Annotated in this window: 37 protein-coding genes, 3 tRNA genes and 3 pseudogenes; 23 read left to right on the forward strand and 20 right to left on the reverse strand. The window is 62.0% G+C overall.

The annotated features are described in order from the left end of the window. Window positions 1-127: 127 nt before the first annotated feature. The 4 genes from HGO40_RS21595 to nudC all read left to right on the forward strand — a co-directional run bounded on the left by HGO40_RS21595 (window position 128) and on the right by nudC (window position 6,591). Entirely contained in the window at window positions 128-3,232 is a 3,105-nt protein-coding gene (locus HGO40_RS21595) for an efflux RND transporter permease subunit (RefSeq protein ID WP_250964671.1), read from the forward strand. Then, window positions 3,229-4,710, forward strand: a complete 1,482-nt coding sequence (locus tag HGO40_RS21600; protein WP_250964672.1) for an efflux transporter outer membrane subunit — start codon at window positions 3,229-3,231, stop codon at window positions 4,708-4,710. Before HGO40_RS21595 ends, HGO40_RS21600 begins: the two co-directional genes overlap by 4 nt. A gap of 231 nt (window positions 4,711-4,941) precedes the next feature. Then, window positions 4,942-5,754 carry a crotonase/enoyl-CoA hydratase family protein gene (locus HGO40_RS21605; RefSeq protein ID WP_250964673.1) on the forward strand — a complete coding sequence of 271 codons (813 nt, stop codon included), beginning with the start codon at window positions 4,942-4,944 and terminating at the stop codon, window positions 5,752-5,754. 6 nt (window positions 5,755-5,760) lie between these two features. Beyond that, window positions 5,761-6,591: an NAD(+) diphosphatase gene (gene nudC / locus HGO40_RS21610; RefSeq protein ID WP_250964674.1), complete on the forward strand. Its 831-nt coding sequence runs from the start codon at window positions 5,761-5,763 to the stop codon at window positions 6,589-6,591. On the opposite strand, the gene HGO40_RS21615 is transcribed toward nudC, so the two are convergent. The 3 genes from HGO40_RS21615 to HGO40_RS21625 form a co-directional block, all read right to left on the reverse strand. Further along, window positions 6,559-7,338 carry a TSUP family transporter gene (locus HGO40_RS21615; RefSeq protein ID WP_250964675.1) on the reverse strand — a complete coding sequence of 260 codons (780 nt, stop codon included), beginning with the start codon at window positions 7,336-7,338 and terminating at the stop codon, window positions 6,559-6,561. The two genes, nudC and HGO40_RS21615, sit on opposite strands and share 33 nt — an antisense overlap. Window positions 7,339-7,640: 302 nt before the next feature. Beyond that, window positions 7,641-8,813 (reverse strand): zinc-dependent alcohol dehydrogenase, encoded by a 1,173-nt coding sequence (locus HGO40_RS21620; RefSeq protein ID WP_250964676.1) that lies wholly within the window; start codon window positions 8,811-8,813, stop codon window positions 7,641-7,643. Further along, on the reverse strand, window positions 8,813-9,634 hold the full coding sequence (locus HGO40_RS21625) for an SRPBCC family protein (protein ID WP_250964677.1): 822 nt from the start codon (window positions 9,632-9,634) through the stop codon (window positions 8,813-8,815). Before HGO40_RS21625 ends, HGO40_RS21620 begins: the two co-directional genes overlap by 1 nt. A gap of 360 nt (window positions 9,635-9,994) precedes the next feature. Between HGO40_RS21625 and HGO40_RS21630 the strand changes: the two genes are divergently transcribed. The 3 genes from HGO40_RS21630 (at window position 9,995) to HGO40_RS21640 (ending at window position 11,044) form a co-directional block, all read left to right on the forward strand. After that, window positions 9,995-10,068 (forward strand) — tRNA-Cys (locus tag HGO40_RS21630). Between the two features lie 185 nt (window positions 10,069-10,253). Further along, window positions 10,254-10,340, forward strand: a tRNA-Leu gene (locus HGO40_RS21635). Window positions 10,341-10,576: 236 nt separating this feature from the next. Then, on the forward strand, window positions 10,577-11,044 hold the full coding sequence (locus HGO40_RS21640) for a hypothetical protein (protein WP_250964701.1): 468 nt from the start codon (window positions 10,577-10,579) through the stop codon (window positions 11,042-11,044). A gap of 93 nt (window positions 11,045-11,137) precedes the next feature. On the opposite strand, the gene HGO40_RS21645 is transcribed toward HGO40_RS21640, so the two are convergent. Next, a complete protein-coding gene (locus tag HGO40_RS21645) occupies window positions 11,138-11,500 on the reverse strand; it encodes an NUDIX hydrolase (RefSeq protein ID WP_250964678.1) in 363 nt (120 codons plus the stop codon). A 281-nt stretch (window positions 11,501-11,781) separates the two neighbouring features. Between HGO40_RS21645 and HGO40_RS21650 the strand changes: the two genes are divergently transcribed. Both HGO40_RS21650 and HGO40_RS21655 read left to right on the forward strand, forming a co-directional pair. Then, window positions 11,782-11,967 carry a hypothetical protein gene (locus HGO40_RS21650; protein WP_186705734.1) on the forward strand — a complete coding sequence of 62 codons (186 nt, stop codon included), beginning with the start codon at window positions 11,782-11,784 and terminating at the stop codon, window positions 11,965-11,967. A gap of 85 nt (window positions 11,968-12,052) precedes the next feature. After that, complete coding sequence (locus HGO40_RS21655; protein ID WP_207965897.1) at window positions 12,053-12,280, forward strand: PLD nuclease N-terminal domain-containing protein; 228 nt, start codon at window positions 12,053-12,055, stop codon at window positions 12,278-12,280. 29 nt (window positions 12,281-12,309) lie between these two features. On the opposite strand, the gene HGO40_RS21660 is transcribed toward HGO40_RS21655, so the two are convergent. The 3 genes from HGO40_RS21660 to HGO40_RS21670 all read right to left on the reverse strand — a co-directional run bounded on the left by HGO40_RS21660 (window position 12,310) and on the right by HGO40_RS21670 (window position 13,492). Continuing rightward, entirely contained in the window at window positions 12,310-12,735 is a 426-nt protein-coding gene (locus tag HGO40_RS21660) for a hypothetical protein (RefSeq protein ID WP_250964679.1), read from the reverse strand. A gap of 121 nt (window positions 12,736-12,856) precedes the next feature. Next, complete coding sequence (locus tag HGO40_RS21665) at window positions 12,857-13,087, reverse strand: hypothetical protein (protein ID WP_250964680.1); 231 nt, start codon at window positions 13,085-13,087, stop codon at window positions 12,857-12,859. Window positions 13,088-13,237: 150 nt separating this feature from the next. Beyond that, the gene (locus tag HGO40_RS21670) at window positions 13,238-13,492 is read right to left on the reverse strand and encodes a DUF6555 family protein (RefSeq protein WP_047226592.1); all 255 of its coding nucleotides are present in this window, start codon (window positions 13,490-13,492) and stop codon (window positions 13,238-13,240) included. A gap of 238 nt (window positions 13,493-13,730) precedes the next feature. Between HGO40_RS21670 and HGO40_RS21675 the strand changes: the two genes are divergently transcribed. Together HGO40_RS21675 and HGO40_RS21680 are read left to right on the forward strand one after the other, a co-directional pair. Continuing rightward, entirely contained in the window at window positions 13,731-14,630 is a 900-nt protein-coding gene (locus HGO40_RS21675; RefSeq protein ID WP_250964681.1) for a polysaccharide deacetylase family protein, read from the forward strand. An 85-nt stretch (window positions 14,631-14,715) separates the two neighbouring features. Then, window positions 14,716-14,907, forward strand: coding sequence for a DUF2188 domain-containing protein (locus tag HGO40_RS21680; RefSeq protein WP_250964682.1), 192 nt, complete (start codon window positions 14,716-14,718; stop codon window positions 14,905-14,907). A gap of 150 nt (window positions 14,908-15,057) precedes the next feature. Here the strand turns inward: HGO40_RS21680 and HGO40_RS21685 are convergent, their stop codons facing one another. The 3 genes from HGO40_RS21685 to HGO40_RS21695 all read right to left on the reverse strand — a co-directional run bounded on the left by HGO40_RS21685 (window position 15,058) and on the right by HGO40_RS21695 (window position 18,185). After that, entirely contained in the window at window positions 15,058-16,854 is a 1,797-nt protein-coding gene (locus HGO40_RS21685; RefSeq protein WP_250964683.1) for a DAHL domain-containing sensor histidine kinase, read from the reverse strand. Window positions 16,855-17,118: 264 nt separating this feature from the next. Next, window positions 17,119-17,973, reverse strand: coding sequence for a prohibitin family protein (locus HGO40_RS21690; protein WP_250964684.1), 855 nt, complete (start codon window positions 17,971-17,973; stop codon window positions 17,119-17,121). A gap of 124 nt (window positions 17,974-18,097) precedes the next feature. Continuing rightward, window positions 18,098-18,185, reverse strand: a tRNA-Ser gene (locus HGO40_RS21695). Between the two features lie 124 nt (window positions 18,186-18,309). On the opposite strand from HGO40_RS21695, the gene HGO40_RS21700 reads away from it, so the two are divergent. The 3 genes from HGO40_RS21700 (at window position 18,310) to HGO40_RS21710 (ending at window position 22,450) form a co-directional block, all read left to right on the forward strand. After that, a complete protein-coding gene (locus tag HGO40_RS21700; protein ID WP_014338124.1) occupies window positions 18,310-18,981 on the forward strand; it encodes a Bax inhibitor-1/YccA family protein in 672 nt (223 codons plus the stop codon). Window positions 18,982-19,305: 324 nt separating this feature from the next. Next, a complete protein-coding gene (locus tag HGO40_RS21705; RefSeq protein WP_250964685.1) occupies window positions 19,306-20,832 on the forward strand; it encodes an alpha-amylase family glycosyl hydrolase in 1,527 nt (508 codons plus the stop codon). Between the two features lie 10 nt (window positions 20,833-20,842). Further along, complete coding sequence (locus HGO40_RS21710) at window positions 20,843-22,450, forward strand: alpha-amylase family protein (RefSeq protein ID WP_250964686.1); 1,608 nt, start codon at window positions 20,843-20,845, stop codon at window positions 22,448-22,450. On the opposite strand, the gene HGO40_RS21715 is transcribed toward HGO40_RS21710, so the two are convergent. Beyond that, entirely contained in the window at window positions 22,439-23,422 is a 984-nt protein-coding gene (locus tag HGO40_RS21715) for an SDR family oxidoreductase (protein WP_250964687.1), read from the reverse strand. The genes HGO40_RS21710 and HGO40_RS21715 overlap by 12 nt on opposite strands. 29 nt (window positions 23,423-23,451) lie before the next feature. Beyond that, window positions 23,452-23,865, reverse strand: a complete 414-nt coding sequence (locus tag HGO40_RS21720; RefSeq protein ID WP_250964688.1) for a CBS domain-containing protein — start codon at window positions 23,863-23,865, stop codon at window positions 23,452-23,454. Between the two features lie 557 nt (window positions 23,866-24,422). Here HGO40_RS21720 and nirB point away from each other — a divergent pair. From nirB to HGO40_RS21735, 3 genes are all read left to right on the forward strand, one after another. Continuing rightward, complete coding sequence (gene nirB / locus HGO40_RS21725; RefSeq protein ID WP_250964689.1) at window positions 24,423-26,984, forward strand: nitrite reductase large subunit NirB; 2,562 nt, start codon at window positions 24,423-24,425, stop codon at window positions 26,982-26,984. Further along, window positions 26,984-27,355, forward strand: a complete 372-nt coding sequence (nirD, locus tag HGO40_RS21730; protein ID WP_250964690.1) for a nitrite reductase small subunit NirD — start codon at window positions 26,984-26,986, stop codon at window positions 27,353-27,355. Before nirB ends, nirD begins: the two co-directional genes overlap by 1 nt. Before the next feature lie 211 nt (window positions 27,356-27,566). Beyond that, window positions 27,567-28,007, forward strand: coding sequence for a CBS domain-containing protein (locus HGO40_RS21735; RefSeq protein WP_250964691.1), 441 nt, complete (start codon window positions 27,567-27,569; stop codon window positions 28,005-28,007). Between the two features lie 213 nt (window positions 28,008-28,220). On the opposite strand, the gene HGO40_RS21740 is transcribed toward HGO40_RS21735, so the two are convergent. Both HGO40_RS21740 and HGO40_RS21745 read right to left on the reverse strand, forming a co-directional pair. Next, window positions 28,221-29,258: an AraC family transcriptional regulator gene (locus HGO40_RS21740; protein WP_250964692.1), complete on the reverse strand. Its 1,038-nt coding sequence runs from the start codon at window positions 29,256-29,258 to the stop codon at window positions 28,221-28,223. Further along, window positions 29,255-30,169: a GGDEF domain-containing protein gene (locus HGO40_RS21745; RefSeq protein ID WP_250964693.1), complete on the reverse strand. Its 915-nt coding sequence runs from the start codon at window positions 30,167-30,169 to the stop codon at window positions 29,255-29,257. The genes HGO40_RS21740 and HGO40_RS21745 overlap by 4 nt, the downstream gene beginning before the upstream one ends. Window positions 30,170-30,628: 459 nt before the next feature. Between HGO40_RS21745 and HGO40_RS21750 the strand changes: the two genes are divergently transcribed. The 5 genes and pseudogenes from HGO40_RS21750 (at window position 30,629) to HGO40_RS21770 (ending at window position 37,292) form a co-directional block, all read left to right on the forward strand. Further along, window positions 30,629-33,157 carry a TonB-dependent receptor gene (locus tag HGO40_RS21750; protein ID WP_250964694.1) on the forward strand — a complete coding sequence of 843 codons (2,529 nt, stop codon included), beginning with the start codon at window positions 30,629-30,631 and terminating at the stop codon, window positions 33,155-33,157. Between the two features lie 204 nt (window positions 33,158-33,361). Continuing rightward, window positions 33,362-35,245 (forward strand): phytase, encoded by a 1,884-nt coding sequence (locus HGO40_RS21755; RefSeq protein ID WP_502943348.1) that lies wholly within the window; start codon window positions 33,362-33,364, stop codon window positions 35,243-35,245. A 64-nt stretch (window positions 35,246-35,309) separates the two neighbouring features. Beyond that, entirely contained in the window at window positions 35,310-36,017 is a 708-nt protein-coding gene (tolQ, locus tag HGO40_RS21760) for a protein TolQ (protein WP_250964696.1), read from the forward strand. Window positions 36,018-36,030: 13 nt separating this feature from the next. After that, window positions 36,031-36,477 (forward strand): annotated as a pseudogene (gene tolR, locus HGO40_RS21765) (protein TolR). Beyond that, complete coding sequence (locus tag HGO40_RS21770) at window positions 36,474-37,292, forward strand: energy transducer TonB (protein WP_250964697.1); 819 nt, start codon at window positions 36,474-36,476, stop codon at window positions 37,290-37,292. Before tolR ends, HGO40_RS21770 begins: the two are co-directional and overlap by 4 nt. A gap of 227 nt (window positions 37,293-37,519) precedes the next feature. On the opposite strand, the gene HGO40_RS21775 is transcribed toward HGO40_RS21770, so the two are convergent. The 5 genes and pseudogenes from HGO40_RS21775 to HGO40_RS21800 form a co-directional block, all read right to left on the reverse strand. Further along, window positions 37,520-38,416, reverse strand: coding sequence for an AraC family transcriptional regulator (locus tag HGO40_RS21775; RefSeq protein WP_250964698.1), 897 nt, complete (start codon window positions 38,414-38,416; stop codon window positions 37,520-37,522). Between the two features lie 32 nt (window positions 38,417-38,448). Beyond that, window positions 38,449-38,916: a response regulator gene (locus HGO40_RS21780; RefSeq protein WP_053187808.1), complete on the reverse strand. Its 468-nt coding sequence runs from the start codon at window positions 38,914-38,916 to the stop codon at window positions 38,449-38,451. Continuing rightward, window positions 38,913-41,225, reverse strand: a pseudogene (locus HGO40_RS21790) (ATP-binding protein). The gene HGO40_RS21780 and the pseudogene HGO40_RS21790 overlap by 4 nt, the downstream one beginning before the upstream one ends. Next, a complete protein-coding gene (locus HGO40_RS21795; protein WP_250964700.1) occupies window positions 41,222-41,890 on the reverse strand; it encodes a response regulator in 669 nt (222 codons plus the stop codon). The pseudogene HGO40_RS21790 and the gene HGO40_RS21795 overlap by 4 nt, the downstream one beginning before the upstream one ends. Next, window positions 41,887-43,071: a sensor histidine kinase gene (locus HGO40_RS21800; protein ID WP_250964703.1), complete on the reverse strand. Its 1,185-nt coding sequence runs from the start codon at window positions 43,069-43,071 to the stop codon at window positions 41,887-41,889. The genes HGO40_RS21795 and HGO40_RS21800 overlap by 4 nt, the downstream gene beginning before the upstream one ends. A 171-nt stretch (window positions 43,072-43,242) precedes the next feature. On the opposite strand from HGO40_RS21800, the gene HGO40_RS21805 reads away from it, so the two are divergent. Then, window positions 43,243-43,764 carry an SgcJ/EcaC family oxidoreductase gene (locus HGO40_RS21805; RefSeq protein WP_186706812.1) on the forward strand — a complete coding sequence of 174 codons (522 nt, stop codon included), beginning with the start codon at window positions 43,243-43,245 and terminating at the stop codon, window positions 43,762-43,764. 47 nt (window positions 43,765-43,811) lie between these two features. Here HGO40_RS21805 and HGO40_RS21810 read toward each other — a convergent pair. Then, window positions 43,812-43,923: pseudogene (locus tag HGO40_RS21810) on the reverse strand (IS110 family transposase); the annotation flags it as partial.

Here is a 43,923-nt window from a genome sequence, read left to right on the forward strand (position 1 = left end):
TCTCGTGGCGCGCGCGCTGGCCCCCGCTGGGCCGCGTCGCGGCCCCTTTTGTGAGCGCTGCGCACTCAAGCGGGAGCAAGCTCCCTCGCCACAAAAGCCTGTCCATTGAAGCAAGGGGCTGTGGCCGATGAACCTCTCCGGCCCCTTCATCCGCCGCCCCGTAGCAACCATGCTCCTGAGCTTCGCGATCATGCTGCTCGGTGGCGTGTGCTTCGGCCTGCTGCCGGTCTCGCCCCTGCCGCAAATGGATTTCCCGGTGATCGTGGTCCAGGCCAACCTGCCAGGCGCCAGCCCCGAGGTGATGGCTTCGACGGTGGCCACGCCGCTGGAGCGTTCCTTCGGCGCCATCGCCGGGGTCAACACCATGAGCAGCCGTTCCAGCCAGGGCTCCACGCGGGTCATCCTGCAATTCGACCTGGACCGCGACATCAACGGCGCGGCCCGGGAGGTGCAGGCGGCCATCAATGCCTCGCGCAACTTGTTGCCCAGCGGCATGCGCAGCATGCCCACCTACAAGAAGGTCAACCCGTCCCAGGCGCCGATCATGGTGCTGTCGCTGACCTCGGATGTGTTGGAAAAAGGCCAGCTCTACGACTTGGCGTCGACCATCCTGTCCCAGAGCCTGTCCCAGGTGTCGGGCGTGGGTGAGGTGCAGATTGGCGGCAGCTCGTTGCCGGCGGTGCGCATCGAACTGGAGCCGCAGTTGCTCAATCAGTACGGCGTCGCCCTGGACGATGTACGCACCGCCATTGCCGACAGCAACGTGCGCCGGCCCAAGGGCTCGGTGGAGGACGACCGGCGCATGTGGCAAGTCCAGGCCAACGACCAGTTGGAAAAGGCCAAGGACTACGAAACGCTAATCATCCGTTACCAGGATGGCTCGGTGCTGCGGCTCAAGGACGTGGCGAAAGTCACCGACAGCGTCGAGGACCGTTACAACAGCGGTTTCTTCAACGACGATGCCGCCGTATTGCTGGTGATCAACCGCCAGGCAGGCGCCAACATCATCGAGACGGTCAACGAGATCAAGGCGCAACTGCCGGCGTTACAGGCGGTGCTGCCGGCCAGCGTCAAGCTGAACCTGGCGATGGACCGCTCGCCCGTGATCAAGGCCACCCTGCATGAAGCGGAAATGACCTTGCTGATCGCCGTGGCCCTGGTGGTGCTGGTGGTGTTCCTGTTCCTCGGCAACTTCCGCGCTTCGCTGATCCCGACCCTGGCGGTGCCGGTGTCCCTGGTGGGCACGTTTGCGGTGATGTACCTGTACGGTTTTTCCCTGAACAACCTGTCGCTGATGGCGTTGATCCTGGCGACCGGGTTGGTGGTGGACGACGCCATCGTGGTGCTGGAGAACATTTCCCGGCACATCGACGAAGGCGTGCCACCGATGCAGGCGGCGTACCGGGGGGCCGAGGAGGTGGGCTTTACCCTGCTTTCGATGAACGTCTCGCTGGTGGCGGTGTTCCTGTCGATCCTGTTCATGGGCGGCATCGTCGAGAGCCTGTTCCGTGAATTTTCCATCACCCTGGCGGCGTCCATCGTGGTGGCGCTGGTGGTCTCGCTGACCCTCACGCCGATGCTTTGCGCCCGCTGGCTCAAGCCCCATGTGCCCGGGCAGGAAAACCGCTTGCAGCGTTGGAGCCAGGGGATCAACGAACGGATGGTCCGTGGTTACGCCACCAGCCTGGACTGGGTGCTGCGCCATCGACGCCTGACCTTGCTGAGCCTGCTGGTGACCATCGGCGTGAACGTCGCGTTGTATGTGGTGGTGCCGAAGACCTTCATGCCCCAGCAGGACACCGGCCAACTGATCGGTTTTGTCCGTGGCGACGATGGGCTGTCGTTCGGCGTGATGCAGCCGAAGATGGAAATCTTCCGCCGCGCCGTGCTCAAGGACGAGGCCGTGCAAAGCGTTGCCGGCTTCATTGGCGGCAACAACGGCACCAACAACGCGTTCATGCTGGTGCGTCTCAAGCCGATCAAGGAACGTAATATTTCCGCGCAAAAGGTCATCGAGCGCCTGCGTAAGGACATGCCCAAGGTTCCCGGTGCGCAATTGATGTTGATGGCCGACCAGGACCTGCAGTTCGGTGGCGGTCGCGAGCAGACCACCTCCCAATATTCCTACATCCTGCAAAGCGCCGACCTGGCGTCGCTGCGCACCTGGTACCCCAAGGTCGTGGCGGCCTTCCGGGCCTTGCCGGAGCTGACCGCCATCGACGCCCGCGACGGTGGCGGGGCGCAGCAGGTGACACTGGTGGTGGACCGCGACCAGGCCAAGCGCCTGGGCATCGACATGGACATGGTCACGGCGGTGCTCAACAACGCCTACAGCCAACGACAGATTTCCACCATCTACGACAGCCTCAACCAGTACCAGGTGGTGATGGAGGTCAATCCCAAGTATGCCCAGGACCCGAGCACCCTCGAACAGGTCCAGGTGATCACTGCCGATGGCGCGCGGGTGCCGTTGTCGGCCATTGCCCATTACGAGAACAGCCTGGAGGACGACCGGGTCAGCCATGAAGGCCAGTTCGCCTCCGAGGGCATCTCCTTCGACATGGCCGAAGGCGTGACGGTGGAGCAGGGCACCGCGGCCATCGAGCGGACGATCGCCAAGCTCGGGATGCCCGAGGATGTCATCGTGAAAATGGCTGGCACCGCCGACGCGTTCGCCGCCACCCAGAAGAGCCAGCCGTTCATGATTTTGGGCGCGTTGCTTGCGGTGTACCTGGTGCTGGGGGTGCTGTATGAAAGCTACATTCATCCGCTGACCATCCTGTCCACGTTGCCGTCGGCCGGGGTCGGCGCGTTGCTGTCGATCTACGCGCTGGGCAGCGAGTTCAGCCTGATCTCGTTGTTGGGGCTGTTCCTGCTGATCGGCGTGGTGAAAAAAAATGCCATCCTGCTGATCGATCTGGCCTTGCAACTGGAACGTGCCGGGCAGACGCCGCTGGAGTCGATCCGCAGCGCTTGCCTGCTGCGGTTGCGACCGATCCTGATGACCACGCTGGCGGCGATCCTTGGCGCCTTGCCGTTGCTGCTCGGCGCCGCCGAAGGCTCGGAAATGCGTCAGCCGCTGGGCCTGACCATCATCGGGGGCCTGGTGTTCAGCCAGGTCCTGACCCTCTACACCACGCCAGTGGTTTACCTTTATCTCGACAAGCTGCGCCATCGCTTCAACCGCTGGCGTGGCGTGCGCACTGATGCTGCCCTGGAAACTCCGCTATGACCGACCGTTCGCCTTTCAATCTTGCCGCCGTGCTGGCGACCACCCGTGGCTCGCGGGTGCTGAGCCTGGCGCTGTGCGTGGCGATGCTCAGCGCCTGCGCCATCGGCCCGGATTACCAGCGTCCCGCGGCGGCCGCCCCGGTGCAGTACAAGGAGGCCCAGGGCTGGCGCCAGGCCAACCCCAGCGATGCGATGGCCCGGGGCGCCTGGTGGGAGCTGTACGGCGATGCGCAACTCAATGGCCTCGTGGACACGCTCAACGCATCCAACCAGACCGTGGCCCAGGCCGAAGCCCAGTACCGGCAGGCCCGGGCGCTGGTGCGTAATGCCCGTGGCGCCTTTTTCCCCACCGTGGACCTGACCGTTGGCAAGACGCGCTCCAGCCAGGGCACGGGTAGCAGCAGTTCAAGCCTGAGCAGTTCGTCCAGCGGCATTCGCGACACCTACAGCGCCCAGGCCGGTGTCAGTTGGGAGGCAGACGTGTGGGGCAAGTTGCGCCGCACCCTGGAAGCCGACGAGGCGAGCGCCCAAGCCAGTTTCGCCGACCTGGCGGCGATGCGCCTGAGCCAGCAATCGGAACTGGTGCAGAATTACTTGCAGTTGCGGGTGAGCGACGAACAGAAGCGCTTGTTGCAGACCACCGTCGACAACTACCAGCGCTCCCTGAAAATGCCCGAAAACCAGTACCGCGCCGGGGTGTCCGGCAAGGACGCGGTGGCCCAGGCGCAGAACCAGCTCAAGACCACCCAAGGCGACCTGATCGACCTGATCTGGCAACGGGCCCAGTTTGAAAATGCCATCGCCGTGCTCATCGGCCTGCCACCGGCCGAATTCAACCTGGCCGAGACCCAAGACATCCCGACACTGCCACAGATCCCGGTGGCGCTGCCCTCGCAACTGCTCGAACGCCGGCCAGACATCGCCTCGGCAGAGCGCTCGGTGATGGCCGCCAACGCCAACATCGGCGTCGCCAAGGCCGCGTATTACCCGGACCTGACCCTGAGCCTCAGCGGCGGCTACAGCAGCAGTACCTATGACAACTGGGTGAGCGTGCCGAACCGCTTCTGGTCGGTAGGCCCGCAACTGGCGATGACATTGTTCGATGGTGGCCAGCGTTCGGCGGAAGTCGACCGCACCGTCGCGGCCTATGACCAGACCGTCGCCACCTACCGCCAGACGGTGCTCGACGGCCTGCGGGAGGTGGAAAACTATATGATCCAACTCAAGGTGCTGGAAGACGAAGCCCGCGTGCGCCAGGAAGCCCTGGACGCCGCCCGGGAATCCCTGCGCCTGACGCAGAACCAGTACAGGGCCGGGCTGATCGCCTACCTCGACGTCGTGACTGTCCAGGCCACGGCGCTGAGCAACGAACGCAGCGTGCTGAGCCTGCAACAGAGCCGCTTGATTGCCAGTGTGCAATTGATTGCGGCGCTGGGCGGGGGCTGGGATGGGCAGTTGCAGGCGGAGGAGAAACCCTGAGTGATTGGGTAGCGCCGCAAGGTGCTTTTGTGGCGAGGGAGCTTGCTCCCGCTTGAGTGCGCCGCGCTCATAAAGTAGGGGACTGCTACGCAGTCCAGCGGGAGCAAGCTCCCTCGCCACAGAGTTAATGGCTGTCAAACAGTCCCGCTTTTGGCCGATGCACTGCCTACGTCCCGTCGCGATGGCTTGGTATAGTTCAGGCCTCTTTTCAGCCGGTAAAGGATCACTGCCATGTCGCAATACCAAGCGTTCAACGTCGAACTTGCAGACAACATCGCCCATGTGCAGATCAATCGGCCGGAAAAGATCAACGCGATGAACGCTGCCTTCTGGCGCGAGATCATCGAGATCTTCCAATGGATCGACGACACCGATGAAGCGCGGGTGGTGGTGCTCAGCGGTGCCGGCAAGCATTTTTCCTCCGGCATCGACCTGATGATGCTGGCAGGCGTGGCCAACGAACTGGGCAAGGACGTGGGGCGCAATGCGCGGTTGCTGCGGCGCAAGATCCTGCAGCTGCAAGCCTCGTTCAATGCCGTGGACAATTGCCGCAAGCCGGTGCTCGCGGCCATCCAGGGCTATTGCCTGGGCGGTGCCATTGACCTGATCTCTGCTTGCGACATGCGTTATGCCACCGAGGACGCCCAATTTTCCATCAAGGAAATCGATATCGGCATGGCCGCCGACGTTGGCACATTGCACCGCTTGCCGAGGAGCGTCGGGGACGGCATGCTGCGTGAACTCGCTTATACGGGGCGCACTTTTGGTGCCGACGAAGCGCGCAGCATCGGCCTGGTCAATCGTCTCTACAGCGACTCCGCCAGGCTGCTCGACGGTGTGATGGGCATTGCCCGGGACATCGCCGCCAAGTCGCCGATTGCCGTGACCGGCACCAAGGCAATGATCAGCTACATGCGCGACCACAGCATCGATGACGGCCTGGAATACGTCGCCACCTGGAACGCCGCCATGTTGCAATCGACCGACCTGCGCGTGGCCATGGCCGCCCATATGAGCAAACAGAAACCCGAATTTCTGGATTGACTGACCATGATTTCACGCTGGACCACCGCAGTACTCGACACCGACGTTCCCGGCGGCTGGGCCGTGGCCCGCAGCCCGGAAGGCTTTCTGTTCGATGACAACGGCGCGCTGTTTCCCCGCGAATGGCTCAAGCGCCAGGACCTGTCGATCCTCGCCGAACACGGCATCGGTCACCTGGATGGCGAGCCTGTCTACCTGCTGGAATTGCACAGCCCGCTGGACATCCCCGGCTGCAACTGGAAAGGCCTGCGGGCGTTCATGCTCGAGGACGACCACACGTTGTACAAGGTGTTGGGTTATGCGGCACAGATTGGCACCTGGGCCCGGGAACATCGCTTCTGTGGCAGTTGCGGCAAAGCCATGAGCCAGATTCCACTGGAGCGGGCGATGTATTGCGAGGCCTGCGACCTGCGTCACTATCCGCGGATTTCACCGAGCATGATCGTGTTGATTACCCGTGGCGATGAAGTCCTGCTGGCTCGTTCGCCGCGTTTCGTCACGGGTGTCTACAGCACCCTGGCGGGTTTTGCCGAGCCCGGCGAGTCGGCCGAGGACTGCCTGGTTCGCGAGGTGCGTGAAGAAGTCAGTATCGAGGTGAAGAACATCCAGTACATGGGCAGCCAATGCTGGCCGTTTCCCCATTCGATGATGCTCGGTTTCCACGCTGAATATGCCAGCGGCGACATCGTGCCCCAGGAAGATGAGATCGAGGACGCCCAATGGTTCAACGTCCACGACCTGCCACCGTTGCCGGCCTCGCGCTCGATCGCCCGCTACCTGATCGACCTGTACGTGGCGCGGCGCTTAGGCCACGCTGAACCAGTGCTGCCAGGCTAGGCGCACGGTCAAGCCCAGCACCACGGTGATGAACACCGGTCGGATGAACTTCGCGCCGCCGCTGATGGCGGTGCGAGCGCCGAAGAACGCGCCAACCATCACCGACAGGCCCATGCTCAGGCCGATGACCCAGTCTACCTGCCCGGAAAAAATGAACACCGACAGCGCCGCGATGTTGCTGACAAAGTTCATGCTGCGAGCCACGCCACTGGCCTTGACCAGGTCGATGGGGTAGAGCAGCAGGCTGCTGACGGTCCAGAACGCACCGGTACCCGGCCCGGCCACGCCGTCATAGAAACCCAGGCTGAAACCCTGGGTCGACTGCCACGTCTTCTTGATCGGCGCATCGCTGTCCAGCGGCGCCTTGGGCGTGCCGCCAAACAACAGGTACAGGCCGCAGGCGAAGACGATCACCGGCAACATCTTGTTCAGCCACTCGGCTGGCAGGTAGTGGGCGACGATGGCGCCGGCCAGGGCGCCGACCAGTGTGCCGACGAGGGCATGAGTCCACTGCCTTGGGTGGAACAACTTGCGCTTGTAGAACGTGAAGCTGGCCGTTGCCGAGCCAAAGGTCGAGCTGAGCTTGTTGGTCCCCAGGACCAGGTGGGGCGGCAAACCCGCAGTTAGCAGCGCAGGCGTGGTCAATAGCCCACCGCCGCCGGCAATGGCATCGATAAAACCGGCAATGAAGGCGACAACGGCGAGGATAGCGAGGGTAGTGAGGTCAACGCTGAGTTCGAAAGGCATGGAATGGGCTTATTTGGCAGGACGCAGAAGGGCTGCGGGAAGGCCGGTATGTTACCCATAATGGTGCAGGGCTGCGACTGCCTAAGACCTGTGACATTGCCGTGGCGAGGGAGCTTGCTCCCGCTGGGCCTGTAGGAACCGTGCAGGAGCTGTGTAGGAGCTGTCGAGTGCAACGAGGCTGCGATCTTCCCCCATCCAGTTGAGTCTCAAGCGAAAGATCAAAAGATCGTCCGAACGCGGCCCGAGCCTTCGCCAGCTCCTACAGCCAGCGGGAGCAAGCTCCCTCGCCAAAGGTTCGATCGTCACTCCGGCCGAAACACCGCTCGCAGACAGTTCTGCGTCTTCTCCTTGAACATCGCATAACCTTCCACCGACTGCTCCAGTCCCATCGGATGGGTCAGCAGATAGGACGGGTCCAGCTCACCTTTCTGGATGTGCTCGAACAACCGTCCCACGTAACGCTGTCCAGGCTGTTGGCCGGAGCGCAGGGTCAGGGATTTATTGACGATGGCGCCCATGGGGAATTTGTCCAGCAGGCCGCCATAGACACCGACCACCGAGACAGTGCCGCCTTTGCGACAGGCGCGGATCGACTGGCGCAGTACTGTCCCGCGTTCGGTGTGCAGACGCATCATTTGCTTGGTCTTGTCGTAGAAATAGTCGATCTCTGTGCCGTGGGCCTCCATGCCCACGCAGTCGATGCAGCGATCCGGGCCTCGGCCACCGGTCAGTTCCAGCAAGGCGGCATGCACGTCAGTCGTTTCATAGTTAAGGGCGATGGCACCGGCCTTTTCTTCCGCCAATTGCAAGCGATCAGGCAGGCGGTCGATGGCAATCACTCGTTCGGCCCCCAGCAGATAGGCACTGGCAATCGCCATCAACCCGACCCCGCCGCAACCCCATACCGCCACGGTATCGCCCCGTTGGATGTCGGCGTTATCGGCGGCGAAATAACCAGTGGGCACCGCATCGGAGACGAATACTGCCTGTTCGTCAGTGATGCCCTCGGGGATCTTGAACAGGTTGACGTCAGCAAACGGCACGCGGATATAGGTTGCGTGACTGCCGGCATAACCGCCAAACGCATGGCTGTAGCCGATGATGCCGCACGCCGGTTGGCCGTAAGCGATGTCCGTTGCGCTGGGATTGGGGTTGGAGTTGTCGCAGCAGGAAAAATCCGAGCGCCTGCAATGTTCGCATTCTCCGCTACCGATGATCGAAACGGTGACAACCCGGTCGCCTTTGCCGAAAGACCTGACGGCCGAGCCGATCTCCACGACTTCACCCATGAATTCATGGCCAATGATGTCGCCGGCCTGCATGGTCGGCACATAGCCGCCCAGCAAATGCAGGTCTGACCCGCACACCGACGACATCTGCACCCGCACGATCGCGTCGCGGGGATTGAGAATGGACGGATCATCTACGGTTTCAACTTGTAGCTTGTTCGGGCCTTGCCAAGTCAATGCGCGCATCAGGCGTTACCTCCGGTGGAAGGCGTGTGGGCGGATGTGTGAGGGGCCTCTGTGGCGGGATGAACGAACAGGAAGTCCTTCGTACCGGAGGCGTGCATGCGGTTGGTGCTCACCTCGCCGGTTTCCAGTTGTTGCTTGATGCTGCGCAGCAGGTGCAACAAGGCTTTGTCCGAGAACTTGGAAATCGCCGCGGCCAAGGCATAACCGGCGGCACCGAGGGACGCTTGGCAGGCGACGATGACCTTTAGCTGCGTGCCACGGCCGGCCGGCGCGTCGCTAAAGTGCATCTGGATGTCATGCTTGATTCGTGTTTCCGGGCCAGCTGTCCAGTGCAGCTTGCGACCGTCCTTGGGCTCGTCCTGTTGGATGTCACAGTGCAGGGTCTTGTCCATGGGACCGTGGGCGACCCAGCGGTAAGTGCCTTCACCGGTTTGTTCGATGGCATCGACCCAGGGCACCAGCGCACCCAGGTTGCCCGGGTTGCGACAGAACGCGAAGACCTCTTCCCTGGGTTTGCCCACGGTAATGCTGCGAGAAATCACTTTGCTGCCGCTCCAGTCCCGATCCTGTTCAAAGGCTTGTTCGAACGGACTATGGGTCAGCGCGTGCTTGATCCTGCATGTGCCTGAATAGCCGCGCCAGGCGGCACAGGCGCCGAGCAGCACCTGCGGCCAGCCCTGGAACCCGCCTTGGCGTAGGCCGTTAGCGATCAACAAGGCGCCGGCCAGTAGCGATACGGCACGTTCCGGCGTGCCGAGATTGGGGTGCGACGGGGTCGGCACCGTAGCCCGGCTCGCAACCAGTTGGGGTCGTTCAGACATGATGGTTTCCTCATTCTCCAGGGGCGACATAAGGAATGAACCGAGGGGAGGCGCGGTTGTTCCATCAACGTACGGGCTTTCCGATGAGGCGAATCCTGGCGCTCCGGTTAAAGCGTTCGCCAGGACAACCGGGATTCGCCGGCAGATTTGGCCAGGAAGGGCAGGCCGACCGTTCGACGATTTTTTTTTGAAATCAAGGGGTTGTCAGCCTAGGCAAATGAGTACATAATTGCGCCCATCGAACGCACTGGGACGTAAAAAATCTCAATGTTTTCAAGGAGATAGCGCTGAGTAAGTGCCCTGTTTCCTGACCAGGTTTGTACCGCGGTTGATGTAGCGACATCGCATCAAGCGTCTTGAGGCCGAATAGCAAAATGGTTATGCAGTGGATTGCAAATCCACCTACGCCGGTTCGATTCCGACTTCGGCCTCCACTATTAAAAAGCTCTGTAGATCTATGATTTACAGAGCTTTTTTATTTTCGAAGCATTGAAAGGTTTTGTCTTGAAAAGGGCATAAGCTGCCTTGCTTCAAAGAGGAGGGATGTATATATTCCCCCTCTTGCTGCACCAGCCAGGTCATCGGTTTCTGCCGATGCCCCATGGCTAACCGCGCTACCGCCCGAATGGCGAAACTGGTAGACGCATGGGACTTAAAATCCCCCGCTCGTAAGGGCGTGCCGGTTCGATTCCGGCTTCGGGCACCATCTAAAATCAAGGGTTTGCGGGCGAAAGCTGATGCAAACCCTTGTTCGTTTCTGCTGCTGAAAACTGCCGAAGAAACGGAGCCCAGCCTCCCAGCCTCCGGGTATTTTCGTGGGCAAACCTCTACACTCGGCGTTGAGATTAGCAAGGTGTGGCCAGGCGGTAGCTTCCGTCCAGGCCAGCCCGGTGCGCTAATCCTTTGACCATGGAGGGGTATCAAGTGAAAACAATCGCAACGATGAGTCTGTTGGCCTTGATGAGCAGCGGCGCCGCATACGCTGGGGAGACAACGTCCGCCGATGGGAAAACCCTTGCCGTTAACTTTGGCGAGCCGACCGTCAAGCAAGTGCTGCACTATCGGAAAATGTACGACAAGAAGCCCTTTCCCGATGCGGAAATTTATTACTACAGCAACGGTTTGTACAAAATCATCTCCCAGGGAGAGAACCACTACGGTGTCTACGTCTTGCAGGGTCAACACACTGACGAGACCTACACGGTGAAGTTTATCTCGCTGCCTTCCCCGGACTGGGGAAATAAAACTGCGTTTCACCAGCTCACCTTCATTCGAGGTGATGGGCAGAACGTGTTTATCCAGAACGCGATTGTCGACACTGGCGAGGCCATAGCGCAGCAGAACGGGACCTATACGCAGGAAAAGAATACGGTGCTCAATCCCATCAGTACCGCTTGGCGCAAGCAGTGAATCCGGCGTAAAAAATCTGTTTAGCAGCCTAAACAATAGGTTGTGTGAGTATTCTCATGCAACCTGTCAGGTGTAAACCATCGGTGCCGGCTTTCACAATCGTCGGCGAAACGCCTCAAGAATATCCCGCGTGCCCTTTTTCATTTGCAGTTGGGCGATGGCATCCAGCGGATGCCAGAGGCAATCGCTGATTTCATTCTGTGGCCTGGCCGCGGTCAAGTCGCTGACCGACGCTTCGAATACGTGATGCTCGGTTTGCCCGTCATTGATTCGCATCAGGTAGAGCAGGTTTTCGACGTCCAGGCCCGTTTCTTCTGCCAGTTCCCGGATGGCTGCCCCGGCATGGGTTTCGCCGCGTTCAACGGTACCGCCTGGCAGGGCCCAGCGGCTGTTGGCTTTGCGAACCAGCAAAATGTGGCGATTGTCCTCGCAGATGACGGTCGCTCGAATTTTCATGGCGGTACTCGATCTGTGACTGTCATTAAACTGAAATATATCTGCAATATTTGAGCCTGGCATTACCTGCTCGTTCAAATGTGATTTTTTCAGAGTCTTATCAGTACGACCGTGGCGGGGTGGGAAAGACTGAGTTCATTTGCGCTGTCATCCTTCTGATCGGTCTGCTCGACCGCCAGCGCCGGGCTTTCGACCGGTTATCGCCTCAAATTGAATCAGCTGCAAAAAAATGAATCCATGTTGGGTGCAATGGCTGGCCCCGGCAGGGGAAGGACCGACAGATGACCACCGTTGAAGACTTCAAGATCAAATCCCATGAGCTCCTGGTGGAGCTCGATACGGCCACAGCGGAAATGATGAAGCTCATATGTGTCCATCAAATGAGCGGATCGACCTGGGATGAGGCGGTCCAGCGTCAGCATGAAGCCTATGAGCAATGGGTCGCTTATCTGAATGGGCGGGAATAGGCGCCACGCCCGGCCTGGGCGCAAATTCTTTGAACGGCGCTTGAGCGTCTGTGCCTAATCCTTAAACCGCCAAGAGGATTGAGCCATGTCTGAATTAGCCAGTTACTTCTGGATCGCCGTCGCGGTGCTTCTGCTGCTCGTGGACCTATGGGCGATCATCAGCGTATTTCGAAGCGACAAGTCGGCCGGAACCAAGGCTGGCTGGGCGCTGCTGCTGATCATCCTGCCGGTGTTGGGTCTGGTCATCTGGGGCGTGGCCGGGCCGCGCGGCGTCAAGGAACCACCGTCGTCACCGGAGCACAGCAAGGGCTAGCGAGAACACTGCGCTGCGTGGCCGGCCTGTCACTGGTTCTTCCACTCGCCGCCGGTGGTTTCGCAGTCTTGCTGAGCCTGCTGCAACTGCTCGACCCCATAGTAGTACCACGTCACTTTGGCGTTGTCGGGAAGGTTGGCCGACCCACCGCTCTTGTCTTTACTGGTTGAGCGCGGGTTGGCCAACGCTTCCTGGGTCAGCCTGGCTTGGCATGTCGCCACATACCCCTCGTCACAACGCTCGACTTTGCGCTTCTGGGTACTGACCGTTCCCTTGCTTTCATTGCTGCAAGACCAGTCCAGGGTTTCGGCGGGCACGCCTTTGTATTCGTAGCAGCTATGGCTTTCGATTACCGGAACCGACTGGCTCTGGGATCGGGTGATGACGTCGCAGCCTTGGGCCATGACGGCGGTGGGGCTCGCACAAGCGATCAATAGCAGGATTCTGGCATTCATATGATTCTCCCTTTGCGGCATTTGCACCGGTGCCTATCCATTTCGAGGCGCAAAAAAAGCCCGCGTTCCATCAGTTTTCCAACCGGTAGAACTCAGGGGGAAACATCGCTGGCATGGCGCGTCAGCGGAACTTGGGCAGCGGCGGTTCAGTGGGCTTGAGCGAGGTCAGTGCGCTCTGGATCGACGGCGCGTCCTTGTCGATGTCGTTGAGCCGGTCTCGAATGCGCACGGCGGTGGGGTGCCCGCCTTGATGGTCGACCCAGTCGGCGATTTCCTTGCAGGCTGCCGTGAGCCTGGCCTGACGCGATTCCAGCAAGGTGAGCTGGGTGGTGATGGACTCTTTTTCGGACATGTCACACCTCCATTCAGGGTTGATGAGGCAGCACAAGACCCGCCATGGGCGGGTCTTGCTGTGGTTTAAGCGTAGTTGAGTTATTTCGGATCTGTCGAAGAAACCGGCGCCCGGTCGGACAACCGGTGGCCGGAAACGGTGCGTGATATTTCAGCCGGATTCCTTGACCCAGGCCGGCGCGACGCTCGCCCGCCAGCGCACGTCGGTAATGCCGTATTTTTCCGCAAGGGGCTTGGAAACCCGCTTGACCTTCTCCCTGCCGAATTTCGGTATGCGTCCGACCCCCGCATCGCAGCTGGCCCAATGCCAAGCCTCGGAGTTATTCATCACTTCTGCACGAATAATGAATGACTTGGGTTCGCCATGAAGCATGTAGTCAATGATGTAAAGCGATGGCCCGCCCATAAATCCTCCCTAATTAGTCCTATACGGATGGATACAAAGGCATTCGGAAAATTCCATCGAATTTCCAGACGGTCAAATTTATGCCGCCGAGGCTCAAGCGCGGGGCAAGCGCAAACTTTGCGAGCAGCCATTATTCACAGCAAGGAACCAAACCCGGTTACCCTTCTCCAAGGTGGGCTTCAACACCGGCGGCCAGGGATCTAAGGCGAGGCAACGCGGCATCAATTAAAGGCAAAACATGAAAAACATCGCCAGGGTGCTGTTCATCGCAGCCCTCGCCATCGGTTTGTCGGGCTGCATTGGCGCCCCCATCGAACTGACGCCGCAAACCGAGCAACGCTTGCGTGAACAACCCCCGATCCGTTTCCTGCTGACATTCGATGATGGGCCCAGCGCATCGTCTTTCTGGAACCCTAGCCTGGCGGTGCTGGACGCCCTCGTGGACAACCCGGTACAGCCCGGCATCAAGGCAGTGTTTTTCCTGCAGACCCGCTCGCCACGCGCCGGAGGCAGCGATATTGGCCGCTCGATAATGCATCGGCAGCAGGAGGAGGGCCATGTGTTGGCCTTTCATACGGCCACCTACTGGCACACCAATCACCGGTTCCTGAGCCCTGATGAGCTGGAGCAATCGCTCACCCACGGTGGCAATGATATTGCCGCCATGACCGGCGCGGCGCCGTCCCTGGTCAGGCCACCGTTCTGGAGCTTCGACAGGCGCACTGCGGCGGCTTACCGAGCACATGGCCTGCACATTCTGCTGACCGACTTGAGCGCAAATGATGGCAAGGTCTGGGGTATCACGATGAGCCCCCGGCGGCGCATCAACCTGGTCCGACAACTCTCTGAGGTGCGCGAGCGCATCGCGGCCGGGCAACTGCCCGCGGTGGACGGGGTGATCCCGGTGGTGGTGACGTTTCATGACATCAATCGTTATACCGCCCGGCATGCCCGCGAATACCTGCAAATACTGCTCGACAGCGCCAACGCCACCGGCATGAGGACCGCCGCCAGGCCATTCTATGATGACCGCCAGGCGCTGGAGCGAGCGGCGCTGGCCCGGACGGTCGATCACAGCACTGAGCCCGTACGTTTGCCGGGGCTGTGGGACTGGTTGTGGGATTCCGACGCCCACTGAGGTCGCGACCGACGTCCGGTCGCTACCCCTGGACAATCAGCGTGTATCGTAGGCGATGCACCCTTGGTTGAAGTCGGAGGTGACTATGAGTACTGCGATGATGACGAAAATGCACGTCAATGGGTATGACGTGCTCAGCGTAAACAGCGGTCCGTGGAGAGTCTGCACCCAGGCTGACCGGTTGGGCTCCTTCGCTTCCCGCGAGGAAGCGCTGGCCTTCGCCGCCGCGTTGCCGACTCGGAGAAACCGTAGCGGCCGGCCTGTAAACACCAAATAGGTGGATGCTCACCCATACTGTTCAGGCGACAAACCCGTGGCGAGGGAGCTTGCTCCCGCTTGAGTGCGAAGCGCTCACAAAAGGGGGCGCTACGCAGCCCAGCGGGAGCAAGCTCCCTCGCCACAGGGGACGCGTTTTTCTCCGACCCAGTCAGGTACGCGCCAACTCCAACGGGATCTCCAAGGTAAACAGCGCACCTTGCCCCGGCCCATCGCTGTGGACATGCAAGCGGCCATTCATTTCTACCGCCGCCAGGGCGCAGCTGTGCAGGCCAAACCCGTGGCCGTCCTTGCGTGTCGTAAACCCGTGAGTGAAGATGCGCGCCAGGTTCTCTGCGGAAATGCCTTCGCCACGGTCCTTGACGCTCAGGCAAAGCGTCGTTTCGTCGAGAATGCGGATTCCCAAGGTCATTTCACGCGGATGCCCTTCAGTGTCCGACATCGCAAACTTGGCATTGCTGATCAGATTGATCAGGACCAGCAACAGCCTGTGCTTGTCGCCCATGATCATGGGAACGTCCTGGTAATCCTTGATGACGGTGACGTGGTGCCTGCTGAGGGCGCCCGAATTCATTCGTAGGGCATCTTCGAACAGGTCGCTGACCTTGAGCGGTTCGATCAGCCTGGCGGCGCCCGCATAGGTTTGTTGGGTCGTGACGATTTCCTTGATGTGATCGATGCTCTTGGTCAACTGCGCCAATTCATCGATCAGCAGCGCCTGTTCGGCGGCGATGGAGTCGACCAACTCGTTGAAATAGCGTGGCAGCAAGCGGCCTTTTTCATCGTGGCTAATGAAGTGGCCAAGGTCCTCGGCGTGTTCATTCATCATATTGACCGCTTTGGTGAGCCCGAGCGTCTTGCTGTGCCTCAACTTGCGGGTTACCACCTCGGCTGAAATATTGACGCTGTTGAGCACATTCCCGACGTTGTGCAGCACGTTCGTCGCGATTTCGGCCATGCCCGCCATCCGGGCCGCCTCCACCAGCTCGCGTTCGGCTTCCATCAGCTCACGCGTGCGCTCCTGCACGCGCTCTTCGAGGCGTTCGTTGGACGATTGCAGCGCCTGGTTGATCTGGTTGATCGTGGCGTAGCTGCGAACCAACCGCACCGCCAGGTAGATCATCAACAGCGCCATCAGGCTTGCGCACACGGCCAGGTAGATGTGGTATTGACGGTCCGTTGCGGCGGTCCTGCGCTGTGTCTCGTTCAACAATTCATTGATACTGTCCAGTTCCTGGGCAACCGGAATGACGCTGATGCGGTCAAGCAGGTCATTGACGACCGGTTGTTCCTGAACGATGGTCTTGACGTGCTGGGTCAGGGTTATGAAGGGCGCCTGGTCAGTCGCGGGCAATCGTTCGATGTAAGGCTCCAGCTCAGTTAACTTGCCTTGCAACTCCCTGGCTTTGTCCGTCGTGACATAAAGCGCGAACTCCAATGTTGTCAGGGTCAACTCAAGCACATTGGACGCCACGGTCATGCGTTCCAGCGGGCTTTCGATATTCATGTCCTTCAGCCGCGTTTGTATCTGGTCTTCAACCTGCGGCAGCGCATCCAGGGAGGTGCGTAGATGGGCGTTGTGTCGTTCGAATTGCTCCACCAGCAAGGATTTGTTCTTGACGGCTTCCACATAGCCCTGGCGACGGGACATCCAAAGTGTCGCCAAGGGGCCGGTGTTGTTGAGCTGCTCCAATTGCTGCCAGCGACTGTCGGCCTCTGGTGGCGGGGCCAGGGAGAGGTTGTTGTTGATGCCGATCTTTTTCCTCAGGATCTTGCTGTTCCAGTTCGCATCGGATTGTTTGAGTTGGCGAATGAAGTCGCGGGATTCGAAGTAGGTCGATGAGTCGTACGTGTATGACTTGATCAGAAAGAATATCAGCGCAGAAAACACAATAAGCGCGACGGCCAACAGGGCGGGCCATTTATATTTTTTTATAAGCGTGGTCACGCTGTTCTCCTATGCGGGGTGCTGATCAATGCGTAGGTGAATTCCCGAGGCGGGAGATGCTCAAGATTTGAGCCGAAGGGGAGGCGAGGTAATCGTCGTACGGTGGGTCGTGTCGATCTGCTTTTGCCTGGATGCACGTTGAGCTCGCTGCTAACGATGAACGTCGGGTTCATTGCCGAGTGTAGCGCTAACGAGCGGGATGATGTCTGTCGGGGGCGCTCCCGGGATGGAGCAGGCGCGGCCAGGGAGGCCGCGCCGATGGCGTTACTTGATGTCGATGAAGGGCAGGGCGCTGTTCGGCAGCACGGTGGTTGGCAGCACGCCATTCCAGCGCTCGGCCTTGGTCAGCTCCACCAGGTTCTGGTTGCTGGCCAGGGCCTGGGCCCGCGCCTTGATGGCCTCGGCTTCGGCTTTGCCGCGCAGTTCGGTCGCCAGCGCGTCTGCCTTGGCCTGGGCCACTTGCGAGTCAGCTTCGGCCTGGGCCTGGGTTACCCGGATCTGCGCCTGGACCTGCTCGGTGGCGAGCTGTTGTTCGCGGGTCTTGACTTGGACTTCCGCGGCCATGCGCGCTTCGATGGCCTTTTCGTAGGCGTCACTGAAATCGATGTTCTCGACCTGGACACTGTCGATGATGACCGGACCGGTAATGGTGGCCTTGATAGCCGTGGAAATATCGTTGACCAGTTGGACGCGGTTCTGCACGGCAGCCACGGCGTTGAACTTGCCAAAGACGTTTTCCACCTGGGTCGGCACCTGGCGGCTGATCATCCGGTCGCGGATGCCTTCCAGGTCCTTGAACTGGGTGTAGACCTTCGCCACATCGGAAGGCGCGATATGCCAGGACACGGACACCTTGAGCTCGGCGGACTGTTGATCCTTGCTGTAGGCCTGCAGGTCTTCGTAGGCCGTGACCTGGCTCTGGACGCTGATCATGCGTACGGATTCGATGAATGGCGTCTTGAAGGACAGGCCCGGTTCAACCACCCCGACCAGCGCACCGTTGCGCAGCAGTACACCGCGCTCGGTCTCGTCGACGGTGTACCAGCTGCCGAACAATACACACAACAGGACGATGCCCATGATTGCAGCAACGATGGAGCCGATGGTTTTGCTGGTCACTTTTCTTTCCTTGAGTGGCGGGGTGGGGTTGGCCATAGCGTTGTCCGATGCTGAAGCTGCAATAGGTATTCTGAATGCCGGACACGAAAAAGCCCTGATAAATCAGGGCTTTAACGTTAGAAGATGGCGGAGGCGATGGGATTCGAACTCATGGACCTGTTACAGTCGACGGTTTTCAAGACCGTTGCCTTAAACCACTCGGCCACACCTCCGTATTGCGTTGCGGGCGCCATAATACCCGAATGAAACACACTGTCAAACTCTCTACGTAGCTTGTTACAGAGCGTCTGTTATGATCCTTGCCACTGAATGTTTCAAAACCGGAGGAGTGTCGCCATGCGCGAACAGGATTACGCAGTGAACAACAGCGTGCAGGCTGAGCAGCTAGAGGTTAGCCGCGTCCTGCGCAACACTTATGGCCTGCTGGCACTCACGCTCGCTTTCAGCGGTGTGATGGCCTACGTCGCACAACAGATGCGGGTGGGTTACCCGAACATCTTCGTCGTGCTGATCGGTTTCTATGGCCTTTTCTTCCTTACCAACAAACTCCGTGACTCGGCATGGGGCCTGGTGTCGGCTTTCGCCCTGACCGGTTTCATGGGTTTCCTGCTCGGCCCGATCCTCAATCGCTACCTGCAAATGCAGGGCGGCGCCGAAGTGGTCAGCTCGGCCTTTGCAATGACCGCCCTGGTATTTGGTGGCCTGTCGGCCTACGTGCTGATTTCCCGCAAGGACATGAGCTTCCTCGGCGGTTTCATCACCGCAGGTTTCTTCGTCCTGCTGGGCGCGGTGCTGGCCAGCTTCTTCTTCCAGATCAGCGGCCTGCAACTGGCGATCAGCGCCGGCTTCGTGCTGTTTTCGTCGGTCTGCATCCTGTATCAGACCAGCGCCATCATTCATGGCGGTGAGCGTAACTACATCATGGCGACTGTCAGCCTGTATGTATCGATCTACAACCTGTTCGTCAGCTTGCTGCAGCTGTTTGGCCTGATGGGGCGTGACGACTGATTGCATGCGATGAGTGAAGAGTCCGCTTTGGCGTGATGCTGTTCACATAGAGACAACGGCGCTTCTTTCAGCAATGGGAAGCGCCGTTTTTTTTGGCGCATTTTGGAAGGAATGACGGGTATATCCGTTTTTTCGGTAACGGCCGCTCAGGGGGCCGCAGCAACATCGTCAACAACCCCCAGCCGACTGTAGGGTCGCCTGGCCCCGCAAGAAAAAACGAACCCCAAGTGATTTATCGGGTTCTTACACTATGTTCCGCGATAAACGGGGCGTCCGGCGGGGCTGCGGTCTTGCCCACCAAACACTGCGATCAAAGGAGGCGACATGCCCAACTCCTTCCCTTCGCCCTGGTGGAAGAACGCTGTGATCTACCAGGTTTATCCACGTTCCTTTGCCGATGCCAACGGCGACGGCATCGGCGATCTTTCCGGCTTGACCGCACGCCTGGATCATCTGCAACTTCTGGGCGTCGACGCGTTGTGGCTGTCCCCGGTCTTTCGTTCCCCCATGTGCGACGCGGGCTACGACATTTGCGACTACACCGATGTCGACCCGTTGTTCGGCACCCTGGCTCACCTGGATGAATTGATCGCCCAAGCCCACGCACGAGGCCTGATGGTGTTGCTGGATTTCGTGCCCAACCACACTTCGGACCAACATCCCTGGTTCATCGAGTCGCGCGCAAGCCGCGACAACCCCAAGCGCGACTGGTACATCTGGCGCGACCAGCCAAACAACTGGCGTGCCTCGATCGACGGCGGCAGCGCCTGGACCTGGGACGAGACCAGCCAGCAGTACTACCTGCATTTTTTCCTGCCGCAACAACCCGACCTCAACTGGCACAACCCCGACGTGGTGGCGGCCATGCACCAGGTGTTGCATTTCTGGCTGGAGCGAGGCGTGGACGGGTTCCGTGTCGATGTCGTGCATTGCGTCGGCAAGGATCCGAGCTTTGCCGATGATCCGCGCTGCATGGCCGGTGAAACCATGGTCAAGATCAACGACCAGCCGTACAGCCACGAAGTGTTGCGTGGCTTGCGCCGGTTGGTGGACAGCTACCCCGGCGAGCGGGTGTTGATCGGCGAGGTGAACATTCGCTCCACGGCCCAGGTGGCGGCCTATTATGGGGCCAGTGACGAACTGCACATGTCGTTCAATTTCCCGCCTTTGGACGCCCCCTGGGATCCGGTGGTATTCCGCATGTGCATACGCGAGGTGGAGAACGATCTTGGCCCGTTGCAGGCGTGGCCAACCTGGGTGCTGTCCAATCACGACAATAGCCGACACCGCAGCCGCTACGGCGGTTCGCTACGCCGGGCCCAAGCCGCTGCGGTCCTGCTGCTGCCGCTGCGCGGCACGCCGTTTATCTATCAAGGCGAAGAACTGGGTTTGGAAGACGCCGTGGTCACGGCCCTGACCCGCGTCGATCCGGGCGGCCGGGATGGCAGCCGGGCGCCGTTGCCCTGGACCGTCCAGGCGCCCCATGGCTGGGCCGGGGCCGCGCCGTGGTTGCCCTTTGCGCCGGATGCCGACGTGTTGGCCGTCGAGGCGCAGGAACGAACAGCCGATTCCACCCTGGCGCTGTACCGGCGCCTGCTGGCCTTTCGTCGCGCCAGCCTGGCGTTGCGCCTGGGCGCCTGGGAGGAACTGCCATCGCACCCACAAGTGCTGGCCTATCGTCGCCACTGTGAGGGCGATGAACGGCTGGTCTGCATCAACTTCGCCGACAGCGCACATACGTTCCCCCTGGCTGACGCCTGGCAGGTCGAAATCGCCAGCGACGGGGCGGGCGAAGGTCAAGTATTCAGTGGCCGACTGGCTGCCGAGCAGGCTGTGATCCTGTGCCGATGAGGAGTGACCGATGAAAGCCAACTGGCACCGAAAGACCCTGATTTACCAGATCGATCCGTCCTTGTTTTCCGACAGCAATGGCGACGGCCGCGGCGACCTGAAGGGCATCATCCAGCGCTTGGATTATCTGAAGGCACTGGGCGTTGGTGCTCTCTGGCTGATGCCGGTGTACCGCTCGCCATTCAAGGACGCGGGTTATGACGTCAGCGATTTCATGGCCCTGGACCCACGCTTCGGCAGCGAAGAAGACCTGCGCCAGTTGATTGTCCAGGCCGGGGAGCGCGGCATGCGCGTCATCCTTGAACTGGTGGCGCAACACACCAGCGACCAACATCCCTGGTTCCAGAGGGCGCGGCGCGACAAGGACAGCGTCTACCGGGATTATTACGTGTGGTCCGACACTCCGGTGGACGACGGCAACCAACCGATCTTTCCGTCGGTGGAAGACAGCATCTGGCAATGGGACGAACAAGCCGGGCAGTACTACCGGCACCTGTTTTATCGCCATGAGCCGGATCTCAACCTGGCGAACCCACGTGTGGTCGAGGAAATCGAGTGCATCATGGTCCACTGGCTCGAGCTCGGCATCGCCGGTTTTCGCCTGGATGCCGCTTCGCACCTGGTGGAACAGGCCGGTGGCGAAGATGAAGAGAAGGGCGTCTGGGTACTGGACCGGCTGTTCAAGTGCATGACCGCCATCAACCCCGAAGGCGTGTTGCTGGGGGAGGTCGACGTCGAACCGGAGCGCTATAGCCATTACTTCGGAAACGGCGAACGCTTGGGGTTGGTGCTGGATTTCTGGGTCAACAACCATGTGTTCCTGGCGTTGGCTCGCGGCCAGGCCGAACCCTTACAGCGTGCCATCGCCCGGCGTCCCGCACCGCCGGACGGTGCCAGCTATGCGGTGTGGCTGCGCAACCATGACGAACTCGACCTGGAGCGCTTGAGCGCTGAGGAACGTGAGGAAGTGATGCAAGTCTTCGCCCCGGAGGCGGACATGCGCCTGTATGGCCGGGGTATTCGCCGACGCCTGGCGCCGATGCTGGACGGCGATGTGCGCCATCAAGCGCTGGCCCAGGCCTTGCTGTTGTCGCTGCCCGGCACGCCCATCGTGCGTTACGGTGAAGAAATCGGCATGGGCGACGATTTGTCCCGTCCCGAGCGGCTCTCTGTGCGCACGCCCATGCAGTGGAACAGCCAGGCCAACGCCGGCTTTTCATCGGCCCAGCGCCTCGTCGCTCCGGTGATCGATGAAGGCGCCTTCGCCTACACCCAGCTCAATGTCGAGGACCAGTTGAATGCACCTGAGTCGTTGTTGGGCCGGGTGCGGCCATTGCTGTTGGCCCGTGCCGGCCTGCCTGAGGTGGGCGACGGCGAAGCCCGGCTGCTGACGGTCGATCACCCGGCGGTATTCGCCGTGGCCCATGTGGGCGAGGCCACCTCGGTGATGTTGGCCAACCTGAGCAACGACACGCTGACCGTGAAGCTGGACGGCCTGGACTTGCAAGGCTTCAAGGAAATCATTTCGGACAGCCAATACCCGGCCGCCCTTGATCGGCAACTGACCTTGAATGGCTATGGCTATCGTTGGTGGCGCCGCACCGGATCAGAACAATAACAACACCACCGCCAGCACTCCACCGGTTGCCAGCAACAGCGCCGACACTTGGGTGGAACTGAGGGCCAGCGCCGTATCCCGCGAACGACCGGAGAACCGCCCTCGGGTGCGGTGCAGGGACTCCTGCGATTCGAACAGATTGTCTGGCCGTTGGCTGTTGTCGTCTTTGTCGGTCATTTGTCCGGCATAGGCGCTGCGAGCCATCAGGCGGTCCAACAGCCCTGGCATCAGGCAGGTGCCAACGATGGCCTTCACGGAGGCGGCGCCGAGCCACAGCTCCCGGGGTGTGCGCTTGACCACGCTGAAAATCGCCCGGGCGGCCACGTCCGGATCATGAATCGGCGGCACCGGCTGCACGCGCTTGCTCAACTTGTTGCGTGCCCAATCGAACTGCGGTGTGTTGATCGCCGGCAGTTGCACCATGCACACCCGGATGTCGCTGTGGTCGTGGAGCAGTTCGCAGCGCAGTGAGTCGGTGAAGCCCCGCACCGCGAACTTGGCCGCGCAATACGCTGCTTGCAGCGGAATGGCGCGGTAGGCCAGCGCGGAGCCGACCTGGATGATCACGCCGCGATTACGCGGGGCCATGAGCTGCAGCGCCGCCAGGGTGCCGTGCACGGTGCCCAGGTAGGTCACGTCCGTAACCCGGTGGATCTCGTCGGCACTCAGTTGGCGAATGGGAGAGAACACAGTGACCATCGCGCAATTGACCCAGACGCCGATCGGGCCGAGTTCTCGCTCCATTCGCTGTGCGGCGTCGGCTACCGCCTGGGCATCGGCCACGTCGACGCTGATTGCCAGGCAGGTCGCCCCCAATTGCGTCAACTCTTCTGCCGTGGCCGCCAGCGCCTGTTCGCCCCGGGCCAGCAGCCCGACCCGGTAGCCGGCGACGGCAAACCGATGCGCCGTGGCGCGGCCGACGCCGGCGGTGGCACCACAGATCACCACGACAGGTGGGCTTTGTTCCTCCATGGCGCTCGCTCCGCAGTTCCTTGGCTGAGTCAGTGAGGCCGCGCGACGCCGCGCAGCAGGTTGGCGCTGAGTTTGTCGGCGTTGCAACTGGCGACATTGGCCAGCGAGACCATGCCCACCAGGCGCTTGTCGCGATTGACCACCGGCAGGCGGCGTTTTTCGATCTGGGCCATGTTCTTGGCCACATGGTCGATCTCTTCGTCGTCGAAGCAGTAGCGCACCTCATCGCTCATGATCCGGCTGACGGGCGTGTTCAGGTCCATGCCGTCGGCCATGGCCCGGACCACCAGGTCGCGGTCGGTGATCATCCCGGCCAGGCGGTCGGCCTGGTTGATGATCAAGGCGCCGATGTCGGCTTGGCGCATGATCTGCGCCACTTCGCTCAGGGGGGTATCGGGGGAGCTCGTGCGTACTTCCCGACTCATGAGTTCATTGATTTTCATCGTTGAATCTCCTTTCTCTCGGGTTTGACAGCAAGCCACGGCCCGGGCGTCGTGAGTGGTTTACGGCGACCGGACGGGCTCCTCACTTATTGTGAAAATCGGGGTTGGCGATGGTTCAGGATTTTTGCTGGAGGGGTTGAAAGGCTGCACTTTTATGAAGCCGCTCGTGCAGGCTCGCACCATCGCAAGGCAGTTGTTGGCGCTTGCGAGACCGAAGCGAATACCGCTCGGCTTGCGGTGACTGAGCGGGCGTCTTCGCGGGCAAGCCCGCTCCCACAGGGGATCGTCGGTGGCGGGGAGGGCGTGGACAGGGTTGCCGATGAGGTTTGGCACGCTCGCTGCAAGAGGCTATCCAGGCCCGCCGTGAACACAGTCGAGTGGGCCGCCCCGTCGGTCAACGATGATCGAGTGCCAGCAGGCCGGGGGATAACGGTAGGTCGGGGCGCAGTCGCCGGGCCGATACCGCACAGAACAGGCAAAGACGCCTGGAACCGCAAGGTTTCAGGCGTCTTTTTTTTGCTTTCAACATCGTGATGGGCTTTTGTCGGGTGCTTTTTATGAATTCCAACGTTGCTTCCCTGAACAAGCTGCAAACGCTGATCGTGATCGGCAATGGCATGGTCGGCCATCACTGCGTCGAACAATTGATCGAGCGCGGTGCCCTCAATCATTACCGCGTGCATGTGTTCAGCGAAGAGCCGATGCGTGCCTATGACCGCGTGCATCTGTCCGAGTATTTCTCCGGGCGTGATGCCGAGTCCCTGGCCTTGGGCGAAGCGTCGTTGTACCAGACCCCGGGCGTCACGTTGCACCTGGGTGTACCTGTGTTGGAAATCGACCGCCAGGCCCGTGAAGTCGTGACAGCCGGCGAGCGTGTCAGCTACGACAAACTGGTGCTCGCGACCGGTTCCTATCCCTTCGTGCCGCCGATCCAGGGCGCTGAAGGCGATTCGTGCCTGGTCTATCGCACCCTGGAAGACTTGGACGCGATCCGCGCCGCCGCCAGCAATGCCCGCCGTGGCGTGGTGGTGGGGGGTGGTTTGCTGGGCCTGGAAGCGGCCAACGCCCTCAAGACCCTCGGCCTGGAAGCCCATGTGGTGGAATTCGCCCCACGGCTGATGCCGGTGCAGTTGGATCCGCAGGGTGGCCTGGCACTCAAGGCGCGCATCGAAAGCCTGGGCGTCGGCGTGCACCTGTCCAAGGGCACCCAGTCCATCAGTGCCGGTGAGCAGTACCGTTATCGGATGAATTTCGGTGACGACGATTTCCTGGAAACCGACCTCATTGTGTTCTCCGCAGGTATCCGTGCCCAGGATGCCCTGGCTCGCCAGAGCGACCTGCAGATCGGCCCACGCGGTGGCGTGGTGATCGATGATCATTGCCAGAGCAGCGATCCGGACATCTACGCCATCGGCGAATGCGCGGCCTGGAACGGCAGCATTTTCGGCCTGGTCGCCCCCGGCTACCAGATGGCCCGCAATGTCGCGGCCACCCTGTGCGGCGCAAGCGCTGAAGCCTTCACCGGTGCCGACATGTCCACCAAGCTCAAGTTGCTCGGCGTGGACGTCGGCTCCATTGGCGATGCCCATGGCAACACGCCGGGTTCGCGCAGCTTCCAATTCATCGATGAAACCAGCGCCAGCTACCGGCGACTGGTGGTGGACGCCGCCGGCAAGCACGTGATCGGCGCAGTGTTGGTGGGTGACAACAGCTACTACGACACCTTGCTCCAATACATGCAGAACGGCATCGTCTTGCCCAAGGATGCCGCCAGCCTGATCCTGCCATCGTCCGAGGGCGCTCCGACCCTGGGCCCGGCGGCGCTGCCCGAAACCGCGACCATTTGCTCGTGCCACAATGTCACCAAGGGCTCGATCTGTTCGGCCATCGACGGCGGTTGCACGGATCTTGGCCAGCTCAAATGCGACACCAAGGCCGGTACCGGTTGCGGTGGTTGCGCGGCACTGGTCAAGCAGGTGTTCGAGCATGAATTGATTGCCCGTGGCGTCAGTGTCGACAAGAGCCTGTGCGAGCATTTCGCCTACACCCGCCAGGAGTTGTATGCACTGGTGCGGGTGGAAGGCATCATCAGTTTCGAAGAACTGTTGGCCAAGCACGGCCGTGGCCACACCGGCTGCGACCTGTGCAAACCGGCGGTGGGCTCGATCCTGGCGTCGTGCTGGAACCAGCCGATCATGGACCCGTCCCTGGTGCCGTTGCAGGACACCAACGACACTTTCATGGCGAACATGCAGAAAAACGGCACCTACTCGGTGGTGCCGCGGATTGCCGGTGGGGAGATCACCGCTGACAAACTGATCGCCATCGGTGTGGTCGCCAAGAAATACGCCCTCTACACCAAGATCACCGGCGGCCAGCGCATCGACCTGTTCGGCGCCCAGTTGCACCAGTTGCCGGACATCTGGTCCGAGCTGATCGAAGCCGGCTTCGAAACCGGCCACGCCTACGGCAAATCCACGCGCACGGTGAAATCCTGCGTGGGCAGCACCTGGTGCCGCTACGGCGTGCAGGACAGCGTGCAAATGGCGCTGACCCTCGAGGACCGCTACAAAGGCCTGCGCTCGCCGCACAAGCTCAAGTTCGCGGTCTCCGGTTGCACCCGCGAGTGCGCCGAGGCCCAGAGCAAGGACGTCGGCGTGATCGCCACCGAGAAGGGCTGGAACCTCTACGTGGCCGGCAACGGTGGCATGCGTCCGCGTCACGCCGAGCTGTTCGCCACGGACCTGGACGACGCCACGCTGATCCGCTACATCGACCGCTTCCTGATGTTCTACATCCGCACCGCCGACAAGTTGCAACGCACATCGGTCTGGCGCGAAAGCCTGGAGGGCGGCCTGGACTACCTCAAGGACGTGATCATTCACGACAGCCTGGGCCTGGGCGCCGAGCTCGAAGCGCAGATGCAACTGGTAGTCGACCGCTACGAATGCGAATGGGCCAATGCCCTGAAGGCCCCGGAGAAGCTCAAGCGTTTCCGTACCTTCGTCAACGACAAGCGCGGCGATCCGGACGTTCACTTCGTCCGCGAGCGCGGCCAGCGTCGGCCAGTGCATGCCCATGAACTCCACTTGATTCCCGTTACCGAGGAGGTGCTCTGATGAGCCAGTCAAACGTCGTTCGTATCGCTCAAGAATCCCTGCAATGGCGCGCCCTGTGCAGCCGCGAGGATCTAGTGCCCAACTCCGGCGTCGTCGCCTGGCACGCTGGCAGCCAAGTGGCGTTGCTCTATCTGCCGGAACATGAGGACAAGCCGCTGTACGCCATCGACAACCGCGACCCGAAGTCCGGCGCGAACGTCATCGGCCGCGGACTGTTGGGCAGCATCAAGGGTGACCTGGTGATTGCCTCGCCGATGTACATGCAGCATTTTCGCCTGGAAGACGGTCATTGCCTGGAATACCCGGAACACAGCCTGCGGGTGTGGCCGGTGCGGCGCCACGGTGATGTGGGGGAGATTGGCGAAGACTGATCCGTGCTATGCCGGCTGTTGTGGTGCTCCTGCAGTGCTCTAGCAGTGCTCTTATGGTGCTCTAGCAGTGCAGTGCTCTTGTGGCGAGGGAGCTTGCTCCCGCTGGACCGCGCAGCGGTCCCAAAATCTTGCGGTCGCTGCGCAACCGAGCGGGAGCAAGCGCCCTCGCCACGAACAGCGGGTCACTTTTTACTGAAATTGGGGATGAACAATGAAAACCGCCGCCCAACTGGTCAGGCTCAAGAGCGTGCAGAACCAGCAAGTCCACAGCATCGCCCCCGAGCAGACGGTGCTCGAAGCCCTGCAAATCATGGCCGAGAAAAATGTCGGCGCATTACCCGGGATCGAGGACGGCCAGGTGGTGGGGGTGTTCAGCGAGCGGGACTATGCACGCAAGATGGTGCTCAAGGGACGCTCATCGGTGGGCACGACCGTGCGCACTATCATGAGCGCCCCGGTGATCACCGCCGACAGCCAGCAGAGCATCGACCGCTGCATGGAAGTCATGACCGACAGCCATTTGCGGCACCTGCCGGTGCTGGATAACGGGCAGTTGATCGGCCTGTTGTCCATCGGCGACCTGGTGAAAGAGGCGATTGTCGAGCAGGCGGACTTGATCCGGCAGTTGGAGCATTACATTCGCGGGCATTGACCCCGATTTTTCGAACACAACGGCACTTGTGGCGAGGGAGCTTGCTCCCGCTGGAGCGCGCAGCGGTCCCAAAATCTTGCGGTCGCTGCACAACCGAGCGGGAGCAAGCTCCCTCGCCACAACAGCAGTTCACCGCAAGCCTACTTTGCATCCACCCCAATCCAGTGTGGGAGCGAGCTTGCTCGCGATAAGGCCTTTTTCAAGCCGCTCCCTTCAGCCCAACATCAACAACTGCCGGATAAGATTCGGCGTACTGCCAGTCCAGCGCTTGAACGAGCGCCGGAAGTTCGCCGTGTCGTTGAAGCGCAGGTACTGCGCCACTTCCTCGTTGCTGAACCCCTTGACCTGATACAGATACAGGGCCACATGGGTGTGCACCCGGTCCACCTGTTGCTGGAACCCGGTGTGGTGCTTGTGCAATTTGCGCTTGAGGGTCGCCGGGCTCATGGCGAAGGCCTGGGCGGTCTGTTCCAGGCTCGGCGTCTGCTGCACATGGGCGTGCAGGTAGTCGTAGAGGCAATCCAGGATACTTGAGGCGAAACCCAGTTGATCGAGCTGGTCCCGGGCTTCGATCCGCGCCACCTGGCCGGCGGTGGCCGAGACGTTGGGCCAGGGCTGGGCGAGGCAGTGACGGGGAAGGCGCATCAGGTCCAGAGGGCGGTCGAATTGGGTGTGCTCACCCAGGTGCACCCAATATTGTTCGACGTAACGCGGCTCGCCGTGGCGAAAACTGCACTGCCAGGGCAAGCGTTCGCCGCTGAGCCAGGCACTCATCGCCACCATCGAGGTCATGCTCGCTTCCAGCACGAAGCGCCATTGTTCGTCGGCACCGCAGCTGTCTAGCCAATGGACGTAGGCGTAGTGCTCGTCCAGTAGCAGCCGAGGGGCCGCCAACGGGCTGAGCAGTGCCTGCTGGTCGATCAGGGTCTGCAGGGCCTGATGCAAGTTCTGCGCGTGACGCAAAGCGTGGCTCGCGGGGCCGTAATGCCCCGGCAACAGCCGCTGGCCAAACAGGAAACTGCTGTCGCTGGCATCCAGCAGGCGCCGGCTGTTGTCGATCAGGCCGAGGAACTGCTGCGGGCTGATGCGGCTCTGTCCGGCGAGGATATCGTCATGGAATAGCCCGGTGCCGCGTAGGAGGCGATGGCTGTCGATGTCCCGCGACAATGCCAGGTCGATCAGCGCGGCAGGTTGATAGTGTCCCGGAATGAAGCGGCTATCGGTTTCGTACCAGCAGGTCTTGAGCGTCATGCGCTTTTCGCCAACGGGGTCCGGGACTGGGCGAGCGCCAGGTTCAGGCGTTTGAGCAAGGCGTCGGGGGATTCGTCGAACGCCATCACCACCGCTGTGCTGGCGGCCAGTTGGAGCCGCTCGCCGTGTTGTCGGGTCTTGTGAGCCAGGCTGCGCACCGCGATTTCCAGTTCCAGGGCCAGGCGTCGGGCCTGGCTTTCGCCGGTGTCGGGCAGCAGCACCACGAAGCGATCACCGGCCAGGCGGCACAGCAGGTCCTGGCGGCGCAGGTTCAAGACCAGTAACTGGCTGATCGCCTGCAATACCGCATCGCCTTCGCCGTGGCCGAAACGCTGGTTGATAGCGGTGAAGTTATCCAGGTCCAAGGCCAGCAGCGACAGCGGTTGTTGGCGACGACGACTGTCCTCCAGGCTGGCGGACAGCTCATGCTTGAGAAAGTCAGCGCCACCCAACGGTGTGAGCTTGTCGAACAGACGGTGCTCACGGAACAGTCGCTCGCGCTTCTCCATCTGACCATTGATTGCCAATTGTTCGCGGTGCCAGTGGTAGATGCCGAGGGTCAGCAGGATCATGCCCAGCGGCATCGGTCCGGATTCGAGCCAGTGATCCCAGGTGATGCTGTCGGGCAGGCGGATGAATTCGTCGAGGCTGTCGATCCACCAGGAAAAGAAGATGCAGCCCAGGCCCAGGACCAGGTAGTTGGTGACCCGGCCAGCCGGGCGGCTTTTGAGTACCAACCCCAGCCAGACCAACGCCAGCAGCGCCGCGCCTCCTTCACCGAGGATATCCAGCCAGACCCATTCGGCGATGGGTTTGAGTTCGCCGCTGGCCAAGTGCAGGAGCACCCCGAAGTTGGCCGCCAGCAGGAGCAGGGCGAGTTTGAACCGGTGCGGGCGGAGCACGGAGAACATGGCCGGAATCGTTTGCCAGAAGCGGACTGCGGCCCAGCACAGCAGATGAATGTGACAGTGCGGTGACGGCGAGTGATGGGGTGGGGGAGGTCGAATCAGCTCATCGGTTATCCGGATTTTTTTGCCGCAATCCTTGTGGCGAGGGAGCTTGCTCCCGCTGGGGTGCGAAGCGCCCCTCCAAAAAAACCAAGCGCCACGATACTTGCAGGCACGCCGCATCGTCCGATCTGCGGCTGCTGCGCAGCCGAGCGGGAGCAAGCTCCCTCGCCACGAGGACCCGCACCCGTCGTAAAAGAGGGTCGTATCAGCTCATTGTGTGCCGCGAATCCACTCAAAACCTACCCGCTTGGCTTCTGCGCCCCCTGCCTGTCACAGAACCGTCATTCCCCCACCCTAGCGTGCCCACCCAGTTGCCGGGCCATTGCCTGGCGGATTTCCGGATTCCTGGGGAGGATCACCATGTATCACCGCACAAGCACTGCCGGGCTCGTCGGTTTCACCGTCACCGCGTTGGCCATGGCGATTGCCAGTGAGCGACTGAGCGCCGCGGAGCAGGCGGCCGGTGCCACGGAACACGTTGAAGTGGTCGGCCAGGCGGCCAGTATCGACCAGGCCCTCAAGGAGCAGCGCAGCGCCGACAGCATCAAGAGCGTGGTACACGCCGACGGCGTGGCGCAATTGCCCGATGAAAACGTCGCCGAAGCGGTGCAGCGCCTGCCGGGTGTCAGCGTCGAGCGCGACCAGGGTGAAGGCCGGTTTGTCAGCGTGCGCGGCCTGGGGCCGGACCTCAACAGCGTGACCATCAACGGCACCCTGGTACCGGCGCCGGAAAGCGAGCGTCGCGCCGTTGCCCTGGACGTGTTGCCCTCGGAACTGGTGCAGTCGTTGTCAGTGATCAAGACCCTGACGCCGGACATGGACGCCAACTCCCTGGGCGGAACGGTGGACGTCAAGAGCCTCTCGGCCTTCGATCACAAGGGCCTGTTCTATACCGGCAGCGGCGAAGCCAGCTACGACAAGAACACCGGCCAGACCAGTCCGAAATTTTCCGGCGCCATCAGCGACCGTTTCAGTCTTGGCGATGGCATCGACAACTTCGGCGTGGCCGCGGCACTGAGTTGGCAGAAACGTGACTTCGGCTCGGACAACGTCGAAACCGGCGGCGCCTGGGACTTCGAACAAGGCTCACGCCTCGAAGAGTTCGAACAGCGCGACTACGACATCCGTCGCGAGCGGACCGGCGGCGGCTTGAACTTCGATTACAAGCCCGATGACGTCAGCAGCTATTACCTGCGCACGCTCTACAGTCGCTACAAGGACAGCGAAACCCGCAACGCCACCAGCATCGCTTTCGAAGACCCGCAGGCCGCCGGTGAACTGGGCGACGCCGAGGGCCAGCGCAGGCTCAAGCAACGGGAAGAAACCCAGGAAATCCAATCCTACGTGCTCGGCGGCGAGCGGATGTTCGGTCTGTGGACCCTGAGCGGCCAGGGTGGCTACAGCCAATCCAGCGAAGACAGCCCTGGCCACATCGCCGGCGCCACCTTCGAAGGTATCGATGGTTTCAACGGCGGTTTCCATGACAACGACAAGCCACGGCCGATCATCGGTTCGGGCTTCTACGATCCGGCCAATTTCAGCCTCGATAAGGTGGACTGGGAAGAGCAAAAAACCACCGACACCGAGAAAAACCTGCGCCTGGACCTGGCCCGGGACTATGACCTCGGGGGGTATGCCTCCCAGGTCAAGTTCGGCGGCAAAGTCAGCCGGCGGGACAAGGACAACGACCTGAACGCGTGGGTCTACGAGGACTTCGACGACCTGGGTTTCACCGACGAGCAGCTGAACCTTGGGCAGTTCCAGAAAGGCAACGTGGATTACCGCCTCGGCGGCTTCGGCCCGGGCATCAGCGCCGATGCCATCAAGCAGTTGTTGGGCGGCCTCAATCGCGATGATTTTTTTGATGAGCAAGAGTCGCGTGTCAACGACTTCAAGATGAGCGAGGACATCAACGCCGGCTACCTGATGAACACCGTCGACATCGATGACTGGCGTTTCATCGCCGGCATGCGCTACGAAGGCACCGAGTTCGAAGCCAAGGGCACCGGCGCCACCGAGGGGGTATTTACCGATACCGAGACCCGACGCAAGTACCACCACTGGCTGCCGGGACTGCATGCACGCTACCAACTGGACAAGACCACCCCGGTGCGTGCTGCGTGGACCAAATCCGTGGTGCGTCCGACCTTCGGGCAACTGGCGCCGGGGTTTGTCATCGACGATGACGAGGCCACTTTCGGCAACCCGGACCTCAAGCCGCTGGAATCGAGCAATCTGGACCTGGGCATCGAGCACTTCATGGGGCACGCGGGCACGGTCTCGGCCTTTGTGTTCTACAAGGACATCAAGAACTTCGTCTACAACACCGACCTGGCCGGCACTGGCGCCTGGACTGATTTCTCCGAAGCCCACAGTTACGCCAACGGGGACAGCGCCAAGCTGTATGGCTTGGAACTGGCCTATTCGCAAAAATTCGATTGGCTGCCAGCACCCTGGAACGGCCTGCTGCTCGGCGCCAACACCACCTTCAGCCGTTCGGATGCCGAGATCGAGGGTTTCGACCAGGCCAGTGGTACACAGCGCAAGCGCAGCATCGACTTGCCGAATCAGTCGGACACGGTCGGCAACCTGATGTTGGGTTGGGAAAACGACAAGTTGAGCCTGCGGCTGTCGGCCAACTACAAGTCAGCGTACCTGTTCGAGCTGGCATCCATCAGCGACCGCGACCATGACCTGCACGTCGACGCCCAGACCTTCGTCGATTTCAGTGCGCGTTATTCCCTGACCAAGAACCTGCAAGTCAGCCTCGAGGCCCAGAACCTCACCGACGAGTCGTATTTCGTCTACACCGGCCATCGTTCCTATAACGGCCAGTACGAAGAGTACGGCCCGACGTACAAGCTAGGGCTGACGTTTACCCATTTCTGACCACCGATGCCAATCCCTGTGGTGAGGGAGCTTGCTCCCGCGGGGCTGCGCAGCAGACCTTTCTTGTGGGCGCTACGCACCCAAGCGGGAGCAAGCTCCCTCGCCACGGAAAATAGCGAACCTGCGATTTCTGAGTTCGGCCCAACGACAAGGATTTTCCCGTTGAACACGATGTTGTCTTTACCCACACGCTACCTGCTGGCGATGCTTGTCAGCCTGGCATCGGTCACCGCCCAGGCGGCTTCCCCTGCACCCAAGCTGAAGCTGCAACCTTGGCTTCAAGCCCAGCAACTGTCGCTCAATGCCCTGGGATTCTTGCCAGGCGCTGCAACGACCGAGCGGCTGGCCAGTGCCCGCGAAGGCTTGTTCTTGCTCGATGACCAAGGTCGCGAATTGACGCGCCTGAAGGGCGCCTTCGACGGCCTCGACAGCCGTGCGCTTGGCGCGAACGTGCTGGTCGCCAGCCGCGACAGCACGCGCCAGCAAGCGTTGGTCGTCAGCCTCGATCCACACAACCGCCAGTGGGGTACGCCGTTGTACCTGCCCACGCGGGACTTCCCGGTAAACGGTCTATGCCTGTACCGCGACGAAGCGAGCAACCTGTTTGTGTTCCTGGTGGGTGAGGAGGGCAAGGGTGAGCAATGGCTGGTGGGCGCTGGCGAGCAACTGGGCGCGACGGCCCAACGGGTGCGTGGCGTGCCGTTGCCGCCGGATGCGAAGACCTGCCAGGTGCAGGACGACAGCCAGCAATTGTTCGTCAACGAAGAGCGGGTCGGCTGGTGGGCCTACCCCGCATCCTCCGAGGCCGAGACTGTGCGGGTGCCCGTGGCGATGCACGAACCATTCGGCGACATCCAGCACACGGCCGGCGCCCTGGCAACAGTGTCCGGCGGCGTGCTGGGCCTCGACCCGAAGGCCGCGCAATTGCACCTGTATCAGCCGGACGGCGAAACCTGGACACCACGCGCCAAGCTATCGCTGCCGGGCCTGAAGGAGCCGGAAAGCCTTGCGGCACGCCGGACGATAACCGGTATCGAAGTGCTGCTGCGCGACGATGATAACGGACACCTGTACCAGGGTGAACTCGACTGGCAACCCAGCCCCGCGCCGCTGGCGCCGGTCCTGCCGAGTGTCGCCGCCATCGCCCAGAGTGAACCGGTGGCCCGTCAGGGGGATGCCGCGGATGACCCGGCAATCTGGGTACATCCGACCGCGCCCGGGTTGAGTCGGGTGTTGGGCACCAACAAAAAGCAAGGCCTGCTGGCCTACGACCTGCAAGGCAAGTTGCTGCAGGCGCTGCCGGTCGGGCGCCTGAACAACGTCGATGTGCGGCCTGGCTTCAAGCTGGGCACGCAAACCGTCGACCTGGCGGTGGCCAGCAACCGTGATCGCAACAGCTTGAGCCTGTTCAGCATCGACCGTGCCAGCGGCGAGTTGCGCGAAGCGGGGGAGATTGCGACGTCCTTGAAGGAAATCTACGGCATCTGCCTGTTCCAACCGGCCGAAGGTGAACTGTATGCCTTCGCCAACGGCAAGGACGGGCGCTTCGAGCAGTACCGCCTCAGCGCGCCGGACGGCGTAGTGCGCGGCCAGTTGGTGCGCCAGTTCAACGTCGCCAGCCAGCCCGAAGGGTGCGTGGCCGATGAGCAGCGCCAGCGCTTGTTTCTGGGTGAGGAGGACGTGGGCGTCTGGACAGTGGATGCCCGGGCCGAACAGCCGGCCACCTTGAACAGTGTGATCAAGGTCGGCCCGCCGTTGCACGCCGACGTCGAAGGCATGGCCTTGTATCAGGCCGGGGGCCGCGACTACCTGGTGATCTCCAGCCAGGGCAACGACAGCTACCTGGTGCTCGATGCCGAGCCGCCCTTCGCCGTGCGCGGCGCCTTCCGAGTCGGCCTGAACGCGGCCGCAGGGATTGATGGCGCCTCGGAAACCGATGGCCTGGAAGTGACCTCGGTGAACCTCGGCGGGCCGTGGAGCCAGGGGATGCTGGTGGTCCAGGATGGCCGCAAGCGCATGCCCGAGCAGACCCAGAACTTCAAGTTCGTGCCCTGGGCCGACGTCGCGAAAGCGCTGGGCCTGCCTTGAGCGACGTTGTCATCAGCCGGTCACGAACATTTCATCGAATAACCGCCAGACAGGAGTTTCAACCATGCAAGCCACTTTGGAACACATGACGATCTGGGGCCTGATCAGCGATGCGAGTCTGCTGGTCAAGGCGGTCATGCTCACGTTGCTGCTGGCCTCGTTATTGAGCTGGTACCTGATTATCCAGCGCAGCGCCGTGCTGCAGCGCTACGAGCGGCAGCTCAACGGTTTCATACAGCGTTTCCGCGGCGCACAGGACCTGTTGCCCTTGTACCGGGAACACGCACAAGTGCGCGAAGAAGACGGTGGCGTCACGCCGATTTTCCAGGCGGGTTTGCTGGCTTTCACTCGGCTCAACCAGCCTTCCAGTACGCCCGAGGTGGTGCTGGAAGGCGTCGAGCGCTCGCTGCAGGTGGCGATCAGCGAACAGGAAGTCCACTTGGAGAAGGGTTTGCAGTTTCTGGCCACTGTCGGCTCGGTCAGTCCTTACATCGGTTTGTTTGGCACGGTATGGGGGATCATGAATGCGTTTATTGGCCTGTCCCAAGTGCAGCACGCCAGTCTCTCCACCGTGGCGCCGGGCATTGCCGAGGCGTTGATCGCCACGGCCATCGGCTTGTTCGCTGCGATCCCGGCGGTGATTGCCTATAACCGTTTCGCGGCCCGTGGCCAGACGCTGCTGACCCGTTACTACGCGTTTGGCAACGAGCTGCAGGCGCGTCTGCACCGCAAGCTGCACGGTGCCCCGGCGAACATGGCCGCGGCCGCTTGAAAGGAGAGGGCAAATGCTCGTCAAGCCACAACGAAAGCACGGCCCCAAGGCCGAAATGAACGTGGTGCCGTACATCGACGTGATGTTGGTGCTGCTGGTGATTTTCATGGTCACCGCGCCGATGCTGACCTAGGGCGTGAAGATCGAACTGCCCAAGGTCGCCAGCGAAGCATTGGCCACCGACAGTCGCCAGCAAATCCTCACCCTGTCGGTCAAGGCCGAGGGCGGTTACTACTGGAACCTGGGCGGTGAACTGGACACCCACCACCAGCCCGACAGCGCCGTGGACCTGGAGCAGATGCGCGCCAAGGTGGCGCAGGTCGTGGCCGAGCGCAGCGATACCCAGGTGTACATCCGAGCCGACGAGCATGCCGATTACGGCCGGGTCGTCGCGGCCATGGCCGCGTTGCAGCAGGGCGGCGTGAGCAACCTGGGACTGGTGACCGAGGCACCGCAATGACGGCGATGATCATGCACAGTTCTTCCTTGAGCGTGCCTGCACTGGGGCGTAGCTTCTGGAAAAACAGCCTGGCGGCAGGGCTCGCCGTGGCTTTGCACGCCGCGATAGTCGGGGCGTTGGTGTTGGGATGGCGCGTGGAGAAACCCGCCGCCGAAACGCCGCAGGTGCTGCGCACGCAACTGGTGATGCTGCCGGCGGCAGCGGTACCCGAAGCGCCTGTACCGGCGGCTGTGACCCCTGTTGCACCCGCCGCGGTCGAATCTGTCCCGCCACCCATGGACGCGCCGCGCCCTGTCCCCACCAAGCCAGCGGTGGATCCGCGAGTCCAGGCGCAGAAGCTGGAACAGGCGACACTGGCCCGCAAACGGGTCGAGGAGCAAAGGCGCGAGCAACAGGCCCAACAGCAGCAGCGCGAACGCCAGGAAAGCGAACGACGCAGGCAAGACGCCGAGCGGCAGGCTGCCGAACAGCAGCACCAGGCCCGGCAAGCGCAGGAGCTTGCCCAACAACGCCACGCTGAGCAGGCACGCCAGGCCGCCGCCGACAGCCGCAGCTACCAACCGCTGAGCAAGCAAGCCCCGGACTATCCGCAACGCGCGCTGGACAAGGGCCTGGAGGGCGATTGCACGGTGGAATACAGCGTGATGCCGGACGGTCGGATCGACAGCCCCAAGGTCATCGACGGTTGCCATCCATTGTTCATCCGCCCGTCCCTGGCCGCTGCCCAGGCGTTTCGTTATCAGCCACGGATCATCGATGGCAAGGCGGTGACGGTGCCTGCGGTGCGCAATACGTTTCACTACCGGATCAAATGATACTTGCTGAAAGGACCTGTGGGAGCGAGCTTGCTCGCGATAGGTCCAGCCCAGTCAACATCAACGGTGGCTGACCCACCGCTATCGCGAGCAAGCTCGCTCCCACAGTGCTCTGTCCCACAGGGTTCTGTATGCAGGCAGTCGGAGCGCGCAACGGTCCCAAACCTTGCGGTCGCTGCGCAACCGAGCGGGAGCAAGCTCCCTCGCCACAGGGGATGTGGTGGTCCTTACTTGCGGTAATGACTCGGCGCCACGCCCACTTCGCGGCGGAAGATCTGCGAGAAGTGACTGGCGCTGCCATACCCGACTTCCAGGCCGATATCGATGACGCTGCGCTCGGTTTCCATCAGCAATTGGCGGGCCCGGGCCATTCTCAGCTGGATGAAATATTGCGAGGGTGAGCGGCTGGTGGCGCGCTTGAACTGGCGGCTGAAGTGGTACTCGCTCAGGTCAATGGCCTGGGCCAGGTCAGCGAGGCAGAAAGGTTCGGCCAGACGTTGCTCCATCAAGCCGATGACGCGCTTGAGCTTGAAGGCGGGCAGGGCGTTGCGGCCGGACATGTCCTCGGCCTCGGCATCGAGGTAATGCCGTGCCAAATGCACCGCTATGCATTGCGCCACGCCCTGGATCAGCAAGGCACTGGGTTCACCGCGTCGGGTCAACTCTGCCCGAATCTGTTCGAGCAAGGCCGAAAGGGCTTCGTCCTGCCCGCCAGAGACTTCCCGCAACTGGATCGCGCCGCTGCCGCCGGCTTCGGCTATGGCGCGCTCCAGCAACGCCAGGCCCAAGTACACATGCATGACCACGAACGGCTCGCGGCTGGTCACGTGCCAGCGCATCTCATAGGGATCTGGGGATGAGGTCAGGAAAAAATCTGCGCGGCGCACCGTATTCGCTTCCCACTCGCCGTGGCCGGCACGTTCCTCGACAATGGCCTCCCCGGATAACACCCAGACTAGCAGCGGTTCGGCCACCGCCGGCACGACGATGTGGGCTTCGCTGCGCTCACGGACAAAGATCTCCACCAGGATCTCCTTGCTCGATACGCCGTCGGAAGTGGCCAGGCGTTCGCCGCGAATGTGCGCTTGCAGGCCGTTTGCCGATGTTCGTTCGGTGACTTCCATGCTTCGATGGCCTCGCTGAAACGGCCGCCAGGCTAGGCCGGGTCGGCGGCGGGACGGTGCTGGCGCAACAGTTCGATCTGCTGGGACGGGATCAACTCGCGCAACGCTTTATAGAGCGCGCGGGTTTCCAGCAGGTTCCAGATGCGCAGCATGGTTTCCAGCGCATCCAAGGGTTTGCTGATGAAATCCCGGGCACCGAGGGCCAGGGCCCGCAGGCGCGTGTCACGGGTCGCGTCGGCGGTGAGGACTAGGATCGGCAGGTAATCGTTGGCCGGGATGCGCCGGTTCAGTTGCTCCAGCACGGCAAAGCCGTCGAACGCCGGCATGTGCAGGTCGAGGATGACCAGGTCCGGCTCGAAGCTGTTGAACAGGTCCAGCGTGCGCAACGGTTCGGTGCTGCTCAGCACGTTGTGCAACCCTTCGCGGGCCAGCAGTTGCTCCATCAGGTCCAGGTTGGGGCGCTGATCGTCGACGATCAGAATGCGCAAGTCGCGATTCATGCGGGCTCCGGTAGATAGTGTTCGAGGTGGCCGAGGAAGGCCTGGATATGGATAGGTTTGGTCAGGATCGCCGTGGCCCCGGCGTCACGCAGGGCACGATGGGTCAGGTCGCTGGCATCGGCGGTGATCATCAGCACGGGCGTGGCCGCAGTGGCCGGGGACTGGCGCAGGCGCCGCAGAACTTCCAGGCCTTCAAGGTCCGGCAGGGTGACATCCAGCAGGATCAGTTGCGGGCTGTGCTGGCGGGCCAGGTCCAGGCCCATCTGGCCTTGCATGCTCGACAGTAACTGGATGCCGGGCCGACGCTGCATCAGGGTCTCGATCAATGCGAGGCTCGACAGGTTGTCTTCGATGCAGAGGATTTTGCCGTGATAGTCCACGGGGGCGCGCGTCACGGCCAAGGCGGCGATGGGTGGCTAGTGCGTGCCGATCACCTGGGTGGCGGGCAGTTGCAGGGTAAAACAACAGCCGTGCCCGGGCTCACTGTGGACTTGCAGGTTGCCCTGCATCATCTCCAGCAGGTTCTTGCTCAAGGACAAGCCAAGGCCGGTGCCTTCGACCTGCGGATCGGCGCCCAGGCGTTCGAAGGGCTTGAACAGTTGGCCCAGTTGTTCCGGGGCGATGCCATGGCCGGTATCGTGGACGGCGATGCTCACCTGATGGGGCTGGACGCTCACTTCGATGCGCACCTCGCCGCCGGGCCGGTTGTACTTGATGGCGTTGGACAACAAATTGAGCAACACCTGTACCAGGCGCTGGCGGTCGGCAAGCACACCGCTGTCGTCGGGCAGTGCCGGCAGGTCGACCAAGTGGATCCCGGCGTCGGCGGCCATGGGTGAAACCAGCGTCAAGGCTTCGTGCAGCACCGTCGCCAGGGCGATCGGTTCGATGTTCAAGGGCAGGCGCCCGGCCTCGATCCGGGCGATGTCCAGCACCTCGTTGATCAACGCCAGCAAGTGCTGGCCGGCCCGCAGGATGTGGCTGACCTGGGGACGTTGACCGGCGGTGGAATCCATGTCCAGCAGTTGCGCGAAACCGAGGATGGCGTTCAAGGGCGTGCGCAGTTCGTGGCTCATGCGCGACAGGAACTCGCTCTTGGCCCGGCTGGCGCTTTCCGCTTCCTCGCGGGCGGTGCGCAGGGCGATTTCGGCGGCGCGTCGGTCGGTGATGTCGCGGGTGATCTTGGAAAAACCGCGCAATGCGCCCGTGCCGGCGTACTGGGCGGTGATGACCACGCTGGCCCAGAAGCGGCTGCCATCCTTGCGACAACGCCAGCCTTCTTCCATGTAGTGGCCGTCGCGGGTGGCTTCGCGCAGGGCCAAGTCCGGGTGCGCCGGGCATTCCTCGGGCAAGTAGAACAGGGAGAAGTGCTGGCCGAGGATTTCCTGCTCGGTGTAGCCCTTGATCCGCTGCGCGCCAGCGTTCCAGGTGGTGACGTAGCCTTGGGCATCCAGGGCGAAGATCCCGTAGTCCTTCACTCCGTCGATGATCAGCCGCAATCGCTCTTCGTTATCGCGCAGGGCCCGCTCGCGTTCGGCGAGCAGCTGCCCGGCCTCCACCAGGCGCGTGCCGAGCTGGCCGATTTCGTCCTGCTCCGGCGGTTGTGGCAACAACGGTTGGCCCAAGGCCAGGCGCTGGGCGTTGCCTTGCACTTGCTGGACCCGGGCGACGATGCCCTTGGACAGGAACAGCACCGCGACAATGGCCCCCAGCAGCCCGCACACCGCCGCCAGCAGTGTGGCGAACAACAGCCGCATGCGCGTGGCCGAGGCGGCGGCGCTGCGTTCGGCCAGCAGGCCATCCTCGCGTATGCGCATGGCGCTGATCTGCTCGCGCAGCACGTCCAACACCTGTTTGTTTTCGATCAGGATCGCGGTGATGGCCTCGGGGTCGTCGCGCTTGCCGTTGCGCAACGCGAGCAAACCGTCGAGCTTGTCGGCGATCAGCGGGGTGATGGTCTTGAGATGCTCGCGCATCCTGGCATCGCGAATGTTCTGGTCCAGGCGTTGCAACGCGGCCTGGATCAACGGCGTGGCCTGTTCGTAGCTGGGCAGGAAATCTTCGCGCCGGGTCAGCAGGTAACCGCGCACGCTGGCCGCGGCCTCGGCCAGCAGGGTATGGACCGTCTGGATATCACCCTGGACCAGCAGCACCCGGCGCACGTCTTCTTCGGCCCGGGCGGTCTGGCGTTCGGTGATATAGATCAGTACCAACGACAGCAGCAGAACCACCAGGGGCAGGGAAATCACCACCAGGGCTTTGCCCCGCAACGGCAGGTCGGCCCAGCGGCGGGCGGCGAGAAACCTCATGGCCATTGCCCGGCGGGTTGCGCCACCAATCCGAGGGCCACGCCGCGCACGGCGGCCTGGGTCCGGTCGGCGGCGACCAGCTTGCCGATGACGCGCTCGACATGGGCCTTGGCGGTGCCGGGTGCGATGCCCAGTTTTTCACCGATTTCACGATTGCTGAAACCGCTGGCCACCAACCCCAATACCTGGCGCTCGCGGGCGGTCAGGGCCTGGACCTGTGGGGCGTTACCGGCACCGCGCTCGGCCATGCGGCGCAGCAGGCGCGCGCTGACCGAGCTGTTCAGCGCCTCGTCGCCTTGGGCGACCCGCTTGAGGGCGTCGAGCACTTCATCGCGGCTGGCATCCTTGAGCAGGTAGCCGACCGCACCCGCACCGATGGCGGCTTCGAGGTGGTCGGGGCTGTCATCCATGGTGAAGATCACCACTTTGATCCCGGGCTGGCGCTGCTGCAGGATCCGCGCCGCGCCGAGGCCGTTGAGCACGGGCATGCGGATGTCCAGGATTGCGATGTCCGGCTGTAGCCGCTCGCACAGGTCGAGGGCTTCTTGACCGTCGCGGGCCTGGCCGACGACCTCGAATCCGGGGCTGTCGGCGAGCATGCTGATAAAACCGGTGCGGGTCACTTCGTGGTCATCGGCCAGCAGCAGGCGCAAAGGGCGGTTCATGGCTGTACTCCCGGGGACGGTAGCGGCACGCTGGCGAGCAAGCGGGTGCCACCGCCGGGTTGGCTGCAACAGGCCAGGTGGCCGCCCAGCAAGTTGGCGCGCTCCTGCATGGCGGCCAACCCCAGGTGGCAGCTGCCGTTGGTCTCGACGGGTTGTTCCAGGGCAAAGCCACGCCCATCGTCTTCCACTCGCAGGCACGCGTGGCCATCTTTCACCGCCAGCCCCAAGTGCACATGGCTGGCCTGGGCGTGCTTGAGGATGTTGTTGATACCCTCCTGGGCGATGCGAAACAGGGCGATCTCGGTGTTCCCCGGCAGGCGCGCGCTGCTGTGCTCGGCCCAGCTTACGCTCAGGCCCGCGTCGCGCAGGCGATCGGCTTCCTTGTCGACGGCTTTGTACAGGCCGAAATCATCCAGCACGTGAGGGCGCAGGCCCCCGATCAACTGCCGCCCCTCGCCGACACAGCCCTGGGCCAGGTCGAGGATGGCTTGCAGTTCGCTCGCCAGCGCCGGTGGCAGGGATGGACAGCGACCGGCAAAACCCTGCAAACGCTGGTGCAACCCGGCCAGGTTTTGCGCCAGGCCGTCGTGCAGGTCGTAGGCCACGCGCTTGCGTTCGTCTTCCTGGGCGCTGAACAAGCGGTGGACCAACTCGGACATGGTCCGCTCGCGGGCTTGCAGGGCTTCGACCAGGCGACTGTTTTCCAGGTGCGCCGCCAACAGCGTCGCCAGTAATTGCAGCGACTCGATGTCTTCGTTGTCTGGCGCGCCGAGGGCGACGCTGTTGCCCAGCAGCAAGGCCCCGAACGTCACGCCATCGGAGGTCCGCAATGGAATCCGCAGGACCTGGGGCAGGGTGCTACCGGGGGATTCGAGCCAGTGCGGGCCGGGTGTCTGCGGCTGGGCCAGCTTGGCGAGCAGGTCGACGCGTTCCGCGCTGCCGTGGCTGGCGAGGGTGCGCAACGTGTTGTCCGGTGCCCACTCCAGCAGCAGGCCGTGGTCCATCGCCATGAACGCGCACGCCCGTTGCAATGCCCGCTGGCGCATGGCCGGCAGCGGCAACTGCATCAGTTCATGGCCGGTGCCCAGCAACAGCCCCAGGCGCGCGGCGGGGCTTTGCGACTGGCGATACTGACTGCGGATAGCCAGGGCACTGCCGGGATCATGGGGTGGGCTTTGCATGGGGAACTCCAGCGTGAAAAAGATCGGACGGTTCGCGGTGGCGCCATTAAAACGTGTCACCGGCAATGGGCCTATCTGCCGAATGGCATAGGCGATTGGCACCGATTGGCCGATGGCGAAGGTGGGGAAGGCCGGCAAAGTGGGCTCATTGAAACCCAAAGGAGCCTTCTGATGAAAATGAAAACCTGTGCCATCGCTGCTTTTTTCCTGCTGACCGCGCCGCTTGTCCAGGCTGTCGAGGCCACACCCTACGTGTATCGCACCGTGGCCGAACAGCCCAAGAACGTAAATGATCGGGAAATCGCCGCACTGTTCGACCGCTGGAACGCCGCGCTGCAAACCGGTAGCGCCACCGCTGTGACCGGTCTCTATGCCCCGGATGCGATTTTGCAACCGACCGTTTCCAACAAGGTGCGCAATACGCCGGCGCTGATCCAGGATTACTTCGAGCACTTCCTGGCGGGCAAGCCGGTGGGGCAAATCAACTACCGCGAGATCCGTCACCTGGGGCCTGACGCGGCGATGGACAGCGGTGTCTATACCTTCACCCTGACCCAGGCCGATGGTTCCAAGCGCGAAGTCCAGGCGCGCTACACCTTCCTTTACGAGCGCCTCGATGGCCAGTGGAAGATCATCAACCACCACTCTTCGGCCATGCCGGAAGTGCCGAAGACGTTGCATGCCAGTCACTGATGGCACTGCTTGCAAAGCCCGGGCTGTGGGCCCAACTGTGGGAGATTCTATGTTGCAGGGCAACCCTGCAACATAGGCTTCTGCTGGTATTCGCTCTGATTTTTCATCAAGGCAAATGCCACCCGGCAGAGCTTGCGAGCAAGCACCACCAATGCCTGG

The sequence above is a fragment of the Pseudomonas sp. CG7 genome, assembly GCF_023701885.1.
Lineage (GTDB): Bacteria > Pseudomonadota > Gammaproteobacteria > Pseudomonadales > Pseudomonadaceae > Aquipseudomonas > Aquipseudomonas zanjanensis.

What these genes read in the sequence shown, in the direction of transcription:
- HGO40_RS21595 (WP_250964671.1), top strand. Translation starts at nt 128, where the DNA reads ATGAACCTCTCCGGCCCCTTCATCCGCCGCCCCGTAGCAACCATGCTC.
- HGO40_RS21600 (WP_250964672.1), top strand. Translation starts at nt 3,229, where the DNA reads ATGACCGACCGTTCGCCTTTCAATCTTGCCGCCGTGCTGGCGACCACC.
- HGO40_RS21605 (WP_250964673.1), top strand. Translation starts at nt 4,942, where the DNA reads ATGTCGCAATACCAAGCGTTCAACGTCGAACTTGCAGACAACATCGCC.
- nudC (WP_250964674.1), top strand. Translation starts at nt 5,761, where the DNA reads ATGATTTCACGCTGGACCACCGCAGTACTCGACACCGACGTTCCCGGC.
- HGO40_RS21615 (WP_250964675.1), bottom strand. Translation starts at nt 7,338, where the DNA reads ATGCCTTTCGAACTCAGCGTTGACCTCACTACCCTCGCTATCCTCGCC.
- HGO40_RS21620 (WP_250964676.1), bottom strand. Translation starts at nt 8,813, where the DNA reads ATGCGCGCATTGACTTGGCAAGGCCCGAACAAGCTACAAGTTGAAACC.
- HGO40_RS21625 (WP_250964677.1), bottom strand. Translation starts at nt 9,634, where the DNA reads ATGTCTGAACGACCCCAACTGGTTGCGAGCCGGGCTACGGTGCCGACC.
- HGO40_RS21640 (WP_250964701.1), top strand. Translation starts at nt 10,577, where the DNA reads ATGAGTCTGTTGGCCTTGATGAGCAGCGGCGCCGCATACGCTGGGGAG.
- HGO40_RS21645 (WP_250964678.1), bottom strand. Translation starts at nt 11,500, where the DNA reads ATGAAAATTCGAGCGACCGTCATCTGCGAGGACAATCGCCACATTTTG.
- HGO40_RS21650 (WP_186705734.1), top strand. Translation starts at nt 11,782, where the DNA reads ATGACCACCGTTGAAGACTTCAAGATCAAATCCCATGAGCTCCTGGTG.
- HGO40_RS21655 (WP_207965897.1), top strand. Translation starts at nt 12,053, where the DNA reads ATGTCTGAATTAGCCAGTTACTTCTGGATCGCCGTCGCGGTGCTTCTG.
- HGO40_RS21660 (WP_250964679.1), bottom strand. Translation starts at nt 12,735, where the DNA reads ATGAATGCCAGAATCCTGCTATTGATCGCTTGTGCGAGCCCCACCGCC.
- HGO40_RS21665 (WP_250964680.1), bottom strand. Translation starts at nt 13,087, where the DNA reads ATGTCCGAAAAAGAGTCCATCACCACCCAGCTCACCTTGCTGGAATCG.
- HGO40_RS21670 (WP_047226592.1), bottom strand. Translation starts at nt 13,492, where the DNA reads ATGGGCGGGCCATCGCTTTACATCATTGACTACATGCTTCATGGCGAA.
- HGO40_RS21675 (WP_250964681.1), top strand. Translation starts at nt 13,731, where the DNA reads ATGAAAAACATCGCCAGGGTGCTGTTCATCGCAGCCCTCGCCATCGGT.
- HGO40_RS21680 (WP_250964682.1), top strand. Translation starts at nt 14,716, where the DNA reads ATGAGTACTGCGATGATGACGAAAATGCACGTCAATGGGTATGACGTG.
- HGO40_RS21700 (WP_014338124.1), top strand. Translation starts at nt 18,310, where the DNA reads ATGCGCGAACAGGATTACGCAGTGAACAACAGCGTGCAGGCTGAGCAG.
- HGO40_RS21705 (WP_250964685.1), top strand. Translation starts at nt 19,306, where the DNA reads ATGCCCAACTCCTTCCCTTCGCCCTGGTGGAAGAACGCTGTGATCTAC.
- HGO40_RS21710 (WP_250964686.1), top strand. Translation starts at nt 20,843, where the DNA reads ATGAAAGCCAACTGGCACCGAAAGACCCTGATTTACCAGATCGATCCG.
- HGO40_RS21715 (WP_250964687.1), bottom strand. Translation starts at nt 23,422, where the DNA reads ATGGAGGAACAAAGCCCACCTGTCGTGGTGATCTGTGGTGCCACCGCC.
- HGO40_RS21720 (WP_250964688.1), bottom strand. Translation starts at nt 23,865, where the DNA reads ATGAAAATCAATGAACTCATGAGTCGGGAAGTACGCACGAGCTCCCCC.
- nirB (WP_250964689.1), top strand. Translation starts at nt 24,423, where the DNA reads ATGAATTCCAACGTTGCTTCCCTGAACAAGCTGCAAACGCTGATCGTG.
- nirD (WP_250964690.1), top strand. Translation starts at nt 26,984, where the DNA reads ATGAGCCAGTCAAACGTCGTTCGTATCGCTCAAGAATCCCTGCAATGG.
- HGO40_RS21735 (WP_250964691.1), top strand. Translation starts at nt 27,567, where the DNA reads ATGAAAACCGCCGCCCAACTGGTCAGGCTCAAGAGCGTGCAGAACCAG.
- HGO40_RS21740 (WP_250964692.1), bottom strand. Translation starts at nt 29,258, where the DNA reads ATGACGCTCAAGACCTGCTGGTACGAAACCGATAGCCGCTTCATTCCG.
- HGO40_RS21745 (WP_250964693.1), bottom strand. Translation starts at nt 30,169, where the DNA reads ATGTTCTCCGTGCTCCGCCCGCACCGGTTCAAACTCGCCCTGCTCCTG.
- HGO40_RS21750 (WP_250964694.1), top strand. Translation starts at nt 30,629, where the DNA reads ATGTATCACCGCACAAGCACTGCCGGGCTCGTCGGTTTCACCGTCACC.
- HGO40_RS21755 (WP_502943348.1), top strand. Translation starts at nt 33,362, where the DNA reads ATGCTTGTCAGCCTGGCATCGGTCACCGCCCAGGCGGCTTCCCCTGCA.
- tolQ (WP_250964696.1), top strand. Translation starts at nt 35,310, where the DNA reads ATGCAAGCCACTTTGGAACACATGACGATCTGGGGCCTGATCAGCGAT.
- HGO40_RS21770 (WP_250964697.1), top strand. Translation starts at nt 36,474, where the DNA reads ATGACGGCGATGATCATGCACAGTTCTTCCTTGAGCGTGCCTGCACTG.
- HGO40_RS21775 (WP_250964698.1), bottom strand. Translation starts at nt 38,416, where the DNA reads ATGGAAGTCACCGAACGAACATCGGCAAACGGCCTGCAAGCGCACATT.
- HGO40_RS21780 (WP_053187808.1), bottom strand. Translation starts at nt 38,916, where the DNA reads ATGAATCGCGACTTGCGCATTCTGATCGTCGACGATCAGCGCCCCAAC.
- HGO40_RS21795 (WP_250964700.1), bottom strand. Translation starts at nt 41,890, where the DNA reads ATGAACCGCCCTTTGCGCCTGCTGCTGGCCGATGACCACGAAGTGACC.
- HGO40_RS21800 (WP_250964703.1), bottom strand. Translation starts at nt 43,071, where the DNA reads ATGCAAAGCCCACCCCATGATCCCGGCAGTGCCCTGGCTATCCGCAGT.
- HGO40_RS21805 (WP_186706812.1), top strand. Translation starts at nt 43,243, where the DNA reads ATGAAAATGAAAACCTGTGCCATCGCTGCTTTTTTCCTGCTGACCGCG.